54 protein-coding genes, 2 tRNA genes and 3 rRNA genes are annotated in these 53,065 nt (G+C 39.0%); 58 read left to right on the top strand and 1 reads right to left on the bottom strand.

The genetic code is table 11. The features are described 5' to 3' along the window. The 11 genes from B0I26_RS15145 to rsmI all read left to right on the top strand — a co-directional run. Positions 1-95, top strand: a 23S ribosomal RNA gene (locus B0I26_RS15145); the annotation flags it as partial. Positions 96-418: 323 nt separating this feature from the next. After that, positions 419-535 (top strand): 5S ribosomal RNA (rrf, locus tag B0I26_RS15140). A gap of 231 nt (positions 536-766) precedes the next feature. Continuing rightward, on the top strand, positions 767-970 hold the full coding sequence (locus tag B0I26_RS15135; protein ID WP_111646252.1) for a sigma factor G inhibitor Gin: 204 nt from the start codon (positions 767-769) through the stop codon (positions 968-970). Between the two features lie 74 nt (positions 971-1,044). Beyond that, on the top strand, positions 1,045-2,481 hold the full coding sequence (locus B0I26_RS15130) for an aminotransferase class I/II-fold pyridoxal phosphate-dependent enzyme (protein ID WP_111646251.1): 1,437 nt from the start codon (positions 1,045-1,047) through the stop codon (positions 2,479-2,481). A 40-nt stretch (positions 2,482-2,521) separates the two neighbouring features. Next, a complete protein-coding gene (gene tmk / locus B0I26_RS15125; protein ID WP_111646250.1) occupies positions 2,522-3,151 on the top strand; it encodes a dTMP kinase in 630 nt (209 codons plus the stop codon). Between the two features lie 89 nt (positions 3,152-3,240). Continuing rightward, positions 3,241-4,251, top strand: coding sequence for a DNA polymerase III subunit delta' (gene holB / locus B0I26_RS15120; RefSeq protein WP_181502929.1), 1,011 nt, complete (start codon positions 3,241-3,243; stop codon positions 4,249-4,251). Continuing rightward, on the top strand, positions 4,244-5,071 hold the full coding sequence (locus B0I26_RS15115; protein ID WP_111646248.1) for a PSP1 domain-containing protein: 828 nt from the start codon (positions 4,244-4,246) through the stop codon (positions 5,069-5,071). Before holB ends, B0I26_RS15115 begins: the two co-directional genes overlap by 8 nt. 13 nt (positions 5,072-5,084) lie before the next feature. Then, positions 5,085-5,453: a DNA replication initiation control protein YabA gene (gene yabA / locus B0I26_RS15110; protein ID WP_111646247.1), complete on the top strand. Its 369-nt coding sequence runs from the start codon at positions 5,085-5,087 to the stop codon at positions 5,451-5,453. A gap of 171 nt (positions 5,454-5,624) precedes the next feature. Then, positions 5,625-6,365, top strand: coding sequence for a tRNA1(Val) (adenine(37)-N6)-methyltransferase (locus B0I26_RS15105; protein WP_111646246.1), 741 nt, complete (start codon positions 5,625-5,627; stop codon positions 6,363-6,365). Continuing rightward, on the top strand, positions 6,355-6,636 hold the full coding sequence (locus B0I26_RS15100) for a GIY-YIG nuclease family protein (RefSeq protein WP_111646245.1): 282 nt from the start codon (positions 6,355-6,357) through the stop codon (positions 6,634-6,636). The genes B0I26_RS15105 and B0I26_RS15100 overlap by 11 nt, the downstream gene beginning before the upstream one ends. Beyond that, complete coding sequence (gene rsmI, locus B0I26_RS15095; RefSeq protein WP_111646244.1) at positions 6,611-7,486, top strand: 16S rRNA (cytidine(1402)-2'-O)-methyltransferase; 876 nt, start codon at positions 6,611-6,613, stop codon at positions 7,484-7,486. Before B0I26_RS15100 ends, rsmI begins: the two co-directional genes overlap by 26 nt. A 38-nt stretch (positions 7,487-7,524) precedes the next feature. Here the strand turns inward: rsmI and B0I26_RS15090 are convergent, their stop codons facing one another. Beyond that, positions 7,525-7,809, bottom strand: a complete 285-nt coding sequence (locus B0I26_RS15090) for an AbrB/MazE/SpoVT family DNA-binding domain-containing protein (protein WP_111646243.1) — start codon at positions 7,807-7,809, stop codon at positions 7,525-7,527. A gap of 518 nt (positions 7,810-8,327) precedes the next feature. Here B0I26_RS15090 and metG point away from each other — a divergent pair. From metG to B0I26_RS14855, 47 genes are all read left to right on the top strand, one after another. Further along, positions 8,328-10,277: a methionine--tRNA ligase gene (gene metG, locus B0I26_RS15085; RefSeq protein WP_111646242.1), complete on the top strand. Its 1,950-nt coding sequence runs from the start codon at positions 8,328-8,330 to the stop codon at positions 10,275-10,277. Positions 10,278-10,521: 244 nt separating this feature from the next. Beyond that, entirely contained in the window at positions 10,522-11,292 is a 771-nt protein-coding gene (locus tag B0I26_RS15080) for a TatD family hydrolase (protein WP_111646241.1), read from the top strand. A 233-nt stretch (positions 11,293-11,525) separates the two neighbouring features. Then, on the top strand, positions 11,526-12,719 hold the full coding sequence (locus B0I26_RS15075) for a G5 and 3D domain-containing protein (RefSeq protein WP_111646240.1): 1,194 nt from the start codon (positions 11,526-11,528) through the stop codon (positions 12,717-12,719). Positions 12,720-12,841: 122 nt separating this feature from the next. Beyond that, complete coding sequence (gene rnmV / locus B0I26_RS15070; RefSeq protein WP_181502927.1) at positions 12,842-13,405, top strand: ribonuclease M5; 564 nt, start codon at positions 12,842-12,844, stop codon at positions 13,403-13,405. Next, entirely contained in the window at positions 13,398-14,282 is an 885-nt protein-coding gene (rsmA, locus tag B0I26_RS15065; protein WP_111646238.1) for a 16S rRNA (adenine(1518)-N(6)/adenine(1519)-N(6))-dimethyltransferase RsmA, read from the top strand. The genes rnmV and rsmA overlap by 8 nt, the downstream gene beginning before the upstream one ends. A 177-nt stretch (positions 14,283-14,459) precedes the next feature. Beyond that, a complete protein-coding gene (gene yabG, locus B0I26_RS15060; protein ID WP_111646237.1) occupies positions 14,460-15,344 on the top strand; it encodes a sporulation peptidase YabG in 885 nt (294 codons plus the stop codon). Positions 15,345-15,529: 185 nt separating this feature from the next. Then, entirely contained in the window at positions 15,530-15,793 is a 264-nt protein-coding gene (gene veg / locus B0I26_RS15055) for a biofilm formation stimulator Veg (protein WP_111646236.1), read from the top strand. Between the two features lie 104 nt (positions 15,794-15,897). Then, positions 15,898-16,077 (top strand): small, acid-soluble spore protein, alpha/beta type, encoded by a 180-nt coding sequence (locus B0I26_RS15050; protein WP_111646235.1) that lies wholly within the window; start codon positions 15,898-15,900, stop codon positions 16,075-16,077. A gap of 273 nt (positions 16,078-16,350) precedes the next feature. Continuing rightward, positions 16,351-17,220 carry a 4-(cytidine 5'-diphospho)-2-C-methyl-D-erythritol kinase gene (ispE, locus tag B0I26_RS15045; RefSeq protein WP_111646234.1) on the top strand — a complete coding sequence of 290 codons (870 nt, stop codon included), beginning with the start codon at positions 16,351-16,353 and terminating at the stop codon, positions 17,218-17,220. A gap of 55 nt (positions 17,221-17,275) precedes the next feature. Further along, positions 17,276-18,100 (top strand): pur operon repressor, encoded by an 825-nt coding sequence (purR, locus tag B0I26_RS15040; RefSeq protein ID WP_111646233.1) that lies wholly within the window; start codon positions 17,276-17,278, stop codon positions 18,098-18,100. A gap of 34 nt (positions 18,101-18,134) precedes the next feature. Then, entirely contained in the window at positions 18,135-18,509 is a 375-nt protein-coding gene (locus B0I26_RS15035) for a RidA family protein (RefSeq protein WP_111646254.1), read from the top strand. A 130-nt stretch (positions 18,510-18,639) separates the two neighbouring features. Next, complete coding sequence (gene spoVG, locus B0I26_RS15030; protein WP_044895797.1) at positions 18,640-18,930, top strand: septation regulator SpoVG; 291 nt, start codon at positions 18,640-18,642, stop codon at positions 18,928-18,930. A 197-nt stretch (positions 18,931-19,127) separates the two neighbouring features. After that, positions 19,128-20,504, top strand: a complete 1,377-nt coding sequence (gene glmU / locus B0I26_RS15025) for a bifunctional UDP-N-acetylglucosamine diphosphorylase/glucosamine-1-phosphate N-acetyltransferase GlmU (RefSeq protein WP_111646232.1) — start codon at positions 19,128-19,130, stop codon at positions 20,502-20,504. Positions 20,505-20,516: 12 nt separating this feature from the next. After that, positions 20,517-21,467 carry a ribose-phosphate diphosphokinase gene (locus tag B0I26_RS15020; protein WP_111646231.1) on the top strand — a complete coding sequence of 317 codons (951 nt, stop codon included), beginning with the start codon at positions 20,517-20,519 and terminating at the stop codon, positions 21,465-21,467. A 74-nt stretch (positions 21,468-21,541) separates the two neighbouring features. Then, complete coding sequence (locus B0I26_RS15015) at positions 21,542-22,168, top strand: 50S ribosomal protein L25/general stress protein Ctc (RefSeq protein ID WP_111646230.1); 627 nt, start codon at positions 21,542-21,544, stop codon at positions 22,166-22,168. Positions 22,169-22,348: 180 nt separating this feature from the next. Beyond that, on the top strand, positions 22,349-22,906 hold the full coding sequence (gene pth / locus B0I26_RS15010; RefSeq protein WP_111646229.1) for an aminoacyl-tRNA hydrolase: 558 nt from the start codon (positions 22,349-22,351) through the stop codon (positions 22,904-22,906). Positions 22,907-22,980: 74 nt separating this feature from the next. Further along, on the top strand, positions 22,981-23,211 hold the full coding sequence (locus B0I26_RS15005; RefSeq protein ID WP_111646228.1) for an anti-sigma-F factor Fin family protein: 231 nt from the start codon (positions 22,981-22,983) through the stop codon (positions 23,209-23,211). Between the two features lie 63 nt (positions 23,212-23,274). Then, positions 23,275-26,811, top strand: coding sequence for a transcription-repair coupling factor (mfd, locus tag B0I26_RS15000; protein WP_111646227.1), 3,537 nt, complete (start codon positions 23,275-23,277; stop codon positions 26,809-26,811). Between the two features lie 194 nt (positions 26,812-27,005). Then, positions 27,006-27,542 carry a stage V sporulation protein T gene (gene spoVT, locus B0I26_RS14995; protein WP_111646226.1) on the top strand — a complete coding sequence of 179 codons (537 nt, stop codon included), beginning with the start codon at positions 27,006-27,008 and terminating at the stop codon, positions 27,540-27,542. A 253-nt stretch (positions 27,543-27,795) separates the two neighbouring features. Continuing rightward, positions 27,796-29,409 carry a putative polysaccharide biosynthesis protein gene (locus tag B0I26_RS14990; protein ID WP_111646225.1) on the top strand — a complete coding sequence of 538 codons (1,614 nt, stop codon included), beginning with the start codon at positions 27,796-27,798 and terminating at the stop codon, positions 29,407-29,409. A gap of 3 nt (positions 29,410-29,412) precedes the next feature. Next, a complete protein-coding gene (gene yabN / locus B0I26_RS14985; RefSeq protein ID WP_181502925.1) occupies positions 29,413-30,876 on the top strand; it encodes a bifunctional methyltransferase/pyrophosphohydrolase YabN in 1,464 nt (487 codons plus the stop codon). A gap of 12 nt (positions 30,877-30,888) precedes the next feature. Next, on the top strand, positions 30,889-31,155 hold the full coding sequence (locus B0I26_RS14980) for an RNA-binding S4 domain-containing protein (RefSeq protein ID WP_111646223.1): 267 nt from the start codon (positions 30,889-30,891) through the stop codon (positions 31,153-31,155). Positions 31,156-31,255: 100 nt separating this feature from the next. Beyond that, positions 31,256-31,561 (top strand): sporulation protein YabP, encoded by a 306-nt coding sequence (yabP, locus tag B0I26_RS14975; protein WP_111646222.1) that lies wholly within the window; start codon positions 31,256-31,258, stop codon positions 31,559-31,561. Continuing rightward, positions 31,558-32,190, top strand: a complete 633-nt coding sequence (gene yabQ, locus B0I26_RS14970; RefSeq protein ID WP_111646221.1) for a spore cortex biosynthesis protein YabQ — start codon at positions 31,558-31,560, stop codon at positions 32,188-32,190. Before yabP ends, yabQ begins: the two co-directional genes overlap by 4 nt. Before the next feature lie 15 nt (positions 32,191-32,205). Beyond that, entirely contained in the window at positions 32,206-32,577 is a 372-nt protein-coding gene (locus tag B0I26_RS14965; protein ID WP_111646220.1) for an FtsB family cell division protein, read from the top strand. 89 nt (positions 32,578-32,666) lie between these two features. Further along, complete coding sequence (locus tag B0I26_RS14960; RefSeq protein WP_111646219.1) at positions 32,667-33,065, top strand: S1 domain-containing RNA-binding protein; 399 nt, start codon at positions 32,667-32,669, stop codon at positions 33,063-33,065. Positions 33,066-33,217: 152 nt separating this feature from the next. Further along, positions 33,218-33,294 (top strand) — tRNA-Met (locus tag B0I26_RS14955). Between the two features lie 10 nt (positions 33,295-33,304). Further along, a tRNA-Glu gene (locus B0I26_RS14950) sits at positions 33,305-33,376 on the top strand. 170 nt (positions 33,377-33,546) lie between these two features. After that, a complete protein-coding gene (gene spoIIE, locus B0I26_RS14945) occupies positions 33,547-36,018 on the top strand; it encodes a stage II sporulation protein E (protein WP_111646218.1) in 2,472 nt (823 codons plus the stop codon). A gap of 59 nt (positions 36,019-36,077) precedes the next feature. Continuing rightward, on the top strand, positions 36,078-36,815 hold the full coding sequence (locus B0I26_RS14940; RefSeq protein WP_111646217.1) for a VWA domain-containing protein: 738 nt from the start codon (positions 36,078-36,080) through the stop codon (positions 36,813-36,815). Next, a complete protein-coding gene (locus B0I26_RS14935; RefSeq protein ID WP_111646216.1) occupies positions 36,781-37,758 on the top strand; it encodes a serine/threonine protein kinase in 978 nt (325 codons plus the stop codon). Before B0I26_RS14940 ends, B0I26_RS14935 begins: the two co-directional genes overlap by 35 nt. Before the next feature lie 91 nt (positions 37,759-37,849). Continuing rightward, on the top strand, positions 37,850-39,235 hold the full coding sequence (gene tilS / locus B0I26_RS14930; protein WP_111646215.1) for a tRNA lysidine(34) synthetase TilS: 1,386 nt from the start codon (positions 37,850-37,852) through the stop codon (positions 39,233-39,235). A 21-nt stretch (positions 39,236-39,256) separates the two neighbouring features. After that, positions 39,257-39,802, top strand: coding sequence for a hypoxanthine phosphoribosyltransferase (gene hpt / locus B0I26_RS14925; protein ID WP_111646214.1), 546 nt, complete (start codon positions 39,257-39,259; stop codon positions 39,800-39,802). 106 nt (positions 39,803-39,908) lie between these two features. After that, the gene (gene ftsH / locus B0I26_RS14920; RefSeq protein ID WP_111646213.1) at positions 39,909-41,807 is read left to right on the top strand and encodes an ATP-dependent zinc metalloprotease FtsH; all 1,899 of its coding nucleotides are present in this window, start codon (positions 39,909-39,911) and stop codon (positions 41,805-41,807) included. Positions 41,808-42,013: 206 nt separating this feature from the next. Next, positions 42,014-42,787, top strand: a complete 774-nt coding sequence (locus tag B0I26_RS14915; protein ID WP_111646212.1) for a type III pantothenate kinase — start codon at positions 42,014-42,016, stop codon at positions 42,785-42,787. 22 nt (positions 42,788-42,809) lie between these two features. Continuing rightward, positions 42,810-43,700 carry an Hsp33 family molecular chaperone HslO gene (gene hslO, locus B0I26_RS14910; RefSeq protein ID WP_111646211.1) on the top strand — a complete coding sequence of 297 codons (891 nt, stop codon included), beginning with the start codon at positions 42,810-42,812 and terminating at the stop codon, positions 43,698-43,700. An 87-nt stretch (positions 43,701-43,787) separates the two neighbouring features. Beyond that, the gene (gene cysK, locus B0I26_RS14905; RefSeq protein WP_111646210.1) at positions 43,788-44,714 is read left to right on the top strand and encodes a cysteine synthase A; all 927 of its coding nucleotides are present in this window, start codon (positions 43,788-43,790) and stop codon (positions 44,712-44,714) included. 199 nt (positions 44,715-44,913) lie between these two features. After that, positions 44,914-46,338, top strand: coding sequence for an aminodeoxychorismate synthase component I (gene pabB / locus B0I26_RS14900; RefSeq protein WP_111646209.1), 1,425 nt, complete (start codon positions 44,914-44,916; stop codon positions 46,336-46,338). Positions 46,339-46,343: 5 nt separating this feature from the next. Continuing rightward, the gene (gene pabA / locus B0I26_RS14895; RefSeq protein ID WP_111646208.1) at positions 46,344-46,922 is read left to right on the top strand and encodes an aminodeoxychorismate/anthranilate synthase component II; all 579 of its coding nucleotides are present in this window, start codon (positions 46,344-46,346) and stop codon (positions 46,920-46,922) included. Positions 46,923-46,924: 2 nt separating this feature from the next. Beyond that, positions 46,925-47,800: an aminodeoxychorismate lyase gene (gene pabC, locus B0I26_RS14890; protein ID WP_111646253.1), complete on the top strand. Its 876-nt coding sequence runs from the start codon at positions 46,925-46,927 to the stop codon at positions 47,798-47,800. Next, complete coding sequence (gene folP / locus B0I26_RS14885) at positions 47,797-48,636, top strand: dihydropteroate synthase (protein WP_111646207.1); 840 nt, start codon at positions 47,797-47,799, stop codon at positions 48,634-48,636. The genes pabC and folP overlap by 4 nt, the downstream gene beginning before the upstream one ends. Further along, on the top strand, positions 48,629-48,988 hold the full coding sequence (gene folB / locus B0I26_RS14880; protein WP_111646206.1) for a dihydroneopterin aldolase: 360 nt from the start codon (positions 48,629-48,631) through the stop codon (positions 48,986-48,988). Before folP ends, folB begins: the two co-directional genes overlap by 8 nt. Further along, the gene (folK, locus tag B0I26_RS14875) at positions 48,989-49,516 is read left to right on the top strand and encodes a 2-amino-4-hydroxy-6-hydroxymethyldihydropteridine diphosphokinase (protein ID WP_111646205.1); all 528 of its coding nucleotides are present in this window, start codon (positions 48,989-48,991) and stop codon (positions 49,514-49,516) included. It abuts the gene before it with no gap. Further along, entirely contained in the window at positions 49,468-49,683 is a 216-nt protein-coding gene (locus B0I26_RS14870) for a helix-turn-helix domain-containing protein (RefSeq protein WP_111646204.1), read from the top strand. Before folK ends, B0I26_RS14870 begins: the two co-directional genes overlap by 49 nt. 29 nt (positions 49,684-49,712) lie before the next feature. Further along, positions 49,713-50,714 (top strand): tRNA dihydrouridine synthase DusB, encoded by a 1,002-nt coding sequence (dusB, locus tag B0I26_RS14865; RefSeq protein WP_111646203.1) that lies wholly within the window; start codon positions 49,713-49,715, stop codon positions 50,712-50,714. Between the two features lie 79 nt (positions 50,715-50,793). Beyond that, positions 50,794-52,278, top strand: a complete 1,485-nt coding sequence (gene lysS, locus B0I26_RS14860; protein WP_111646202.1) for a lysine--tRNA ligase — start codon at positions 50,794-50,796, stop codon at positions 52,276-52,278. 592 nt (positions 52,279-52,870) lie between these two features. Beyond that, positions 52,871-53,065 (top strand): 16S ribosomal RNA (locus B0I26_RS14855); the annotation flags it as partial.

The following is a 53,065-nucleotide window of genomic DNA, read 5'->3' as shown; positions in this document are numbered from 1 at the left end:
AAGATCCCTCGAAGATGACGAGGTAGATAGGTCCGAGGTGGAAGCGTGGCGACACGTGGAGCTGACGGATACTAATCGATCGAGGACTTAACCAAGAAGAAGAGCGGAGGCGACTGTTTAGCCTCGTAGGGCGAATGTTCTTCCGACGAGAAACGCTTGCGTTTCGATGGAGGAAGGTTATTTGACCCCGAGCGGTTGGTTGCCGGAGCTAGACAGCTCGAAAAGCGAAGCGAGTGCAGCTTCTCCATGAATACTAGAAATATCGGTTATCTAGTTTTGAGGGAATAATCCCTGACAGTCTGTGCCTGCGTCTAAACAGGCCTGCACCTGTATGGCTTGCGCCTGCGTCTTCGAGCTGATTCGAAGATGATGGATTCCTCGGCGCAGACCTGCAAGGAAGTAAAATCAAGGTAGATGGTCTGGTGACGATGGCGGAGAGGTCACACCCGTTCCCATCCCGAACACGGAAGTTAAGCTCTCCAGCGCCGATGGTAGTTGGGGCTAACGCCCCTGCGAGAGTAGGACGTTGCCAGGCGAGTGAAAAACAGAGGTTAAAACGATGATTCGTTTTAACCTCTGTTTTTTTATTGGCCTAACCGCTTGCAAGATTTCCTAATGTAGAATAGAAGTGCTGTTTTTGGTTTCATGAATAATGGCATTTTATTCTCATGTAAAAATGGGCAAACACGAATATAAAATCGAAAACATATTTTGTAAGTATATAAGCTTGAAAATTTGGAAAATATGATAGATGGGAGGTGGAGAAATGTATTCGTCTACAACTAATCCATTCATTGAAGAGACATGCATCATATGTGAGCAGCCGAAATTAAAAGGGATTCATTTATATACAAAGTTTATTTGTTCTGACTGTGAAAAAGATATGATACAAACTAATACAGATGATCCTAAATACCGCTTTTATTTACAGCAACTAAAAAAAATTCGAAATAAAGAGATATATTCATGAAACATAAGGTCCTGCCATTAAGGACCTTTTTATTTTAATATATTAATTGAAAAATGAAAAAAGGATGAGAAAATATGAATAGACAACAACAAACACCTTTATACACAGCTTTAAAGCATCACTCTTTATTAAATCCCATTTCGTTTCATGTTCCCGGTCATAAATACGGAACAGTGTTTACAGACATGGGCAAAGAAGATTACAAACACTTATTACATATAGATGTAACCGAGCTGAACGGTTTAGATGATTTGCACCAACCGGAATCCGTTATTGCTGAAGCGCAAATGTTAGCGGCTGAATTTTTTGGCGTACAAAAAACATTTTTTTTAGTGAATGGTTCAACTTCTGGAAATTTAACGATGATTTTTGCGGTTTGTGAAGAAAATAAGAAAATAATTGTCCAGCGAAATTGTCATAAATCCATTATCAATGGATTACAGCTAGTTGGTGCAGAGCCTGTTTTTATTTCTCCAGAATTTGATCGTGATGTTTGTGTTGCTTCGTATGTTTCTTATAATACTATTAAAGAAACAATAGAGCGTCATCCAAATGCCGCTGCTTTAATTTTAACGAATCCAAATTATTACGGCATGGCTATCGATCTAACAGAAATTGTAAAATTAGCCCATTCTTATCGTATACCTGTTCTTGTTGATGAGGCACATGGGGCTCACTTTGCTTTAGGAACTCCTTTTCCGAAAACAGCGGTTGCGTGCGGTGCTGATTTAGTCGTTCAGTCGGCGCATAAAACATTGCCGGCAATGACAATGGGGTCTTATTTGCATTTTAACAGTCAACTAGTAGATGAAGAGAAGGTAAAGTATTTTTTGCAAGTTTTTCAATCTAGCAGTCCTTCATATCCGATTATGGCATCACTTGATTTAGCGCGAAACTATTTAGCTAATTTATCACAGGAGGATATCAACCAGATTAGTAAAGAAATTGAGCGTTTTAAAGGATTATTAAAAGAGATAGAGTGTATTGCGGTAGCAGAATCAGCAGACCCGGTTGTTACAACAGATTTATTAAAAATAACCGTACAGACAAGAAGTTCTTTATCTGGTTATCAATTACAGTCATTATTGGAAAAAGAGGGAATATTTACGGAATTAGCTGATCCTTTTAATGTGCTTTTTGTTTATCCTTTAGCGTTATTAGAAAATTTTGGAGAGGTAAGTAAAAAAATAAAACATGCTTTACGAGGAATTAAATATGATTCATCTTATATACATTTATTACGACCGTACACTTTACCACGAGTTTCTCAGTCATATTCCTATAAAAAGCTGAAAAACCTACCTACAAGAGTTGTTTCTTTAGAAAATGCAGAAGGATTGGTAGCTGCGGAAATGCTCATTCCTTATCCACCAGGGATTCCGGTTTTGTTTATAGGAGAAATAATTACGAAAGAACATATTGAGCTAATTCATTATTTAAAAAATAGCGGCTCCCGATTCCAGGGAGGAAAATTTTTGTCGTCTAACCAATTAAAAGTATTCAAAATGTGAAAGTATTGTTTAGTTTAGAGTTGAAGGGAGATTTACAATCATGGCAGGCTACTTTTTTTCATTTGAAGGACCGGATGGAGCGGGAAAAACGACGATTATACAATTAGTAGAGAAATTTTTAACGGAACAAGGATTTGAAGTTATTTCAACTCGCGAACCGGGAGGAATTGAAATTGCCGAGAAGATCCGTGCTGTTATTTTAAATCCTGAGCATAAAAGCATGGATGCACGCACAGAGGCACTGCTTTATGCTGCGGCGCGAAGACAGCACTTAGTCGAGAGAGTTGTACCAGCGCTTAACGAGGGGAAAATTGTTTTATGTGACCGTTTCATTGATAGCTCTCTTGCTTATCAAGGATTTGCAAGGGGGTTAGGGATCGATGAGGTGTTAGCGATTAATGAGTTTGCCATTAACGGATGCATGCCTTCGTTAACCGTTTATTTTGATTTGGATCCAAAAATCGGTTTAGAGCGGATTAATAAAAACAAACTGCGTGAAATCAATCGTCTCGATATGGAGAGTTTTTCCTTTCATTATAAAGTCCGTGAAGGGTATTTGCAGTTAGTAAAGAGGTTTAAAGATAGAATTATTCAAGTTGATGCGAATCGAACGATTGATGAAGTTTTTGAAGAAACAGCAAAGATTATTATGCAAAGAATTCAATCGTAGTTAGGAAGATGCAAGAGATTCTTCCATTAAACATAAAATGATGAACAAATGAAAACGTGTTAAAATAAACAATAAATGATAAGAGAGTGATGAGAGTGTCTATTGTATGGGAGCAACTTGAACAATATCAGCCTACGGTGTTAAAAATGATTGCAAAGAGCCTTCAAAAAGGACGGGTTGCTCACGCTTATTTATTTGAAGGACAACGCGGTACCGGAAAGAAAGATGTCAGCCTTTTATTTGCAAAAAGTTTATTTTGTATAAATCGCAACGGATACAAGCCTTGCAATAGCTGTATCAACTGCCGAAGAATTGATTCTGGGAATCATCCGGATGTTCATGTGATTGAGCCGGATGGTCAATCGATTAAGAAGGCGCAAATTGAAACTTTACAATCAGAGTTTTCAAAGACAGGCGTCGAGTCTAACAAAAAGCTTTATATTATTGAACATGCTGATCGGATGACAGTTAATGCAGCAAATAGTTTATTGAAGTTTTTAGAGGAACCCAACTCCGAAACAGTGGCTATTCTGTTGACTGAACAGTATCATCGGATGTTGAACACCATTGTTTCTCGATGCCAAGTTTTATCCTTCAAACCACTGCCACCAAACGCTATTGCTGATTATTTAAAAGAGCAACACATTCCATCGCACTTTGCACTCCTTGCTGCTCATGTCACTAACAATCGAGAACATGCTCTCGAATTAAGTCGGGATGATTGGTTTGCACAAGCTCGAAAAATAGTGTTACAATTATATGAAGCGTTGCACAAAAATTATTTGCAAGCCCTTTTTATTGTTCAAGAACAATGGATTCAACATTTTGCGGAAAAGCAGCAAATCGATTTGGGGTTAGATTTGTTATTATATCTTTATAAAGATTTAATATATATTCAATTAGGCGAAACAGAAAAAGTCGTTTACAAGGATCAGATTAGTTATTTAAATCAATTAGCTCTTACTTTGTCACAGAAGCGGATTGCAGAAAATATGACAGCCATTTTACAAGCAAAAGCACGTTTAAATACAAATATGAACCCGCAGCTTTTGATGGAGCAATTAGTGCTGAAATTGCAGGAGGGATTAACATTTGTATGATGTAGTCGGTGTCCGCTTCAAAAAAGCGGGGAAAATTTATTATTTTGATCCAGGGGATTTAACGATTCCTACTGGTGAGTATGTCATTGTTGAAACGGTGCGAGGGATTGAATACGGAAAGGTAGTTATTAATAAGAAGCAAGTTGATGAAAATGATGTCGTTTTACCATTAAAAAAAGTCATTCGTATTGCTGAGCCGAAAGACAAGCTCATTGTTGAAGAAAACAAAAAAGCAGCTAAAGAAGCGTATGAAATTTGTTTAAAAAAGGTTGAAGAGCACGGCCTCGATATGAAGCTTGTCGATGTCGAATATACATTTGACCGCAATAAAGTTATTTTTTATTTCACCGCTGATGGCCGGGTTGATTTTAGAGAGTTAGTTAAAGATTTAGCCGCTATTTTCCGTACTCGTATTGAATTACGGCAAATTGGTGTGCGCGATGAGGCAAAAATGTTAGGCGGCATAGGTCCATGCGGGCGAATATTATGCTGTTCGACGTTTTTAGGAGACTTTGATCCTGTATCGATAAAAATGGCAAAGGATCAAAATTTATCGCTAAATCCAACGAAAATTTCTGGTCTTTGCGGCCGTTTAATGTGTTGTTTAAAATATGAAAATGATGAGTACGAAACGGCGAAAGAACAGCTTCCAGATCTCGGTGAATATATTGAAACTCCGCACGGGCTTGGAAGAGTAGTCGGTTTGAATATTTTAGAGAGAGTTTTACAAGTGGAATTAACAGAGCGTGAGCGTGTGGTTGAATATACAATTGATGAATTAATTAAAGAAGGAGTCCTATCGATTCAAGCCACAGATTAATGAGGTGGATTACGTGGATAAGAAAGAGCTATTTCAATCGGTAGCAAGTATGGAAGAACAAATTAGCCATTTATATCGCCAGCTTGGTGAGCTGAAAGAACATCTTGCCCAGCTGCTGGAGGAGAATCAACATTTAAAAATGGAAAATGAGCATTTACGCCGTCGGCTTGAACAAACTGCGGGGGAAACGAAGGCAGCAAAAAGAAAAGGAAAAAATAGCAAAAATAAGAAGGAAAGAAAGCAAGTAGATATTGGAGAAGGATACGATAATCTGGCACGCCTTTATCAGGAAGGATTTCACATTTGCCATATTCATTATGGAAGTGTAAGAAAAGAAGGAGATTGTTTGTTTTGTTTATCTTTTTTAAATAAAAGTAATTAACAGTTTTTACGAGGCTGTCTCATAAGGGTCTGACCTCACGCGCGTTTCAAAATATATAGTTCATTTATCCCAACATTATGATCTATATATTGCGTTGTGGGATCTGACCCTGGATTTTTGAGACAGCCTCCTTTTCTTCAATGTAGAATTTTTAGCAGAGAGGTTATCGGAATGGTTGAATTGTATCATGATGAGCGATTTGATTATCTTTTAGGTGAGGACTTGCGTATTATTCAAAGTCCATCCGTGTTTGCTTTTTCACTAGATGCTGTGCTTTTGGCTAAATTCGCTTATATGCCGATTCAAAAAGGAAACATTGTTGATTTATGTACGGGAAATGGAGTCATTCCATTGCTGCTGAGCAAGAGGACAAAGGGCAGTATTATTGGTATCGAAATTCAAGAGCGAATTTATAGTATGGCAAAAAGAAGTGTCGAATATAACAAGCTTGAAAAGCAAATTAAAATTATTCATGGAGATATAAAGGATGCACCTAGTCAGTTAGGCTATAGTAAATACGATGTCGTAACTTGTAATCCACCGTATTTTCCAACGCCGAGCGCAGATGAAATCAACAAAAATGAACATCTGGCCATCGCACGCCATGAGATTTATTGTACGTTAGAAGATGTGATTAGAATCAGCAGTCAATTGTTGAAGCAAGGAGGAAAAGCGGCGTTTGTCCATCGTCCGGGGCGTTTGCTTGATATTGTTACATTAATGCGGCAATATCGATTAGAGCCAAAGCGTCTTCGTTTTGTTTATCCAAAATTAGGGAAAGAAGCCAATACGATTTTAATTGAAGGGATAAAAGATGGCAATCCGGATTTAAAAGTCTTGCCGCCGCTTATTGTATATAATGAAAATAATGAATATACGGAGGAAACAAAGCGAATTCTTTATGGAGAATAATCACTATTTCTATGTTGTCGAATGTTCTGATGGCAGCTATTATGCTGGATATACAAATAATTTAACGGTACGCATTCGCAAGCATAATGAAGGAAAAGGTGCCAAATATACGAGAAGCCGCACTCCAGTAAAGTTAATATTTTCCAGGAAATATCAAACAAAGCGAGAGGCATTGCAAGCAGAGTATCGGTTTAAACAATTATCGCGAAAAGAAAAGGAACAATTTATTATAAAGGAGCAAAAAGATGTTTTCACGGCAGAAAAGCTTTGAAGAAAATCATGTTACTGGCAAGCTTTATATTGTCCCTACTCCAATTGGAAATTTAGAGGATATTACACTTCGCGCTTTGCGTGTGCTGAAAGAAGCCGATGTAATTGCGGCGGAAGATACAAGACAGACAAAAAAATTATTGAATCACTTTGACATTGCAACTCCTGTTGTCAGCTATCATGAACATAACAAAATGACAAGCGGAAAAAAAATTATGGAGTGGTTGCTCGAAGGGAAAAATGTTGCATTGGTAAGCGATGCGGGAACACCAGCGATTTCTGACCCCGGCTATGAGCTCGTTGTCGATGCAATAAAAGAAAACTGTATCGTCATTCCTCTTCCAGGAGCTAATGCGGCATTAACTGCCTTGATTGCTTCTGGATTGCCAACAGAGCACTTTTATTTTTTTGGTTTTCTTTCCCGTAATAAAAAGGAAAAAAGAAAGCAGTTGGAATCGTTAGTACACATTCGTGATACAATGATTTTTTATGAAGCGCCTCACCGGTTACAAGAAACGTTGGAAATGATGTATGAAGTTTTAGGAAATAGACGGGCGGTTTTATCTCGCGAGTTAACAAAACGATTTGAAGAGTTCATTCGCGGCGATATAGAAAATGTTTTACAATGGGCAAAAGAAAGCGAAATTCGCGGCGAATTTTGTATCCTTGTCGAAGGAACAAAAGAAGAAAATCAAAGTAAAGAAGAATGGTGGCAAAGCCTCTCGCTTATTGAACATGTGAATTACTATATAAATGAAAAACAATTGACGCCAAAGGAAGCGATTAAACAAACGGCGAGAGATAGAAATATGACTAAGCGTGAAGTATATCAAGAGTATCATGGAAAATAAAAAAGAGTTTCTCTAGAAAAATCTAGAGAAACTCTTTTTTATTTTGTTGATTGTAAATGAGCTTGAATTTCTTTAAGAAGCTGTTCAGCACCTTCACGGCTTAAAATGATTTTGCCGTCAGCCAGCTTAAGGTTGTCATCAGAAACTTCGCCAGTTACTTGACATGCCATATTTGGTTTATATTTCTTTAAAATAATAAGTTCATCATCAACATAAATTTCTAATGCGTCTTTTTCAGCGATGCCTAGTGTGCGGCGCAACTCAATAGGAATAACGACGCGGCCTAATTCATCAACTTTACGAACAATACCTGTAGATTTCATATAATAATCTCCTCTCCATGTAATTTATATTTTATTATCTTTTTCGTCAATATTCGACAAAACTTCATGGCTTAATCATATCAATCTTTCCATTAAACGTCAATCCTTTTATATGTAAAATTAAAAAAAAATGTATATTTGTATTCGGAAATTATTGATATAAAAGGATTTTTAATTAATCACCATGTAAAAATAGTTATACAAATTCTAACTTTTTTTTCAAATCGATACAAGTATTATATTCTAATATTGTAATGATAATTCGACAAAATTAAGTTGATTTTCGACATGCTTTTTAAATAAACCTTTATCTTTATAATATTTCGTAAAAAAATGAAACAGTATGTCGTAATAAAGAAGTAAATGGACAGCAAAAAGCATTTTTATGTATATTTTCTTGAAATAAGAGAAATAGATGTTTTTATAAGACGAAAAAAATATGTAAAATAGTAATATAATCGCTCTCGTCCTTTGGGCGAGGGCTTTTCTTCTAATATGAAAACAGAGGAGGGAAAATCATGGAAAAACAAAGAAAAACATTTTATATTACTACACCTATTTATTATCCAAGCGGAAAATTACATATTGGCCATGCATACACGACAGTAGCTGGTGATGCAATGGCCCGCTATAAGCGTCTTCGTGGTTATGATGTCATGTATTTGACAGGAACGGATGAGCATGGTCAAAAAATTCAACAAAAAGCAGAGGAAAAAGGAGTTACTCCGCAAGAGTATGTTGACGAGATTGTCGCCGGCATTCAAGAGCTATGGAAAAAACTCGATATTTCTTACGACGATTTTATTCGTACAACGCAAGAGCGGCATAAAAAAGTTGTCGAAAAAATCTTCGCGCGTCTCCTTGAGCAAGGTGATATTTATTTAGATGAGTATGAAGGATGGTATTGTACGCCATGTGAGTCTTTCTATACAGAGAGACAGCTTGTCGATGGCAACTGCCCTGATTGCGGCCGTCCTGTTGAAAAAGTAAAGGAAGAATCTTACTTTTTCCGAATGGGCAAATATGTTGACCGTTTGCTCCAATATTACGAAGAGAATCCAGAATTCATTCAGCCGGAATCCCGCAAAAATGAAATGATTAATAACTTTATAAAGCCTGGACTAGAAGATTTAGCCGTGTCTCGTACCACATTCGACTGGGGGATTAAAGTTCCGGGAGATCCGAAACATGTTATTTATGTATGGATTGATGCTTTAACAAACTATATTACAGCATTAGGATATGGCACAGAAAATGATGAAAAATACTTAAAATATTGGCCGGCAGATGTGCATTTGGTCGGAAAAGAAATTGTTCGCTTCCATACGATTTATTGGCCGATTATGTTAATGGCTCTCGGTCTGCCGCTTCCGAAAAAGGTGTTTGCTCATGGCTGGTTGTTAATGAAAGACGGTAAAATGTCGAAATCAAAAGGAAATGTTGTCGACCCGGTGACTTTAATTGACCGCTACGGTTTAGATGCATTGCGTTACTACTTGCTTCGCGAAGTTCCGTTCGGTTCTGACGGCGTTTTTACTCCTGAAGGTTTTGTGGAACGGATTAATTATGACTTAGCGAACGATTTAGGAAACCTTCTAAACCGTACAGTAGCGATGATTGAAAAGTATTTTGGCGGTGTCATTCCAACTTATGAAGGAAGTAAAACAGAGTTTGACGATCAGCTTGTCGAAATGGTGAAGAAAACTGTTAAAGATTATGAAGAAGCGATGGAAAAGATGGAGTTTTCTGTTGCTTTGACAGCTGTATGGCAATTAATCAGCCGGACAAATAAATATATTGATGAGACACAGCCTTGGGTGTTAACGAAAGATGAAGCACAGAAAGAGAAATTAGCCTCTGTGATGGTTCATTTAGCTGAATCGCTTCGACATATTGCGATTCTTTTACAGCCGTTTTTAACGCAATCCCCAGCAAAAATCTTTGCACAACTCGGTATTACCGAAAATGAGCTAAAACAATGGGATAGTTTGTATGAGTTTGGTCTCATCAAAGAAGGAACAAAAGTGGTAAAAGGCGAACCGTTATTCCCGCGCTTAGATATGCCTGAAGAAATTGAATATATTAAAGCACAGATGCAAGGAACAGCACCAAAACAAGAAGAGAAAAAGGAAGTTCCAAAAGTGGATGAGATTACGATTGATGATTTCATGAAAGTCGATTTACGTGTTGCGCAAGTTCTTCATGCTGAACCGGTAAAAAATGCGGATAAGCTTTTAAAATTACAACTTGATCTTGGTTATGAGAAGCGGCAAGTTGTATCAGGAATTGCAAAATTTTACAAACCGGAAGAGTTGATTGGAAAAAAAGTCATTTGTGTAACAAATTTAAAACCTGTTAAACTTCGCGGTGAATTATCGCAAGGAATGATTTTGGCAGGTGAAGAAAACGGCATTCTTTCTTTGGCAACTGTCGATGAAACATTGCCAAACGGGACAAAAGTAAAATAAAAGGTGAAATACAGGAGGTGAAGAGGCTGACCCAAAAGTCAAGTGTCAGGCCCCACAGCACAATATATAGGACATCGGAATAAATGAACTATATATATTGTCAAATGCATGTGAGGTTAGATGCTTACGGGTCAGCCCCGACACCTCTTTGTTGCTGTTTTGTAATGTAATTGTTAAGATTCTGTGATATATGTAATGATTTTATATGTTACACTTACCATCAGACTGGAAAAGGAGTATGGTTATGTTATTTGATACGCATGCTCATTTAAATGCGATACAATACAACGATGATTTGCAAGAAGTGATTGACAGAGCTCTTGAAGAAGGAGTTTCTAATATTGTTGTTGTTGGTTTTGACCGGCCAACGATCTCCCGCGCGATTGAATTAGCGGAACAATATCCATTTATTTATGCTGCAGTTGGCTGGCACCCGGTTGATGCCATTGATATGACAGAAGAAGATTTGCAAATGATTGAACAGCTTGCAGCGCATCCGAAAGTCGTTGCTCTTGGAGAAATGGGATTGGATTATTATTGGGATAAGTCGCCTAAAGAGGTGCAAAAAGAAGTATTCCGTAAACAAATTGCCTTAGCCAAGAAGGTTAAATTGCCTATTATTATACATAACCGTGAGGCGACAGCGGACATTATTGAAATTTTAAGAGAAGAAAATGCCTCTGAAGTTGGTGGGATTATGCATTGTTTTACCGGCAGTGTTGAAGTGGCAAAACAATGTATTGACATGAACTTTTATATTTCGTTTGGCGGCCCGGTTACATTTAAAAACGCCAGAAAACCAAAAGAAGTAGCAAAGGAAATTCCGTTAGAGCATCTATTAATTGAAACCGATTGCCCTTATTTAACGCCGCATCCTTTTCGTGGCAAAAGAAACGAGCCAAGTTACGTCAAGTATGTGGCAGAAGCAATTGCTGAGCTAAAAGGAGTCTCATTTGAAGAAGTGGCACAAAAAACGTCCGACAATGCTAAAAAATTATTCGGCATCACTCGATAAAAAAACGTGTCGCTTTTTTAGGAAGCTTGTCTGACAAAGTTTAAAAAAGAAAAAGTTCTACAAATTCAGCAACGAACATAGTATAGACTTGTCGATAAGTCTTCCTTTCTTTTTAACAGAATTTTCTGCATAATAGAGTGTGCGTTGAGCGTAAAAGTCAAATAGGAAGGGAAGGTTGACAGCTAAAAGAGAGCTCTGTGTAATCTTTGCAAATGAAGGAGGCGTTTTTCATCATGTTGAATAACATGAAAGACCTGTTTGCCGGATCATTGAAAAAAAATTTAGCTGTAACGGCTGGCAGTTTAATAGCTTTTTCAGCAACGACTGGTGTTGCTGCATATGAATTAACAAAAGAGAGTGTAACGTTAACATTAAATGGAAAAAAACAAGAAATTCGAACGCATGCCGATACAGTAGCTGATGTTTTAGCTGAACGCAACATTCAAGTGCGTTCTGAAGATTATTTGTTTCCCTCGAAAAACACACCTGTTACTGATGATTTAAAGATTGTTTGGGAAGCAAGTAAACCCGTAAAACTTACTGTCAACGGAACGGCAAAAAAAGTATGGACGACGGCAAAAACAGTAAGAGATTTGCTTATCACTCAGCAAATTACAGTCAATGAACACGACCGGGTTTCCCCATCTCTTGATGCAAAAATACAAAAAGGCATGGACATTACATTTGATAAAGCTTTCCAAATCAAATTGAATGTCGGCGGTCAAGAGCAACGAGTGTGGGCAACTTCGACTACTGTCGCTGACTTTTTAAAACAACAGAAAATCACATTAAATGAGCTAGATCGGATTGAACCATCATTAAATGAGATGGTGAACGAGAATACTGTTATCAAAGTTACAAGAGTTGAAAAAGTCACCGATGTAGTGGAAGAACCCGTTAATTTTGCAGTTGTTACAAAGAAAGACTCTCAGTTGCCAAAAGGAGAACAAAGAGTGATTAGCCCGGGAGAACAAGGGCTTGTATCTAAACATTACGAAGTTATTTTAGAAAATGGAAAAGAAGTTTCCCGTAAACTAGTAAAAACGGAAACGATTAAACAAAGTAAAGATCGTATAGTCGCTGTCGGTACAAAAGTAAACAGTCCGCAAATGGTGTCGCGCGGTAATGAGACAGTTTCCCAAGAATTTTATGTTACAGCGACGGCTTATACGGCTAATTGCGGCGGTTGCTCCGGGCGAACGAGAACAGGTATTAATTTACGTTCAAATCCTAATATGAAAGTCATTGCAGTTGACCCAAGAATTATTCCGCTTGGTTCAAAAGTATATGTCGAAGGGTATGGATATGCTGTTGCCGCAGACACTGGTTCAGCCATTCGCGGCTATAAAATTGACGTATTTTTCCCAGAGAAATCATCAGCTTTTCAATGGGGAAGAAAAAGAGTGAAAGTAAAAATTATTAAATAATGTAAAGTGAACAGAGGATTTCCCTATCCTCTGTTTTTTTCGTTATAATGGAGAAAGATTTTCTCTCTATACATATAGACGTAGGAGCGTAAAAAAAGTTTCAATATTTTTTGGAGGCTGTTATGAAAATTAAAGAAATTATTGTTGTAGAAGGAAGAGATGACACAATAGCGATTCAGCGGGCTGTTGAAGCGGATACAATTGAAACAAATGGTTCAGCGATTAACGATGAAATATTAGAACGAATTAAAATTGCAAAAGAAAAGCGAGGAGTGATAATTTTTACAGACCCAGACTTTCCAGGAGAAAAAATTCGCAAAACGATTTCCGCGCGTATCCCTGGATGTAAACATGCCTTTTTGCCAAAAGAAGAAGCGCTTGAAAAGAACGGCAAAGGCGTGGGGGTAGAGCATGCTTCTGTTGAGGCTATTCGTAAAGCACTTGAGAATGTATATGAGGAGACAATTGAACTTAAAGAAGAAATTACTTTTGATGATTTGATTGATGCCGGCTTAATTGGCGGCTCTTTGGCAAAAGCGCGCCGCAATCGTTTAGGACAGCTTCTTAAAATAGGATATACAAACGGAAAACAGCTTCATAAACGTTTGCAAATGTTCCAAATTTCAAAAGAAGCGTTTATGAATGCTTTAGAGCAAGTGCTTCAGGAGGAAAAGCGAAATGTATAAAGATATTGCCACACCGAATCGTACGAAGGAAATTTTAGAGAAATACGGATTTTCATTTAAAAAAAGCCTTGGACAAAATTTTTTAATCGATACAAATATTCTTCGCCGCATTGTCGATTTTGCGGAGCTTTCTGCTGAAACAGGAGTGATCGAAGTCGGGCCGGGAATAGGAGCGTTAACGGAACAGCTTGCCCGGCGTGCCAAAAAAGTAGTTGCATTTGAAATTGACCAACGCCTTTTGCCGATTTTAGCAGAGACGTTATCCCCTTATCCAAATGTACGTATCATCCATCAAGATGTTTTAAAAGCAGATGTGCGAAAAGTTATCGATGAAGAGTTTGCCGGAATCAAAGATATCATGGTTGTTGCGAACCTGCCTTATTACGTAACGACACCGATTGTTATGAAACTGCTAACAGACAATTTACCGCTTCGGGGAATCGTTGTTATGCTGCAAAAGGAAGTGGCTGAGCGAATGGCTGCTAAACCAGGTACGAAAGATTACGGCTCATTATCGATTGCCGTTCAATATTATACAAAAGCGGAAACGGTCATGACGGTACCGAGAACTGTATTCGTGCCGCAGCCAAATGTTGACTCTGCCGTTATTCGTTTGACAAAATTACATCAGCCTGCTGTTTTTGTTGAGAATGAAGCATTTTTCTTTGAAGTGGTTCGCGCAAGCTTTGGACAACGGCGCAAAACAATTTTGAATAATTTAACAAGCAATTTACCGAATGGGAAAATGTTTAAAGAAACGATTGAGCAAGTGCTGCATGAAGCAAATATTGACCCGCGCCGCAGAGGAGAGACATTAACGATTGCTGAATTTGCTGACCTCAGCGACCGATTGTTTCATGTATTTCAAAAAAGCTGATGAATAAGAGCCCGGATTTTCTCTGTCATCAAAATAATGATGATGTAAAGAGAATCCGGCTTTTTTGCTTTCATATTAAGTCGAAGCTCTTGTTTAAAATAATTATTGTTTTCACGTATTCGGGATATATGCATATTTTACATAATAAACAAATGCTATAGTCTTGGAGTTGATTTTATGGATATTAAGATTGGCGATATTGTTGGGCGCAAATCATATGAGTGTGATTTATTATTTCGTGTTATTGAGATTAAGGAGAAAAATGGAGGAGAAAAAGAAGCGATTCTCCATGGAGAGGATGTACGGTTAATTGCCGATGCTCCTTTTGCTGATTTAGTTATTATCGATGAAAGGGAACAACAAAAACGCCAGAAAAAAGAAAAGGAATTAATTGAGCAATCCTATAAGCTGTTAAGGCAGGATTACAATTTAATAAGGCAAAAAAATGAGTACAATGCAACAGGGGGATATAGAACAGAACACAATTTTTTTCAAATTCCAGGGCGTGTCCTCCACTTGGATGGTGATCCCCTGTATTTACGAAAATGTTTAGATTTATACGAAAAAATTGGCGTTCCTGTTTACGGAGTTTATTGTAATGAAAAGGAAATGCAAGAAAAAGTCGGGAGTTTGATTGAACAAGTTCGTCCTGATATTCTAGTCATTACTGGCCATGATTCCTATTCAAAGACAAAAGGAAAAGTGACGGATATTAAAGCATATCGTCATTCCAAATATTTTGTGCAAACGGTCAGAGAGGCGAGAAAAAAAATTCCCCACTTAGACCAGCTCGTCATTTTTGCCGGCGCATGTCAATCTCATTTTGAGTCGTTAATTCGCGCCGGTGCTAACTTTGCCAGTTCTCCAGCACGGGTCAATATTCATGCACTGGACCCTGTATATCTTGTATCGAGAATTAGCTTTACACCCTTTATGGAAAGAGTAAATGTATGGGATGTGTTAAGAAATACACTTACAGGAGAGAAAGGGCTCGGTGGTGTGGAAACAAAAGGTGTATTGCGTACAGGTATGCCTTTTCGGACAATCGTTGATTTTGACTAAGAGGCCGCTAATGATAAAATTTCATTAGGCGGTTTATTTATACATAATTTTACATTTAATGTACATAATACGTTATAGTGATAAAAATAATAATTGACATTTATCATGTTGTGTTGGTAAAATATTTATTTTTTTGACTTTTGATAAATTTTTTGTTACACTTATATCAGTGAGGTGGATAGGGAATGGCAAAAACACTGGCCGACATTAAAAAAGCGTTGGATTTAAACGTTGGCAGACGACTAACATTGAAGGCGAACGGTGGAAGAAGAAAAACGATTGAGCGATGCGGAATTTTAGCGGAAACATACCCTTCTGTGTTCGTTATTGAACTTGATCAAGAGGAAAATGCTTTTGAACGTGTGTCTTACAGCTATGCAGATGTTCTTACAGAGACTGTACAGCTGACCTTCTTAGATGATGACAATATGGCGATTAGCGGGCAGTAGACATTTGTTTGCTGCTTTTTATTTTGTTGTTTTTTGGAAACATAAATCTTCTCTTGTCTTACAATAATAAGATTGTCGCGGTTTTTGAAAGGAGTTGCTTGCGTTTGGGCAGACGTCGAGGCATTATGTCAGAACGCTTTAAAGAAGAACTTGCTAAAGAGCTGGGATTTTACGATGTTGTGCAAAAAGAAGGATGGGGAGCCATTCGTGCACGCGATGCAGGAAATATGGTCAAATTAGCGATACAAATGGCGGAGCAACATTTAGCAGAAAGAACGAGGTAACTCAATATCATAATCATATGGACCGCGATAGACAGCTGTCTCAACAAGGATTCGATTCCTCGATTACAATGTTTATGGACAAAGAGCCATAAACAGTTGTAAACGGTTGGAGGAAGTCAACCTTATGAGACAGCTGCTTTTTTACATAGCTGAACGATGTGATTTTTTAGTATAATTTCTTTATTATAATGTGTCGAAATATAGGATAATTGTGAATGACTTTTATGTTAAAATGTTAGTATAGGTTTGAAGTCGTAAAAGTAGGTGGAAGGTTTGAAATTGTTAGTAAAGGCTCCAGCAAAAATTAATTTATCTTTAGATGTATTACATAAACGCCCTGATGGTTATCATGAAGTAAAAATGGTTATGACAACGATTGATCTTGCTGATCGAATTGAATTAACCCCATTGCCTTCTGACACGATTCGAATTGTGTCTCATAATCGTTTTGTTCCTGATGATCACCGGAATCTTGCTTATCAGGCAGCGAAGCTGTTAAAAGAACGATTCAATGTTCGTGATGGCGTGGCTATTTCTATTATTAAAACGATTCCAGTGGCAGCGGGATTAGCGGGGGGAAGCAGCGATGCAGCTGCGACATTGAGAGGTTTAAATAAACTTTGGAATTTAGGTTTGACGCTTGATGAATTGGCAGAGCTTGGAGCGGAAATTGGCTCAGATGTATCGTTTTGTGTATATGGAGGAACGGCAATTGCAACGGGGCGCGGTGAAAAGATTGAGCATATTCCTGCCCCCCCGCCATGTTGGGTCATTCTTGCTAAGCCGACCATCGGTGTTTCAACTGCAGAAGTTTATCGTAATCTAAATTTAGCTTCTATCGTTCATCCAGACGTTGATGCGATGGTAAAAGCGATAAAGGAACAAGATTATAATAAAATTTGCTCTCTTGTAGGAAATGTTTTAGAGGAAGTTACAATGAAGATGCATCCGGAAGTGGCTCAGATTAAAGAGCAAATGAAACGCTTTGGAGCAGATGCCGTATTGATGAGCGGGAGCGGTCCAACGGTTTTTGGATTGGTGCGGCATGATTCACGACTGCAGCGAATTTACAATGGTTTGCGCGGTTTTTGTGACCAAGTATTTGCGGTGCGGTTATTAGGAGAGCGGAATTCGCTTGATTAAACCCGTACATTAATGTTATATTTATCTTATAATATTCGGGTTTAGGAGGTTTTTTATGAAATTAAGGCGAAGCAGCCGTTTAGTTGATATGACGCATTATCTCCTTGAACATCCTCATCAATTAGTGCCGCTCACTTTTTTTGCTGAACGTTATCAATCCGCTAAATCATCCATTAGTGAAGATTTAGCGATTGTTAAACAGACATTTGAACAGCAGGGAATCGGGACGTTGCAAACTCTTCCGGGAGCTGCAGGGGGAGTTCAATATATTCCTAAAATTTCTCATGAAGAGGCGAAGGAAACGATTGATTATTTATGTAAAATGCTGGCGAATCCTGAACGATTACTGCCGGGTGGATATTTATATATGAACGATATTCTTGGTGATCCGCGGATTGTCAATAAAATTGGACGGTTATACGCATCCGTTTTTTCTGATCGGAAAATTGATGTCGTCATGACAGTCGCTACGAAAGGAATACCGTTAGCTTATGCGGTCGCTCATTTCTTAAATGTTCCGGTTGTCATTGTACGTCGTGACAACAAAGTAACGGAAGGTTCCATGGTGAGCATTAATTATGTTTCCGGTTCATCGAAGCGGATTCAAACGATGGTTCTTGCGAAGCGTAGCTTAGCAGAAGGGTCAAATGTCTTGATTATTGATGATTTTATGAAAGCGGGCGGAACAGTGAACGGAATGATTAGCTTATTAGATGAATTTAATGCAAATGTAATGGGGATTGGTGTGCTTGTTGAATCTGAAGAAACGGAAGAACGGCTTGTTGATGAGTATATTTCTCTTGTAAAATTATCTTCAGTAGATGTAAAAGAAAAACAAATTACCGTTAAGGAAGGAAATTATTTCAAATTTATCAAGTAACAGTATAAAGGAATTGAAAGGAGAACAGATAATGATGAGAAAAGTAGAAACAAAAAAAGCACCGCAGGCAATTGGTCCATATTCACAAGGCATTATTGTCAATAACATGTTCTATAGTTCAGGACAAATCGCGTTAACACCTGAGGGAGAAATGGTTCAAGGCGATGTAAAAGCGCAAACTCACCAAGTGTTTAAAAATTTACAAGCTGTTTTAGAAGCAGCTGGAGCGTCTTTAGACACAGTCGTCAAAGCAACTGTATTTATTAAAAATATGGATGATTTCGCAGCCGTTAACGAAGTGTATGGAGAGTATTTTAAAGAACATAAACCGGCACGCTCTTTAGTTGAAGTAGCTCGTCTGCCAAAAGATGCGCTTGTCGAAATTGAAGTGGTTGCTCTTGTAAAATAACAAGTAACATGAAAACTTCCATCTGTTCACAAAATTTTCAAAAAAATTTTAAAAAAACAAGAAGGAAAATAAGAAAAAATGTGGAATAAATTTAGTTAAGTTCTTATATAGGGAAAAGGTGGTGAGCAGAATGGAAGTAACCGACGTAAGATTACGCCGCGTGAATACCGAAGGACGTATGAGAGCGATTGCTTCTATTACGCTGGATAATGAATTTGTTGTTCATGATATCCGCGTGATTGAAGGCAATAATGGCTTGTTTGTGGCTATGCCAAGTAAGCGTACTCCTGACGGGGAATTCCGTGATATTGCGCATCCGATTAACTCGACAACCCGCGGGAAAATTCAAGATGCCGTATTAGCAGAGTATCACCGTTTAGGTGAGCTTGAAGAAGAATTTGAAGAAGCTGGTGCTTCATAAAAAAATAAATGTTAAAAAAAAGAGGGCCTGTTCTGATATTGTGGACAGGCTCTTTTTTGTTTTTGACAAGAATCGGCTTTGCATTAACAAATAAGCTACATTGTCCTAAATATTTGGTAAAATTGAATGTTTCCTTGAAATGAATAGGTAATTGAGATATATTCAATATGGATAAAAAGGTAATTGGAGGCCCTGTTATGAAACGATACGCAATAATATTGGCTGCGGGACAGGGGACACGGATGAAATCAAAGCTGTATAAAGTTTTGCATCCTGTTTGCGGCAAGCCAATGGTTGAGCATGTAGTCGATCAAGTATCAAAGCTAAATCTTGAAAAGCTTGTAACAATTGTTGGATTTGGTGCTGAACAGGTGAAAGCGCAAATTGGTGGAAAAAGTGAATTTGCCCTTCAAGAAGAGCAGCTTGGAACAGCACATGCTGTCATGCAAGCAACGTCTCATTTAGGAGATAAAGAAGGGGTAACTCTTATTATTTGCGGGGATACTCCGCTAATTACCGCAGACACAATGAAAGCGCTCTTAGAGCATCATTCAAAAACAAATGCAAAAGCTACTATTTTAACAGCCATTGCCGAAGACCCAACAGGTTACGGAAGAATTATCCGCAATAATGAAGGACATGTTGAAAAAATCGTCGAACATAAAGACGCGACAGAAGAGGAACGGAAAGTGAAGGAAATTAATACAGGGACGTATTGCTTTGACAATAAGTCATTGTTTCAAGCGCTTACAAAAGTCTCAAACGACAATGCACAAGGTGAATACTATTTGCCGGATGTGATCGAGATTTTGAAAAAGCAGGGAGAAATTATTTCTGCTTATCAAGCAGATGTATTTGAAGAAACATTAGGTGTGAATGACCGCGTTGCCCTTTCGCAGGCGGAAAAAATTATGCGTGCGCGCATTAACCGTACACATATGATGAATGGCGTGACGATTATTGATCCTGAGCATACGTATATTTCAGCTGATGTGGAAATCGGGCGAGATACAGTGATTTATCCAGGAACGATCATCGAAGGAAAAACAGTCATTGGTGAAAACTGTGTGATCGGGCCTAATTCAGAAATAAAAAATTGCGTCATTGGAGATCGAACAACGATTCGCCACTCCGTTGCTCATGATAGCGAAATTGGCAATGATGTCACAATCGGTCCTTTTGCCCATATTCGTCCTTTGTCAAAGATTAGCGACGATGTTCGAATCGGCAACTTTGTTGAGGTGAAGAAATCAACATTTGGAAAAGGGAGCAAAGCCTCTCATTTAAGTTATATCGGTGATGCCGAAGTTGGTGCGGATGTTAATATAGGATGCGGTTCCATTACCGTTAATTACGACGGGAAACATAAACATTTAACAAAAATTGAGGATGGTGCGTTTATTGGCTGCAATACAAACTTAATTGCCCCCGTAACAATTGGAAAAGGAGCTTATGTTGCAGCTGGCTCTACCATTACAGAAGATGTCCCGGGAAATGCTTTATCGATAGCCCGCGCGCGTCAAGTAAACAAAGAAAATTACGTTGAACGTATGAATGTGAAGAAAAATTCTTAATGGAGGTTTACCATGTCTCAATATCTTGATTCTAACTTAAAGTTATTTGCTTTAAATTCCAATATGCAGTTAGCTCAGGAAATTGCAAAAGTAATCGGCATCGAGTTAGGAAAGTGCTCCGTTTCTCGCTTTAGCGATGGCGAAATTCAAATTAACATTGAAGAAAGCATCCGCGGCGGTGATGTGTTTGTTATTCAATCCACAAGTGCACCGGTAAATGAGCATTTAATGGAACTATTAATTATGATTGATGCGTTAAAACGCGCTTCCGCAAAAACGATTAATCTTGTTATTCCTTATTATGGATATGCCCGTCAGGACCGTAAAGCGCGCTCTCGTGAACCGATTACTGCGAAATTAGTGGCAAACCTTTTAGAAACAGCTGGAGCTTCCCGCGTCATCATGCTTGATTTGCACGCTCCGCAAATCCAAGGGTTCTTCGATATTCCGATCGATCATTTAATGGGAGTGCCAATTTTAGCGGACTATTTTAAAAACAAGAATCTTGAGGATATTGTTATCGTGTCTCCTGACCACGGCGGTGTAACACGCGCACGCAAAATGGCAGATCGTTTAAAAGCGCCAATTGCGATTATTGATAAACGCCGTCCGAAGCCGAATGTGGCCGAAGTAATGAACATCGTTGGTCAAGTAGAAGGAAAAACAGCCATCTTAATTGACGATATCATCGACACGGCAGGAACGATTACACTTGCGGCTAATGCGCTCATTGAAAATGGTGCCGTTGAAGTGTATGCATGCTGTACGCACCCCGTCTTATCTGGGCCGGCAATTGAACGCATTCAAAATTCAAAAATTAAAGAGCTTGTTGTTACAAATACAATCGCATTACCTGAAGATAAGAAAATTGATAAAATTGTTCAATTGTCTGTCGCTCCGCTTATTGGTGAAGCAATTATTCGCGTTTACGAGGAACAATCCATTAGCGCGTTATTTGATTAATCGAAAAAGATGTTTAGTCCTTTCTGTTTTAGGAAAAATTAATTCATAGATTCTAAAACAGGAAGGTGAATTTTGTGGCTTTATTACAAGCTCAAGAACGTGCAGAAGGAAAACGTTCTACGGTTCGTAAAATTCGCGAAGAAGGCAATATTCCGGCTGTACTATACGGAAAAAATATGAAAAGTAAAGCCATTTTTGTTAATGCTGCTGATTTTATGAAGATCATTCGCGAGAACGGGCGGAACAGCCTTATTACAATGGAAGTAAACGGTGAAGAACATTCTGTTATGCTTCATGATATTCAAAAAGACCCGCTTCGCAATGAAATCATTCATGTTGATTTCCATGTTGTTGACATGAAAACAGAAGTGGAAGTAAACGTCAATGTTCATTTAGTTGGTGAGGCTCTGGGCGTAAAAGATGGAGGGGTGTTGCAGCAGCCTCTGCATCAATTATCGATTCGTGCATTACCGGCTAATATACCGTCTTCTATCGAAGTAGATGTTTCTAACTTAGAGATTGGACAAGTGATTACGGTAGGAGATATTCAAACTAATGATAAATACGAGATTAATCATGAGCCGACAGAAGTGATAGCGTCTATTTTACCGCCGAAACAAGAAGAAGAAATTCATAGCGGTGAACAGCAAGAGCCTGGACAACCGGAAGCAATGGAAGGCCGCGAAACAACTCCAGAATAAATTGACTAGACGTAGCCGTTTCGGTTACGTCTTATTTGTAATGCTTATTGTTGAATTGAAGTAATCATTTTTGAACTTGAAATATGTTATGTGACGGGAAAACGGTATTTATTGGTGAATTTCCTTTGTTCACTTTTCAACAAATACAAATGATAAAAAATTTTGGAAGGAGATCTACCATTGAAGTTATTTATTGGATTGGGTAATCCTGGAAAACAATATGAAAATACAAGGCATAACGTTGGTTTTATGGTCATTGATGAATTAGCAAAACAGTTAAATATTACGTTAGATAAAGCAAAATTTAATGGGGTTTTTGGAACGGGAATTATATCAGGAGAAAAAGTAATATTATGTAAACCTTTAACATATATGAATTTATCAGGGGAATGTGTCCGACCTCTTATTGACTACTATCATATCGATGTAGAGGATTTAATTGTTATTTATGATGATCTAGATCTTCCTACTGGAAAAATTCGTTTGCGTACGAAAGGAAGTGCAGGTGGGCATAACGGTATTAAATCTCTAATCCAACATTTAGGCACGCAAGAATTCAAGCGAATTCGTGTCGGCATTGACCGCCCCAAAAATGGAATGAAAGTAACGGATTATGTATTAGGGCGTTTTACTGAAGATGAAAAGCCGTTTATTAATGAAGCTGTTTTAAAATCAGCGGAAGCTTGTAAGAAATGGCTCTCGACTCCGTTTTTACAAGTAATGAATGAGTTTAATTAACCGCAATTTTTTATGAATATTTCCCTTCTAAATGGTCGAAAATGTATATGACAAGACCATTAGGAGGTTTTTCAATGGCATTGCATTATTATTGTCGGCATTGTGGAACAAAAGTAGGGACAATTGATAGAATGTCATTATATAGCGAACAGCTTGGCTTCCATCATTTGACTGATAAGGAACGGCTGGAGATGATTTCATATCTTGCAAATGGAGACATTCATATAAAAACGATTTGCGAAGATTGTCAAGAAGCGCTCGAACGAAATCCGGAATATCATTTGTATGAAAAATTTATACAATAGTCCGCTTTGGTTATACCAAAGCATTTTTGCATTTATTTTATAGAAATGAGAGGAGGGGATACCGTGCTATCCTTACATCATTATTTTATTGAAAATCAGGATGTACGCTCGATTATAGATGGAGTAGAGGCGGGGCTGAAAGAACAGCTTGTTACCGGATTATCCGGTTCAGCACGTTCTGTTTTTCTTGCTTCTCTTTATAAGGAGACGGGAAAGTCGCTGTTAATTGTGACACATAACTTATTTCAAGCACAAAAAGTGTACGACGACCTTGTACAGTTTTTAGGGATGGATGAGGTGTTCCTGTATCCTGTTAACGAGCTTATCGCGGCGGAGTTAGCTATCGCCAGCCCAGAGCTAAAAGGACAGCGCCTTGAAGTAATGAATCATTGGAGTCAAAATAAAAAAGGGGTTGTTGTCGCTCCAATTGCCGGATTGCGAAGATTATTACCTCCAAAATCGTTATGGCAACAAAATCAGCTGTTATTTAAAGTAAAAGAAAGCATTGATGTTGATGCATATATTAGTCAACTAGTAAAAATGGGATATGAACGCGTCTCCATGGTTTCAACTCCGGGAGAATTCAGTGTTCGCGGTGGGATTATCGATATATACCCACTGACAGCCGAGCTTCCTTATCGAATCGAATTGTTTGATACGGAAGTGGAATCGATTCGCACTTTTACGATTGATGATCAACGTTCCCGAGAAGAAATAAATGAAGTGGTTATTGGTCCTGCCGATGAAATGCTTGTATATGGAGAGCATTTAGAGCGCGGAATTGAGGAGATTGAAAAAGGATTGTCTGCCAGCTTAAAAAAGATAAAAGATGATAAAGCGAAGGAGCTGCTCCTTGAACACATTTCGTTTGAGCTGGAAAATCTAAAAAATGGACAGCAAATTGAACAAAAGTATAAATATTTAGCTTTATTTTATGAGAATCCTGCTAGTTTGCTAGACTACATGCCAGAAAACGGCCTTTTACTCCTTGATGAGATAAGCAGGGTGCAGGAAATGGCCGAAAACCTGGATAAAGAGGAAGCAGAATGGTACACGAGTTTGTTAAGTGAAGGAAAAATTATTCACGATGTTCCTATTTCGCACAAATATCCTGATCTATTCCAAAAAAATAAAAGACCAATTGTCTATTTATCACTGTTTTTACGCCATGTCCCACATACTCATCCGCAAAACATTGTAAATATATCATGCAAACAGATGCAAAACTTTCATGGACAGATGCATCTTTTAAAAGCTGAGTTAGAGCGATGGAAAAAAGCGAAGTATGCGGTTGTGTTCTTGGCTCCAAACGCAGAAAGAGTAAAAAAGTTGCAAAGCGTTTTAGAAGACTATGAAATTGACGCCATTCCGTTAGATGACCACGTTATGTTGATGCATGAGAAATTTCAAATTATCCAAGGAGATTTAAATACGGGATTTGAACTGCCGATGCAAAAGCTAGCGGTCATTACGGAAGAGGAGTTATTTAAAAAGCGTGCAAAAAAGCCGGCCCGTAAACAAAAATTATCAAATGCTGAACGCATCAAAAGTTATTCAGAGCTGCAGGTCGGTGACTATGTCGTTCATGTCAATCACGGAATTGGCAAATATTTAGGAATTGTCACATTAGAAATTAACGGAATTCATAAAGACTACATCCATATCCAGTATCAAGGAAGTGACACATTATACGTTCCTGTCGAACAAATTGACCAAGTTCAAAAATATGTAGGTTCTGAAGGAAAAGAACCGAAAATCTACAAACTTGGCGGTTCCGAATGGAAAAAAGTGAAGAAAAAGGTTGAATCTTCCGTTCAAGATATTGCTGAAGATTTAATCAAGCTTTATGCCGAGCGTGAAGCAAGCAAAGGCTATGCTTTCTCTCCGGATGGAGAAATGCAACGCGAATTTGAAGCGGCATTTCCTTATCAAGAAACGGAAGATCAGCTTCGCTCCATTAATGAAATTAAGCGTGATATGGAGAGCGAACGGCCAATGGACCGACTTCTCTGCGGCGATGTTGGTTACGGTAAAACGGAAGTGGCAATTCGTGCCGCATTTAAGGCAATTATGGATGGGAAACAGGTTGCTTTCCTTGTGCCGACAACCATTTTAGCTCAGCAGCATTATCAAACGATTCGTGAGCGTTTTCAAGGTTATCCGATCAACATAGGGTTATTAAGCAGATTTCGGACGCGAAAGCAGCAAGCGGAAACGATTAAAGGATTAAAGGATGGAACGATTGATATTGTCATTGGTACACACCGCCTGCTTTCTAAGGATGTTTCTTTTAAAGATTTAGGATTATTAATTATCGATGAAGAGCAGCGTTTTGGTGTTACCCATAAAGAAAAAATTAAACAAATGAAAACGAACATTGATGTCCTTACATTAACGGCAACACCGATTCCACGAACCTTGCATATGTCAATGATTGGGGTGCGTGACTTATCAGTGATTGAAACACCTCCGGAAAACCGTTTCCCAGTTCAAACATATGTAATGGAATACAGTCCAGAGCTCGTACGCGAAGCGATTGAGCGGGAATTAGCCCGCGATGGACAAGTGTTTTTCCTTTATAACCGCACGGAAGACATCGACCTTAAGGCGGAAGAAATATCAATGCTTGTTCCGGATGCCCGTGTGACATATGCTCACGGAAAGATGTCAGAGAATGAGCTGGAATCAGTCATGCTGTCATTTTTAGAGGGACAATACGATGTCCTAGTGAGCACAACGATTATTGAAACGGGTGTCGATATACCGAATGTGAATACACTTATTGTCTATGATGCTGATCGCATGGGACTTTCTCAATTATACCAATTAAGAGGGCGTGTCGGCCGCTCGAATCGTATTGCATATGCCTATTTTACGTATCGTAAAGATAAAGTATTAAATGAAGTGGCGGAAAAGCGTCTGCAGGCCATTAAGGAATTCACAGAGCTTGGTTCGGGATTTAAAATCGCTATGCGTGATTTATCCATCCGCGGAGCAGGCAATTTATTAGGCGCTGAACAGCACGGATTTATTGATTCTGTTGGGTTTGATTTATATTCACAAATGCTGAAAGAGGCGATAGAAAAGCGGAAGGGAATAAAGCAGGCTGAGGAAAAATTTGAAGTCGAAATCGACCTTGAAGTGGATGCCTATATTCCTGATGCCTATATTTCTGATGGACGACTGAAAATTGACATGTATAAGCGTTTTAAAGCGATTGATACAATGGAAGACGTAGAAGAGCTTCAAGAAGAAATTCTCGACCGCTTTGGAGAATATCCAGATGAAGTTGCTTATTTATTCCAAATTGCAGAAATAAAAGTATATGCGAAACAACACCGTGTCGAATCGATTAAACAAAATAAACAACAAATTGATATTTTATTTAATGAAGCTGCTTCAAAAGATGTCCAAATTCAACGTTTGGCAAAATTAGGTGATAAGTATGGACATGTTTATGGTTTTGGCATGGAAGGGGAGAAATTGAAAATCGTTCTTTATATGAAAGGGCTTAAACCACAGGAGTGGCTAATGATTTTATTGGAAACGCTAAAAGAACTAAGCAATGCCAAAAAGGACGAGAAATCAGTAACCGCCTAGCATCGCAACGTTTAGGTTTAAATATGACTGTCTATAATGATGCTGGGGGAATTTCTCTTTCATTGAAAAATCACTTTCATCATGCATAGAAGTTGTGTTGTGAAGGATACTAAATCACAACAATGGTGAATTCTTCATCATAGAATTCAGCCATTATTCTTCAATCACCAGATGAAAGTGAGGGGCATCTATAGATGAAAGCAACAGGGATTGTTCGGCGGATTGATGATTTAGGAAGAGTAGTTATTCCAAAAGAAATTCGGAGAACATTGCGCATTCGCGAAGGCGATCCACTTGAAATATTTGTAGACCGTGATGGAGAGGTTATTTTAAAAAAATATTCACCGATTAGTGAGCTAGGTGATTTTGCAAAAGAGTATGCAGAGGCATTGTTTGACAGCCTAGGTCATCCGGTTTTAATCTGTGATCGTGATGTCTTTATTGCAGTAGCAGGTGTATCGAAAAAAGAATATTTGAATAAAAAGGTTAGTTTGTTCATTGAAAAAACGATGGAAGAGCGCAACTCTGTGCTTCGGACAGAGGAAAGCGATATTGAAATCGTTGAGGGGAACATGGAAAGATTCAGATCGTACACAGTCGGCCCGATTATTGCCAATGGCGATCCAATTGGTGCGGTTGTGATTTTATCGAAGGACAAGACGTTAGGCGAAGTAGAGCAAAAAGCTGTTGAGACAGCTGCCGGATTTTTAGCAAAACAAATGGAACAATAAAGAAAAGCGGAGGCGCCGTGATTAGCTCTCAAAGCCAAATGTTCTTCACTCGCAGAAGTGCCTAACACTTCGAGAGTGAAGGTTATTTGGCACAGAGAGCTAGGTGCCGGAGCTAGATATCACTGAAAAGCGGAGGAAACAGATACTTTTGTAAAAGGTAGCACACAGCTGCCTTTTTCTTTTGCTGAAAAATCCCGATAAAGGAATTTGTGATATAATGTGAACGTTAATTTATAGTGGAAGGTGAAAAAAAATGACTCTTGAACCAGAGTCACAAACAAGAAGAATATGGCGGGGAGCGCTTGCACTCACGCTTGCCGCTTTTGTAACGAAAATGTTAAGTGCGTTTTATCGCATTCCTTATCAAAACATTGCTGGTGATGTCGGATTTTATATTTATCAGCAAGTTTATCCTTTTTACGGAGTCGTTATTGCGCTTGCCACTTATGGTTATCCAGTCGTCATTTCAAAAATGATTGCCGAGCGCGATGTTGAGCGAGATGACGAGGGAATGACATATATTTTAAAAATCTCTTTGTATTTTTTGTTAATAATAGGTATGATTGGGTTTAGTATTTTGTATATTGGTGCAGATTGGATTGCCCAGTTGATGGGGGACAAAGAGTTATCTTTGCTTATCCAAATTATTTCGTTTTCTTTTTTACTTTTCCCTTTTATCTCCGTATTAAGAGGCTATTTTCAAGGCAGAAACAACATGGTGCCGACAGCGGTTTCTCAAATAGCCGAGCAGTTTGTTCGCGTAGCAACGATTTTGCTTTCCGTATATGTGCTGCTAAAAAGCGGTCACACTATATACGAAGCAGGAGCCGGAGCTATCTTTGGTTCTCTGACAGGCGGGTTTGCCGCATTGCTTTTCTTAACCGCTTATTGGTTTAAAAGAGGTACGAAACGGAAGAAAACAGTGATAAAAAAGACGAATATAGATACGAAAAAAATTATTTTCATTTTGTTTGTTCAAGGTTTTACCATTTGTATAGCAAACATGATGCTCATATTAATACAGTTTGTCGATGCGCTTTCCCTTTTTTCATTGTTAGTATCAACAGGTATCGAAGAACAGACGGCCAAAGTATTGAAAGGAATATATGACCGGGGGCAACCGCTTATTCAACTTGGAACGGTCATTGCTACTGCCTTTTCTTTAACGCTTGTTCCGTTAATTTCCGGAGCAAAGCAGCGGGGAGATGAACGATTTATTGAGGAAAAAATCCGTCTTTCTTTTCGAGTTGGCATTGTTATTGGATTAGGTGCAGCAGCAGGACTTGCTTGTATTATTAAACCAACAAATATTATGTTATTTAAAGATGCTTCCGGCTCCTTTGAACTAGCGATTTTAAGTGGTTCCATTTTATTTACGTCACTGGCTTTAACAATGGCGGCAATTTTGCAAGGATTAGGGCATCAATGGGCTCCTGTTTTTGCAGTGTTAATCGGAGTGCTTATGAAGTGGCTGCTTAATCTATGGCTTATACCAATGTATCAAATCGCTGGTGCTGCCATAGCAACACTTATTTCTTACATGACGGTTTTTGCTCTTTTATACTATACATTAAGAAAAAATATAAAAAGCTCTTTGATAAACAAAGAAATGACCTTTCGAATTTTGCTTGCATTGTTAGCAATGATAGTTTTATTACAATTTTATTTATGGACAAGCAGTAAGTTTGCTTTTGGGTGGCAGACAACCCGCTTCTTTGCCTCTGTGCAGGCTTTAGTCGGTGTTGCTGCAGGGGGGTGTTTTTACATTATAGCCGTTTTGAAAGGAAACGTGTTTTCCAAACAAGAACTGTCCCTTCTCCCATTTGGAGAGAAGGCAATGAAGTTTTTATTTAAAAATGATAGGTGATGAGTGATGAATACGATTTTCGTATTAGGTTTAGGTGCTGGTGATTTAGAACAGTTACCGCTTGGAGTTTATCGCAAACTGCAAAAAGCATCGCCGCTTTTTTTGCGAACGAAGGAACATCCTGCTGTATATGGATTAATAGAAGAAGGGATTCAGTTCCAATCATTTGATGATGTATATGAAAAGCATGATTCTTTTGAAAAGGTTTATGAAGAAATTGTCGACATTTTATTGAAGCAAGTCAAAACATCGAATGTATTTTATGCTGTTCCTGGTCACCCTCTTGTTGCCGAACGGACGGTACAGCTGCTTTTAGAGGCAGAGAGCAAAAATTTATGCAAAGTGGTGATAGAAGGCGGGCAAAGCTTTTTAGATGCTTTATTTGCGTCATTAAAAATTGATCCGATTGAAGGGTTTCAATTCATTGATGCAACCGATTTTCGCAGCGATAAACTGCAACTGACACAGCATATGATTTTTTGCCAAGTATATGACCAATTTATTGCTTCTGACGTGAAGCTTTCTTTGATGGAAGAGCTGCCTGATGAATATGAAGTATATGTCGTGACGGCTGCCGGAAGCAAAAATGAACAAATTAAAAAAGTTCCTTTATATGAATTAGATCGGGTAACGGAACTGAATAATTTAACAAGCGTCTATGTACCGCCGGTTAAAGATGAAGCGTTGCTTTATCATCGTTTTGAAACATTGCGCCGCGTCATTGCCACGTTAAGAGGACCGAACGGCTGTCCATGGGACCGCAAACAGACACATGAATCATTAAAAAAATATTTGATCGAAGAGGCGTATGAGCTGTTGGATGCCATTGACAGACAGGATGATGACAACATAATTGAAGAATTAGGGGATGTGCTTTTGCAAGTCATGTTGCATGCGCAAATTGGTGAAGATGAGGGAATATTTTCGATTAAAGATGTTATTTATAGCATTACCGAAAAAATGATTCGCCGTCATCCTCACGTATTTGGCAATGTAGCAGTAGAAAATGCTGATGAAGTTGTCCGCAACTGGGAAAGTATTAAAGCGGAGGAAAAAGGGGAGAAAACGGCCTTTTTACTTGATGAGGTGGCGAAAAGTTTACCAGGCTTATTAAAAGCGTATGAATTTCAAGCCAAAGCAGCGAAAGTTGGTTTTGATTGGCCGGATATTCAACCGATGTGGGAGAAAGTAAACGAAGAAATAGCTGAATTTCAACAAGAGGCTGTAGAAGGTAAGCATCGTCAAAAGCTGATTAATGAGTTTGGTGATTTACTATTTGCGCTTGTCAATATTGCAAGATTCTACAAAATTAATCCAGAAGAGGCATTGGCCATGACAAACGAAAAATTTTATCGTCGTTTTACGTATATAGAAGAGCAGGTAAAAGTACGTGGTTGGGATATCACATCATTAACATTGGAACAATTAGATGCCTTTTGGGAAGAGGCGAAAGAAAAAGGTTTATAAGGGGGAAATGGAATGCGTCTAGATAAATTTTTAAAAGTCTCACGTTTAATTAAACGCCGTACTCTAGCAAAAGAAGTCGCTGATCAGGGACGGATTAAAATTAATGGCGTGACAGCAAAAGCGAGCTCAAATGTAAAAGTAGGTGACGAATTAACGATTCAGTTCGGACAAAAGTTAGTCACGGTAAAAATTACAAATCTACAGGAAACGGCTCGAAAAGAAGATGCGGCAACTCTTTATGAAGTGATCAAAGAAGAACGAATGGAAGCGGACATATGACAATATAGCTTGTTCTAAAAATCTTCCCGCATTCATACATATGGTACAAACATGAGAGGGATAAGCCCTCTTAGTTTAAATGTGAATGCGGGGGATTGGTATGAATCAACATTATGAATTTGGTTCTAACAATAAGGGGCCTATTCAGGACCATGATTTAATTATGCGCGGAAGGCGTCTTCTTGACATTACTGGAGTCAAACAGGTGGAAAGTTTCGATAATGAGGAATTTCTATTAGAAACCGTAATGGGATTTTTATCGATTCGCGGTCAAAATTTACAAATGAAAAATTTAGACGTGGATAAAGGAGTCGTCTCGATTAAAGGAAGAATTTTTGAAATGATCTATTTAGACGATCAACATCCGGAGAAAGCTAAAGGTTTCTTTAGCAAGTTGTTCAAATGAGTTTAACAACCCAGTTTATAACCATGCTGACGATGATTGGCATGGGAATTTATCTTGGAGCGGCTGTTGACACTTACGGTCGCTTTTTGCAGAGGCAGAAACGAGCGCATTGGGTTGTTTTTATGAATGATATTCTTTTTTGGGTGATTCAAGGTCTGACTGTGTTTTATGCGTTATTGTCTATAAATGAAGGTGAACTTCGCTTTTATATTTTTTTAGCGTTATTATGCGGTTATGCAGCTTACCAAAGCTTATTTCGCGCCATTTACCGAAAGATTCTCGAATTTATTATTCAGACATGTGTAACCATGTACCGTTTCTGTGTAAGGACATGCTATTATGTAATTGTCCGTCCTCTTCAATTTATGTTTCAATTTTTTCTTGCCTTATTAATGACAGGCGGACGAATATTGTTATTGATGGCCAGCATGTTATATAAGCTTATTAAAATGATGTTGCGAATCATTTTTATCCCGATAAAATGGCTTTTCTGCTTATTATGGCGGTTTGTTCCAGCTAATTGGCGAATCAATATAGAAAAGTTTTTTCGGAAATTTGCAGGAGTTATTGCTAAAGGAAAGAATGTGAAAAGTATCGTACAAAAATGGTGGGAGAAACGCCGAAAATAAGATGGAGGTAGAAAGATGAGTGTATTACAGAAAAACAAAGTGACAAAAATTCGGTCATCTTATGTGCTAGAACAGGAAAGAAAAGAAAAAAGAGCTATGCGGAGACGACGTATGGCGATCATCCGCTTTACATTGCTCAGCGGCATTCTTTTAGCGATATCTTCTGCTCTTTTGTATACACTCATCTCTCAATCTGCCAATATTGAGGCGAAAATAGAAGAAGAACAGAAGCTGGAACAACAGCTGGAAAAACTTAAAAAGGAAGAACAGCAATTAAAAGAAGAAATTAAAAAGCTTAATGATGATGAATATATTGCTGAACTTGCTCGCAAAAATTATTTTCTTTCTAAAGAGGGAGAAATTATTTTTTCCGTTCCTGAAGAATGAGTGGGCTCTTGGCTTATTGACACTTGTTTTTTTCATTATGTATAATGAAGAAAATTGATTTTGAGATTTTAAGGAGGAGCACTTTTTTTATGTCAATGGAAGTAGGCAGCAAGTTACAAGGCAAAGTAACGGGCATTACGAAATTTGGAGCGTTTGTGGAGCTGCCAGAAGGCTCAACAGGTTTAGTTCACATTAGTGAAGTAGCGGATAACTATGTGAAGGATATTAACGACCACCTCAAAGTAGGCGACGTAGTTGAGGTAAAAGTAATTAATGTTGAGAAAGATGGCAAAATCGGCTTATCGATTAAAAAAGCAAAAGAACAGACTTCAGCACAACGCTTGCGTAATAAGGCAAACGATCGTTCTTCCAAAGAAAGTTTTGAACAAAAAATTAGTCGCTTTTTAAAGGAAAGCGAAGATCGTTTAGCTTCCCTCAAACGTCACACTGAATCAAAACGAGGAGGTCGTGGCGCAAGACGCGGTTAACTTGCTGCTGAACAATATAGATGGCAGGTTAGATAAAGAGCGTTTTTACTAGCATCCATTCGAATGGGTGCTTTTTCATTTGAAAAATGAAAAAAATGAATAAAAAGTATTGACTAGCGAAAATAAAACTATTACAATAATTATCGTTGTATGGCGGCGTAGCTCAGCTGGCTAGAGCGTACGGTTCATACCCGTGAGGTCGGGGGTTCGATTCCCTCCGCCGCTACCAATACAGAAATGGCCCGTTGGTCAAGTGGTTAAGACACCGCCCTTTCACGGCGGTAACACGGGTTCGAATCCCGTACGGGTCATCGGTATAAAAACACCGATTTCTTTACGAAATCGGTGTTTTTTGTTTTTTTATCTCGTGTTACGGTGAATTTCGTCGAAGGGTTTTTTTTATCCTCCTCTTGTTTTGACAAAATTTTGATCATTCTAACTATATAATAGGATTAATATAAAACGGAGGAGTGAATTGATTATGGAAAGAGTAGCAAGAAATTTAATGAATCAATTTTCGGACATACCGCTGGAGCAAACTCGGACAGTATTTTTTCGCTGGACTCGTCGTCTTAAATTAAGAATGGAGCATCTTTTACTGCATAAAGGGTTTATTTTGCTTATTATTGGCTTTTTGCTGGGACGAGCCCTTATCTTATCAAAAATTACTCCATTTGCTTTGCCTTTTTTTGCTGCGGTTTATATCATGCAGCGCGATAAAGCTGGCTTAGCGTTTATCGCTTTGACAGCAGGGGCTTTAACATTATCATTTGAAACAACTTTGTTCATTTTTACAAGTATGTTCGGATTTTTCATTTTCAATCATATTACCAAAAAATTTGTAAGTGATTCTATTAAAGCGATGCCTTTCGTTGTTTTTTTTACATCTTTTTCAATTAAATTAACGATCATTTATTTTCTCTCAAACAATTGGACGGTATATGAAATCGTTATGGCGTTGGTCGAATCAGGGCTTAGCTTTATTTTAACTCTCATTTTTTTACAAAGCGTTCCACTGCTGACGGTGCATAAGCGAAAACAATTATTAAAGCCAGAGGAAATTATTTCAATTATTATTCTTCTTGCTTCCATGTTAACCGGTACAATTGGCTGGTCATTGCAAGACTTATCTTTAGAACATATTATGTCGCGTTATCTTGTAATATTATTTGCTTTTGTGGCAGGAGCGACGATTGGCTCAACAGTAGGGGTGGTTACAGGTTTAATTTTAAGTTTGGCTAATGTCGATAGTCTATATCAGATGAGTTTATTAGCATTTGCCGGGCTTTTGGGTGGATTGTTAAAAGATGGAAGAAAAATAGGTGTTTCATTTGGACTGATCGTTGCTACGTTGTTAATTGGCTTATATGGTGAGGGGAAGGCGGAAATTATCCCAACAGTGACTGAATCAATGATTGCCGTTATATTATTTATGCTTACATCAAAGTCGTTAACAGAAAAAGTTGCAAAGCATATTCCTGGTACTGTTGAGCATGCAAACGAGCAACAGCAATATGTAAGAAAAATCCGTGATGTCACTGCTCATCGTGTCGCTGAATTTTCCCGAGTGTTTCAAGCGTTAGCTAACAGCTTTTCCAATTACCGATTAGCTTCAGAAGATGACTATCAAGAAAGAGAAATCGATTATTTTCTGAGTAATATAGCTGGGAAAACATGCCAAACATGCTTTAAAAAAGAGCAATGCTGGTCCCAGCAGTTTGATATAACTTATGAATACATGAAACAAATTATGCTTGAAGTAGATACAAAAAAGCTTAATCATAAATTGGCTGGTGAGTGGGATAAACATTGTGTAAAATCGAAAAAAGTTGTTGAGTTAATTGAAAAAGAATTCAGCTATTATCAAGCGAATAAAAAGCTGCGTAAACAAGTCAATGAAAGCAGAAAACTTGTTGCTGAACAATTAATGGGTGTTTCACAAGTAATGGAGGATTTTGCGAACGAAATTCAAAGGGAGCGTGAAAACCATTATTTGCAGGAAGAACAAATTCTTGAGGCATTACGAGAGTTTGGTTTGGAAATCGGACATGTTGATATTTACAGATTAGAAAAAGGAAATGTTGATATCGAAATGAGCATTCCGTATTGTGATGGACGCGGTGAGTGCGAAAAGCTCATTGCACCGATGCTTTCTGATATTTTAGGAGAAACGATTGTTGTTAAAAGAGAAGAGTGTGCAGCGTATCCTAATGGATATTGTCATGTTGCTTTTGGTTCTGCGAAAGCATTTGTTATTGAAACAGGAGTTGCCCATGCGGCAAAAGGTGGAGGATTCATATCTGGCGACAGTTATTCAATGATTGAACTCGGTGCCGGTAAATATGCGATAGCGATTAGCGATGGAATGGGAAATGGCGAAAGAGCTCATAATGAAAGCAATGAAACATTGAGGCTTTTACAGCAAATACTGCAAACAGGTATTGAAGAGAAGGTTGCCATTAAATCAATTAACTCGATTCTTTCGTTAAGAACGACAGATGAAATTTTTTCAACGCTCGATTTAGCAATGATTGATTTACAAGATGCGTCAACAAAATTTTTGAAAATTGGTTCGACCCCAAGCTTTGTAAAACGAGGTGACAAAGTCATTAAAATCGAAGCGAGCAATTTACCAATGGGAATTATTAAAGAATTTGAGTTTGAAGTAGTCAGCGAACAATTAAAAGCAGGAGATTTGTTAATTATGATGAGCGATGGTGTTTTTGAAGGGCCTGCTCATGTAGAAAATTACGATGTTTGGATGAAACGGAAAATTAAGGAGCTACAAACAAATGATCCGCAAGAAGTCGCTGATCTCATTATGGAAGAAGTCATTCGAACATGCTCAGGAAGAATTGAAGATGATATGACGATTGTTGTCGCCAAAATTAAGCACAATACACCAAAATGGGCGACAATACCTGCCTATACGTACATGAAAAAAGCGCAATAAAAGTATAAAATCCTTTCATTCCGGCGATGATGGTAATAGACAAAAGGAGGGAATGAAAGGTGCGCAAAGGAACGTTAAAGCAAATTCTTTTAATTACAGACGGTTGTTCCAATCATGGTGAAGATCCGGTAGCGATGGCCGCATTGGCAAGAGAGCAGGGAATTACGGTAAATGTGATCGGAGTACTTGACAAAGATACAATTGATGAAAGCGGTTTGCGCGAAATTGAGGGAATTGCGATGTCAGGGGGCGGTGTCAGTCAAGTTGTTTATGCGAAGCAGTTGTCACAAACAGTGCAAATGGTAACGAGAAAAGCGATGACACAAACATTACAAGGGGTTATAAACAGGGAGTTAAAACAGATTTTAGGCTCTGACGTGACAATGGAAGATTTGCCGCCGGAAAAGCGCGGTGAAGTAATGGAAGTCGTTGATGAACTTGGGGAAACCGTTGAATTAGAAGTTTTAATATTAGTAGATACAAGCGGAAGTATGAAAACAAAATTACCGACTGTAAAAGAGGCCTTGTTTGATTTATCGCTTAGCCTTAATGCGCGCATTGGAGATAATCATTTTGCTGTTTTTGTATTTCCAGGAAAACGGGGAGACGTTGAGAAAATCCTAGATTGGACACCAAAGCTTGAAGCGTTATCAACTGTTTTCCCTAAGCTTACATCAGGGGGACTTACCCCTACAGGACCAGCATTGCGTGAAGCGTTGACTTATTTTAAGAAAAAGCGTTCATTAAGGAGCCTGATATCTGGTGATGAACAATACTTTGAAGAATCATCTATGTAAACTCCCATCAGGGTATGTCATTGTTGGAAAATGGCACAAACATTCTTATAAAATAATAAAGCCGTTAGGCAAAGGAGCGAACGGAGTTGTTTACTTAGCCGAAAGTCCAAAAGGGCTTGTAGCGGTGAAATTAAGTGATAATAGTACGGCAATTACTTCAGAAGTAAATGTATTAAAACATTTTTCCAAGGTCCAGGGAGTTGCCCTTGGACCTTCTTTGTTAGATGTCGATGATTGGTTTGACCCTTATGGTAAAAAGATAGTTTGTTTTTATGTTATGGAATATATAAAAGGTGAAGATTTCCTTGCATTTATTCAAAAAAGAGGAAAAGAGTGGATTGTCGTTCTTATTTTGCAACTTCTTTCTGATTTAGAAAAACTTCATCAAGAAGGATGGGTGTTTGGCGATTTAAAGCCGGAAAATTTATTAGTCGTTGGCCAAGCCCCGAAAATTCGGTTGCTTGATGTTGGGGGAACGACTTTAAAAGGAAGAGCTATTAAAGAATTCACTGAATTTTATGACCGTGGTTATTGGGGAATGGGTTCGCGCAAAGCAGAGCCGTCGTATGATTTGTTTTCTGTCGCCATGATTATGATGAACGCATGTTATTTGAAACGTTTTGAAAAAAAAGGAAATGGGCGTGAACAATTAATGAAAATGATTGACGCAGATGAAACGCTGCGAAAGTATCGAAAAGTGCTCATGCGTGCTATTGCCGGTAAATATGATCATGCAAGAGAAATGCATCACGAGCTAATGGCTGTCGTGATGGACGAATCGTCCCGCACGAAAACAAACAGCCGTGCAAACCAAAGTAGAAAAGGAGCCGTTCAACAAAGGTATCAAAAAAGAAAAAAACACAGCGGGATTTTAGAGACAGCTCTTATTGTTATGTTTCTCCTGTTTATGTACGTGATGTATTTATATGGGGAATTATTGTAATCATTTATAAACGTTCTCTTTTGAGAAATTTTTTTGTTAGTGATACGATTAAGAAGGTGGATAGATAAACTGCAAAGAGGTATGTAACAATATGTTGGAGAAAGTTCGTTTATTTTTAAAGAAACACGATTTGCTCGCCCCTAACTCTACAGTGGTAATCGGCGTTTCCGGTGGTCCTGATTCGCTTGCTTTATTGCATATATTTTCAAAATTGCAAAATGAATTTCAGCTTCATATTATCGCTGCTCATGTCGACCATATGTTCCGCGGTAAACAATCCGAAGAAGATATGAAGTTTGTGAAACATTTTTGCGCTCAGTTCGGTATTATATGTGAAGCGAAACAAATGGATGTCCCGGGATTTCAAAAGCGTTCGCGGCTAAGTGCTCAAGCGGCAGCGCGAGAATGCCGATATCGCTTCTTTGAGGAAGTTATGGAAAAGTACTCTGCCCGTTATTTGGTGCTTGGCCATCACGGAGATGACCAAATTGAAACGATTTTGATGAGGCTTGTGAGAGGAAGCATTGGAAGAGGATATGGAGGAATTCCTGTAAAACGAAAGTTTGGTCGAGGTTACATTATTCGTCCCCTTTTGTCTGTTAGCCGGGACGAAATAGAAGCGTATTGCGAGGAACATCAATTACAGCCTCGCTATGATCCGAGCAATGAGAAAGATAATTATACAAGAAATCGATTTCGCCGTTACATTGTTCCTTTATTAAAAAAAGAAAACCAAAATGTGCATGAACGGTTTCAACACTATAGCGAAATGGTGACAGAGGATGAAGCTTTTTTAGAGGAATTAACTTTGCAGGCACTGAATAAGGTAATTAAAAGACAACAAGGAAAAATCATACTGCAAATTAAACCGTTCAAGACAATGCCTAAACCTTTACAAAGAAGAGGGATTCAACTAATATTAAACTATCTTTATAAGGATATTCCTCCTGATTTATCCTCTGTACATATAAGCAGTTTTTTAACTTTTTTAGATCGTCAACGTCCATCAGGAAGGTTGGATTTTCCAAACGGTTTAAAAATTATTCGCTCGTATGATATTTGCACGTTTACGTTCCAAGAAGAGGAAATGGATACGTATCATTTAAAAATCGAAATTCCTTCTGTTGTACCTCTCCCGAACGGATATGCAATCATTAGCGAAGTTTGGGAACACTATCCTAAGGAGCTTACGGGAAATGATGTATTTATTATCGATTCGGAATCTGTATCGCTTCCTCTATGCGTTCGAACACGGCGTGCTGGTGACCGAATGACTTTAAAGGGGACAAACGGTACAAAAAAGATTAAAGATATTTTTATTGATGCGAAAATTCCTTTAGCGGAAAGAGAAGGATGGCCGATTGTTGAAGATGGAGCTGGGAATATCCTATGGCTTCCTTGTTTAAAAAAATCAATTTATGAAGCAACTGATATTACAAAAAAGCGCTATATTGTATTACACTATAAGGAGCAATGAACATCTGGGAGGAAAGTGAGTATGAGCATGAATCAAGATATTGAAAAAGTATTGATTACAGAGGAACAAATTCAACAAAAGGTAAAAGAATTAGGTCAATTGCTTACGAAAGAATATGAGGGCCGTTTTCCGTTAGCTGTTGGTGTACTCAAAGGTGCTATGCCGTTTATGGCTGATTTATTAAAAAATATGGATACATATTTAGAAATGGATTTTATGGACGTATCAAGCTATGGGAATGCGACAGTTTCATCTGGAGAGGTAAAAATTTTAAAGGATTTAAATACTTCTGTTGAGGGCCGCGACATCCTTATCATTGAAGATATTATTGACAGCGGCTTGACATTGAGCTATTTAGCTGAACTATTCCGATATCGCAAGGCAAAGTCGATTAAAATTGTCACTCTTTTAGATAAGCCGTCGGGACGCAAAGCAAATATTGAAGCCGACTATGTTGGGTTTATTGTACCTGATGAATTTGTTGTTGGATATGGCTTGGATTACTGCGAGAAATACCGCAATCTTCCATATATTGGCGTGTTAAAGCCGGAAGTGTACAGCAAATAATTTTTTATTGAGGAGACTTTGCAGAAGACAAGGCAATTTGTTGTATTGGAATGATTTTCTATGATACTATTGAGTATAGCGTGTTTGATGTGGGAGGAGGTAAGAAATGAATCGGATCTTCCGTAATACGATATTTTATTTATTGATTTTTCTTGTTGTCATTGGCGTTGTTAGTTTCTTTAATGGAAGCAATCAACGGACCGAACCGATGACATATGATGCATTTATGACACATTTGGAAAATGGCGATGTTAAATCGCTTTCAATGAAGCCAGAGCGTGGCGTATATGAAATACGAGGTCAATTAAAGACTTATGAAGAAGACCAATATTTCTCAACGTATGTTGTTAATAGTGAGCAAGTTCTTGACCGGATTGATGCAGCTGCTGAGCGGGCGAGAGTAGAAGTGATGCCGGCAGACGAAACAAGCGGTTGGGTGACTTTCTTCACTTCCATTATTCCATTTGTCATTATTTTTATTTTGTTTTTCTTCTTGCTTAACCAAGCGCAAGGCGGCGGCAGCCGGGTAATGAATTTCGGTAAAAGCAGAGCGAAACTGTATAATGAAGAAAAGAAAAAGGTTCGCTTTAAAGACGTAGCTGGCGCTGATGAGGAAAAACAAGAGCTTATTGAAATTGTAGAGTTTTTAAAAGATCCACGCAAATTTGTCGAGCTCGGCGCACGTATTCCAAAAGGTGTTCTGCTTGTTGGTCCGCCTGGTACAGGTAAAACGTTATTGGCGCGTGCGGTTGCCGGAGAAGCAGGCGTTCCATTTTTCTCGATCAGCGGTTCTGATTTCGTTGAAATGTTCGTCGGTGTCGGTGCGTCACGTGTGCGCGACTTATTCGAGACAGCGAAAAAGAATGCTCCGTGTATCATCTTTATTGATGAAATTGACGCAGTCGGTCGTCAACGCGGTGCCGGTCTTGGCGGAGGACATGATGAGCGCGAGCAAACATTAAACCAATTGCTTGTTGAAATGGATGGTTTCAGCGGTAATGAGGGGATCATTATTATTGCAGCGACAAACCGTCCGGATATTTTAGACCCTGCTTTATTGCGTCCGGGACGTTTTGACCGACAAATTACAGTCGACCGTCCGGATGTAAAGGGACGAGAAGAGGTATTAAAAGTTCACGCGCGCAACAAACCTTTAGATGAATCCGTTGACTTAAAGGCGATTGCGATGCGAACACCTGGATTTTCAGGGGCTGACTTAGAGAATTTGCTGAATGAAGCAGCGCTCGTAGCAGCGCGTCAAAACAAGAAGAAAATTGACATGAGCGACATTGACGAGGCCACAGACCGCGTCATTGCCGGGCCGGCGAAAAAGAGCCGTGTCATTTCCGAAAAAGAGCGCAACATTGTCGCTTACCATGAGGCGGGACATACAGTTATCGGTATGGTGCTTGACGAAGCTGATATGGTCCATAAAGTAACGATCGTACCGCGCGGGCAAGCGGGCGGCTATGCGGTGATGCTCCCGAAAGAAGACCGTTACTTTATGACAAAACCGGAGCTTTTAGATAAAATTACTGGCTTGTTAGGCGGCCGCGTTGCCGAGGAAATTGTGTTTGGTGAAGTAAGTACTGGAGCCCACAATGACTTCCAGCGTGCAACAAGCATTGCTCGCCGTATGGTAACAGAGTTTGGAATGAGCGAAAAACTCGGACCGATGCAGTTCGGTCAATCTCACGGCCATGTCTTTTTAGGCCGCGACCTTCATAATGAACAAAATTACAGCGATCAAATCGCTTATGAAATTGATTTAGAAATTCAACGCATTATTAAAGAATGCTATGAAAGAGCAAAGCAAATTTTAACAGAGCAGCGTGACAAGCTTGAGTTAATTGCGAAAACATTGTTACAGGTAGAGACATTAAATGCAGAGCAAATTAAACATTTATTTGAGCACGGCACTCTTCCTAACGATGGAGAAAATAGCGCTGAACAAAAAGCGGACGATGTAAAAGTAAACATTCACACGAAAAAAGACGAAGAATAAGAGGCTGACCCTAAGCCAAGTGTCAGATCCCACAACCACAATATATAGTATATAACATTGGATAAATCACTATATATGATGAGTTGTGCGTGAGGTCAGACACTTTCGGGTCAGCCCCTTTTTTTCAATCTAATTATTTGTCTTGTTCACGATCACTTATGATATGATGAAAAAAGCAGAAATTTGTAAGAAGTGGGGATGAAGCGATGATTTTTGTTTTGGATGTAGGGAATACAAACACGGTTTTAGGGGTATATGAAGGGGAAGAGTTAAAGCATCATTGGCGTATTGAGACAAGCCGGAGCAAAACGGAAGACGAATACGGCATGATTATTAAATCGCTGCTAAATCATGTTGGTCTCAATTTTTCTGACATTGATGGTATCATTATTTCTTCTGTTGTACCACCAATCATGTTTGCCCTTGAACGCATGTGTATGAAATATTTCCAAATCAAGCCGCTTATCGTCGGACCTGGGATTAAAACAGGATTAAATATTAAATATGATAATCCAAAAGAAGTGGGCGCAGACCGAATTGTAAATGCTGTTGCCGGCATCCATTTATATGGAAGTCCGCTTATTATCGTTGATTTTGGCACCGCTACTACGTATTGCTACATAAATGAGCATAAACAATATATGGGAGGAGCGATTGCACCGGGAATTACGATTTCTACAGAAGCATTATATTCCCGCGCTGCGAAATTGCCGCGCATCGAAATTGCCCGCCCCGATGATATTATTGGTAAAAACACGGTTAGCGCGATGCAGGCGGGGATATTATACGGTTATGTCGGACAAGTGGAGGGAATTGTATCACGGATGAAGGCGCAAAGTCCGGTTCCGCCTAAAGTGATTGCGACGGGCGGCTTAGCTCCTCTTATTGCGGAAGAGTCAAAAGTCATCGATATCGTTGACCCGTTTTTAACATTAAAAGGACTACAGCTTTTATATGCAAAAAACGTCGAGAAAAGATAATGATGAAAGGTGAGTTTATAACATGTCAGACTATTTAGTGAAAGCACTAGCATATAATGGACAAGTAAGAGCATATGCGGTACGTACAACAACAACAATTAATGAAGCGCAGCGCCGTCATCAAACATGGCCGACTGCTTCAGCGGCTCTTGGTCGGGCGATGACCGCGGGTGTTATGATGGGAGCGATGTTGAAAGGAGATAGTAAACTAACGATAAAAATTGAAGGCGGTGGTCCGATCGGCACCATTCTTGTTGACAGCAACGCTAAAGGCGAGGTAAGAGGCTACGTTTCTAACCCTCAAGTCCATTTTGAGTTAAATCAATATGGAAAGCTTGATGTTGCTAGAGCTGTTGGGACCGCGGGGACGTTAACGGTTGTAAAAGATTTAGGCTTACGCGATTATTTTACTGGTCAAGTACCGATTATTTCTGGTGAATTAGGGGAAGATTTTACTTATTATTTCGCTTCTTCCGAACAAACTCCTTCTTCTGTTGGTGTCGGTGTGCTCGTTAACCCTGATAATACGATTCTCGCTGCAGGGGGCTTTATTCTTCAATTAATGCCGGGAACAGAGGAGAAAACGATTGATGAAATCGAAAAAAGATTAAAGTCGATTCCGCCTGTTTCCAAGATGGTTGAGAAAGGATTAACGCCAGAAGAAATACTATATGAATTGTTAGGAAAAGATAATGTGAAAATTCTCGAAACACTCCCTGTTGCTTTCGTGTGCCGTTGTTCAAAAGAGAGAATTGCGGATGCCATTATTAGCCTTGGAGCGAAAGAAATTCAAGAAATCATTGAAGAGGAAGGACATGCTGAAGCATCGTGCCATTTCTGTAATGAGACATATCATTTTACAAAAGAAGAATTAGAGGAATTAAAACGGTTTGCTGAAGGTCATCATGAATAATTTATGCAAAATAATTGACAATTTAGAAAATAATTGATACATTGTTTACAAATTTTATAAAATTACTCGGGATTAGGGGTGGATCATATGGTACGCGTAGCAAATTCGATTACAGAGCTAATCGGACAAACGCCGGTTGTCAAACTAAATCGTCTTGTTGATGAGGATAGTGCAGAAGTATATTTAAAACTGGAGTTTATGAACCCGGGAAGCAGTGTAAAAGACCGAATTGCCTTGTCAATGATTGAAGCGGCAGAAAAAGCAGGAAAAATTAAGCCGGGAGATACAATTATCGAGCCGACAAGCGGAAACACAGGTATCGGTTTGGCGATGGTTGCTGCGGCAAAAGGATATAAGGCGATTCTTGTCATGCCTGATACGATGAGCTTAGAGCGCAGAAATTTATTGCGTGCTTATGGAGCAGAACTTGTTTTGACTCCTGGAAGTGAGGGAATGCGTGGAGCCATTCGCAAGGCAGAAGAACTTGCAAATGAACATGGCTATTTTATGCCGCAGCAGTTTAAAAATGAAGCAAACCCAGAAATTCACCGTTTGACAACGGGCCCTGAAATTGTCGAGCAAATGGGAGAGCAGCTTGATGCATTTGTTGCCGGTATTGGTACAGGTGGAACAATTACCGGTGCTGGCGAAGTGTTGCGTGAAAAATATCCAAATATCAAAATTTATGCGGTAGAACCGGCTGATTCACCAGTGCTTTCCGGCGGAAAACCTGGACCGCATAAAATTCAAGGAATTGGCGCAGGATTCGTTCCAGACATTTTAAATACCAATATTTATGATGAAGTGATTACAGTAAAAACGGAAGAAGCATTTGAAGCGGCCCGCCGTGCTGCGCGAGAAGAAGGAATATTAGGCGGTATTTCTTCGGGTGCTGCCATTCACGCCGCATTAAAAGTGGCAAAGCAGTTAGGGAAAGGGAAAAAAGTTTTAGCGATTATTCCAAGTAACGGTGAACGTTATTTAAGCACACCGCTATATCAATTTGAAGAATAAAGCGCCGCATTCAGCAGAATTTTTCGCACCTTGTAAAGTTTCTGATAGCATCTTTCATCTTGAGATTGCCGTTGGCTGGAACAGTATTACACGAATTCGGCAGGGAGATCGTTCCCTGTCGAAATTTTTTTATTATGATATGAGCTTTCATTCATTGTACAATAGGCTTATGAGTAACAGCATTAGGAGAGTGACAACAATGTTGGAGCAAACGAGAATGGCAGCAGAGCGTAAAATTCCGTATAAACACCGAGACTGGTTCCAACAATATAAACATTTAGCGAAAAACGAGCCATGCCATGTATTACTAGAAAGCGGCCGCGCTGGAAGATACAGCATTATAGCGTTTCGGCCGGTTGGAATTGTTCAAGGAAAAGGGAATAAGCTTATAATTCAATATAAAGGACAAGAGGAACAACGCGAAGGAAATCCGTTGCTTCTCATGAAAGAGTGGTTTGCGCAATTTCAGACAAAACCTCTTGTTGACGGTCCTGATTTTCAAGGCGGGGCAATCGGATATATCAGCTACGACTGTGCGCGCTATATTGAACGTTTACCTAATTGGGCCGAGGACGATTTACAAATTCCCGATTTATATTTTCTGATTTTTGATGATGTGTTTATTTATAATCATCTTACGGAAACATTGCATATCATTACCCATTATATCGAAGGAGAGGAAGATAAAGCGGAAAAACGTCTATCCTTGTATGAATCATTATGGCGCGAACGTATAAGTGATCGAGAAACACTTCCGTTTGTTCCGACGAAAGCAGCCGAATCTGTTTCCATGACAGAAGCACAATTTATAGAAGCGGTTGAGAAAGTAAGAAATTATATTGCGCAAGGAGATGTGTTCCAAGTTAATTTATCGGTGCGACAATCGAAGCCGCTGTTCACTCATCCTCTTTCGATTTATGAAAAGCTTCGTCTGCTTAATCCATCTCCGTATATGGCGTATTTGCAATTCCCTGAATTTCAAATTGTCAGCGGTTCACCTGAGCTGCTTGTCAGGAAAAAAGGTGATAAAATCAGTACGAGACCTATTGCTGGTACACGTTCACGGGGAACAACGCCGCAGGAGGACATGGCGATTGCCAGTGAATTAATGAATAACGAGAAAGAGCGGGCCGAGCATGTCATGTTAGTTGATTTGGAACGAAACGATTTAGGTCGCGTGTGTAAATACGGAACGGTGAAAGTAGATGAATTTATGACGATTGAAAAATACTCCCATGTGATGCACATTGTTTCTCATGTATCGGGGGAGTTAGCGGAAGGAAAAGATGCATTTGATGTCATTCAAGCGGTTTTTCCAGGCGGGACGATTACGGGGGCGCCAAAGGTACGTACGATGGAAATTATTGAAGAATTGGAACCGGTGCGTCGCGGTATTTATACAGGCTCCATTGGCTGGATTGGTTTTAACGGGGACATGGAACTCAATATTGTCATTCGCACGATGATTGCTAAAGATGGACTGGCGCATGTTCAGGCAGGAGCAGGAATTGTTATTGATTCCCGTCCCGAATACGAATACAAAGAGTGTTTGAAAAAAGCATTTGCCCTTTGGAAAGCAAAAGAGCTGAGCGAAGCAGAGCAAGAATCTATGAGCATGAGGTGAGAAAGATGATTTTAATGATTGATAATTACGATTCATTTACGTATAACTTAGTACAATATTTAGGGCAATTAGGAGAAGAATTAATTGTTAAACGAAATGATGAAATAACCATTAAGGAAATAGAAGAGCTGAGCCCGGAATTTTTAATGATTTCGCCTGGTCCATGCAGTCCGAATGAGGCGGGAATTAGCATGGCAGCGATTGAACATTTTGCCGGAAAGATCCCGATTTTTGGGGTGTGCCTTGGCCATCAGTCGATCGCTCAAGTGTTTGGCGGAGATGTTGTGCGGGCAGAGCTGTTAATGCACGGAAAGACATCGCAAATTTTTCACGATGGAAAAACGATTTTCACAGGCTTACCTCAACCGTTTACCGCTACTCGTTATCATTCGCTCATTGTCAAAAAAGAAACACTGCCACACTGCTTTGAAATTTCCGCTTGGACGGATGCGGATGAAATTATGGCAATTCGCCATAAAACATTACCGATTGAAGGTGTCCAATTCCATCCGGAATCAATTATGACAAGCCATGGATTAGAGATGTTAAAAAACTTTATTGACCAGTATAAAAGGGTTCGATAATGATGTACGTTTACGTAAATGGCCACATTGTCAAAAAAGAGGAGGCGCGCATTTCGCCGTTTGACCACGGTTTTATGTATGGAATTGGTTTATTTGAAACATTTCGCACTTATGAAGGGCATCCTTTTTTATTAGATGATCATCTTCAACGTTTAAACGATAGCTTGCAAGAGGTAAATATTAAGCTACAATTAAAGCGCGCTGAAGTTGTAGAAATCATTCAACAGTTACTAGAAGCTAACAAATTGAAAGACGCTTATGTACGCCTTAATGTTTCCGCGGGAATAGGCGATTTAGGCTTACAGACGAATGAGTATGAAGAGCCGACGATTATTATTTATATGAAGCCTGTTCCGCATTTTTCTTCCAATGAAAAGGTATGTAAGATTTTAAACACACGAAGAAATAGTCCAGAGGGAGAAAAGCGTTTAAAATCTCATCACTATTTAAATAATATTTTTGGCAAACGGGAAATTGGGAATCATCCTAACATAGAGGGGATTTTTCTCACTGAATCCGGCTTTGTAGCCGAAGGGATTGTTTCCAATATTTTTTGGGTAAAAAATGATATTGTTTATACTCCTTCGCTTGACACGGGGATTTTAAACGGTATTACAAGACAATTTGTTTTAACGCTGCTTTCCGCATTAGGAATTGAGTACGAACAAGGATTGTATAAGCTTAATGAGCTAGAGCAGGCCGACGAAATATTTTTAACCAATTCGATTCAAGAAATTGTTCCCGTTCGGCAGTTAAATACCCGGATGTATCCGGGGGTTAAAGGTTCATTAAGCAAAATGTTAAAACAACAATATCAGCGTTTTACAACGTCTTTATGGACAAGATGTGAATTGAAAGAAAGGATCGAAAAGGAATGAGCAATTTTATTATCGACTGCGGTTCTTATCAGTTAAATCTCCAACATAAAACGCTCATTATGGGCATTTTAAATGTGACCCCCGACTCCTTTTCCGATGGCGGTAAATTTAATGCGATTGACCTTGCAGTGGAACATGCGAAAAAGCTAGTCGCTGATGGGGCGGATATTATTGATATCGGCGGCGAATCAACGAGACCTGGAGCGGAGAAGGTGCCGTTAGACGAAGAACTAAGACGTGTTATTCCCGTAATTAAAGCTGTGTCAGAAGCAGTTGACGTTCCGATTTCTGTAGATACGTATAAGGCAGAGGTTGCGAAACAGGCGATTGAAGCGGGTGCGCATATCATTAATGATGTATGGGGAGCAAAAGCCGATCCACAAATGGCGGAAGTAGCCGCTTATTATAACGTCCCGATTATTCTTATGCATAATCGCCATAATCGAGATTATAAGAACCTGATAGCTGATATGATAGCTGATTTGTTTGAAAGCATTTCAATCGTAAAAAAAGCGGGAGTGAAAGATGAGAAAATCATTTTAGACCCCGGCATCGGTTTTGCAAAAACTTTTGAACATAATCTTGAAGTGATGCGTAATTTAGAACAATTTACCGAATTAGGATATCCTGTTTTGCTGGGAACATCGCGGAAGTCGTTTATTGGGCATGTTCTAGACTTGCCTACAGACGAGCGCGTTGAAGGAACGGGAGCTACCGTTTGTCTTGGAATTGCGAAAGGTGTACAAATTGTCCGCGTTCATGATGTGCTGCCAATTGCCCGAATGGCGAAAATGATGGATGTGATGCTCGGTAAAGGAGGGGAACATAATCGATAAAATTTATATAAACCGGATGCAATTTTACGGCTATCACGGTGTGTTTCCGGAAGAAAATAAATTGGGGCAAGTGTTTTTGGTAGATTTAGTTATTGAAATGGATTTAAGAAAAGCAGGGCAAAGCGATGATTTGAATGATACGATTAATTATGCGGAACTGTACCGTATCTGTCGGGAAATTGTTGAAGGAAAGCCGTTTAAGTTGATTGAAACAGTAGCTGAGAAAATTGCTGCTACCATCTTGGCTGATTTTCCATCCATCTCTAATTGTACAGTAAAAGTAATAAAACCAAATCCGCCCATACAAGGACATTATGAGTCAGTGGCAGTAGAAATAGTAAGGGGTCGTTAAATGGTAAATAATGCATATATTGCTCTTGGATCAAATATTGGCAATCGCCTTCAGTATTTGCATGATGCAGTAAAAAAATTAGATGAGCATGAACAAATTTCTGTTGTTGATACATCTTCAATCTATGAGACAGAACCAGTTGGCTACATAGAACAAGATTATTTTTTAAATATGGTTGTCCGAGTCAAAACGGCCCTTTCTCCGTTTGCGTTATTAGAAGTGACGCGGAAAATTGAAGATGATTTTGGAAGAAAACGGGTGATTCGCTGGGGGCCAAGAACGTTAGACCTTGACATTTTATTGTATAATCAAGAAAATATTGAGACAGAGCAACTTATCATTCCGCATCCTCGCATGTTGGAGAGAGCATTCGTGTTAGTGCCGCTTTTAGAGCTTAATCCTAATATTTATATTCCTAACAATGAAAAAAGTCTATTGTTGATAATAGATGAATTACCTGACAAAGAAGGGGTTCGTATATGGAAGCAGAAAAGTGGGGAAGACGTATTCGCGCTTTTCGAAAACTAAAAGGGTATACACAGGAAAGTTTTGCTAAAAAATTGGGAGTGTCTGTGTCTGTTTTAGGCGAAATAGAGCGCGGTAACCGGTTGCCAACAGAGCAGTTTTTGCAGATGGTGGCTGAACGGTTAAATATCACAGTAGAAGAGCTTTCTCCACCGAAACATCATACTTAATCCATTTTAAAAAGAAGGGAGGATGGAACATGTTAAAAATCGGTGATATTGAAATGAAGAATCCTGTTGTATTGGCTCCGATGGCGGGGGTTTGCAATTCTGCCTTTCGTTTAACAGTGAAAGAATTCGGAGCTGGCCTTGTTTGTGCGGAGATGGTTAGCGATAAGGGGATTGTATTTAATAACCAAAAAACGATAGAGATGTTATATATTGATGAGCGGGAGAAACCATTAAGTTTGCAAATTTTTGGCGGCGAAAAAGAAACGTTAGTCGAAGCAGCAAAATTTGTTGATAAAAATACAAATGCCGATATTATTGACATCAATATGGGATGCCCTGTTCCGAAAATTACAAAATGCGATGCTGGTGCGAAATGGTTGTTAGACCCTAACAAAATTTACGATGTAGTGGCTGCGGTTGTCGATGCAGTAGAGAAACCAGTTACAGTGAAAATGCGGATCGGCTGGGATGAAAATCATATTTATGCGGTCGAAAATGCCCAGGCTGTTGAGCGTGCCGGGGGTAAAGCAGTTGCTGTTCATGGAAGAACAAGAGCACAAATGTATGAAGGAAAAGCAGATTGGAATGTTATTAAGCAAGTAAAAGAAGCAGTAAGTATTCCTGTCATTGGAAACGGGGATGTACAAACTCCACAAGACGCAAAAAGAATGCTGGAAGAAACAGGCGTGGATGGTGTAATGATTGGACGCGCTGCTCTTGGAAATCCATGGATGATTTATCGTACTGTACGTTATTTAGAAACAGGAGAGCTCATCCCTGAACCGTCTGTCCGAGAAAAGATTGATGTATGTATTTTGCACTTGGATCGTTTAATCGCATTAAAAAATGAACATATTGCAGTAAAAGAAATGCGCAAACATGCTGCTTGGTATTTAAAAGGCATTCGTGGAAATGCGAAGATTCGCAATGCGATTAACGAGTGTAGCACGCGTGAAGAACTTGTCTCACTTTTAACCAATTTTGCGGCAGAGGTAGAAGAAAAGCAACAAAGCAGTGCCCAAGCTGTATGATGAATTTGATTACACCGACTGCCAGCTCGTTTGCTGGCAGTATTCTTGTAAATATAAAATGTACAATGGAGTGAATGGCATGAGTCATGAAGAATTAAATGATCAACTGTTAGTCCGTCGTGAAAAGCTGCGTAAACTAAGAGAAAAAGGCTTAGATCCATTTGGAAAACGTTTTGAACGCACGCATAAAGCACAAGAACTCTTTGAATTATATGGAGATTTATCAAAAGAAGAATTAGAAGAGAAACAAATTAAGGTTGCCATTGCCGGTCGGATTATGACTAAGCGCGGTAAAGGTAAAGCCGGATTTGCCCACATTCAAGATGTAACAGGACAAATTCAAATCTATGTTCGTAGAGATGATGTGGGTGAAGAGCAATATGAAGTGTTCGATATTTCCGATTTGGGTGATATTGTTGGCGTTCACGGCACGGTCTTCAAAACAAAAGTAGGCGAATTATCAATAAGGGTTTCTTCTTATGAATTGCTGACGAAATCATTGCGTCCGCTTCCGGAAAAATATCATGGTTTAAAAGATATTGAACAACGCTATCGCCAACGTTACCTTGATTTAATTATGAATCCGGAAAGCAAAAATACGTTTATTACGCGCAGTTTAATTATTCAATCAATGCGTCGCTATCTAGATAGTCATGGTTATTTGGAAGTAGAAACACCGATGATGCATTCCATCGCCGGAGGTGCAGCGGCTCGTCCGTTTATTACTCACCACAACGCATTAGATATTCCGTTGTATATGCGCATTGCGATTGAGTTGCATTTGAAACGTCTAATTGTTGGCGGATTAGAAAAAGTATATGAAATTGGCCGTGTGTTCCGTAACGAAGGTATTTCTACACGTCACAATCCGGAGTTTACTATGCTTGAGCTATATGAAGCATATGCAGATTACAAAGATATTATGAAACTGACTGAAAATATGATCGCTCATATTGCCCAAGAAGTATTAGGTACAACGAAAATTCAGTATGGAGAACATACAGTTGATTTGACACCTGAGTGGAAACGACTCCATATGGTAGATGCCATTAAAGAATATGTTGGGGTAGACTTCTGGAAGGAAATGAGCGATGAAGAAGCAAGAGCTTTAGCAAAAGAACACGGTGTAGAAGTTGCTCCACATATGACATTTGGACATATTGTAAACGAGTTCTTTGAACAAAAAGTAGAAGACAAGCTTATTCAACCAACATTTATTTATGGTCATCCAGTGGAAATATCACCGTTGGCAAAGAAAAATCCGGATGATCCGCGGTTTACCGATCGTTTTGAGTTGTTTATCGTTGGTCGTGAACATGCAAACGCATTTACTGAACTAAATGATCCGATTGATCAAAGAGAACGTTTTGAAGCTCAATTAAAAGAGCGTGAACAAGGTAACGATGAAGCGCATGAAATGGATGAAGATTTTATTGAAGCATTAGAATACGGTATGCCGCCAACAGGTGGTTTGGGTATCGGTATTGACCGTCTTGTTATGCTATTGACTAATTCTCCATCTATTCGTGATGTGTTGTTATTCCCACAAATGCGTAATAAATAATAAATTTGTAGTCGGGGCTGCTTCCATAAGTGTTTGACCCTCGCGTATACCCAAAATATATAGTGTTTTTATGTCCTATATATGATGGGGGAAGGTTTGACACTTTGCTTTTGAGTCAGCCTCGGCTTAAAATTTTTTTACAAAATATTATTGACTTGTTTATATCATCATGATACATTAAATAAGCGTCGCTTTTGAGACGTGAAAAATAATATGAATAAAGTATAAAAAAGTTGTTGACAATAAAAGTTTGAAGTGATATATTAAGAAAGTCGCTTGTAGGCGACTGTAATGAATGTTCTTTGAAAACTGAACAAAACGAAGCGTCTACAAAGAAAAGCGGAAGCGCCGCGGTTAGCTCTCAAAGCCAAATGTTCTTCACCCGCAGAAGTGCTTGCACTTCGAGGGGGAAGGTTATTTGGCAGAAGAGAGCTAGGCGCTGAAGCTAGACAATAAGAAAAGCGGAAGCGAGCGTTTAGCGCCGGGAGGAAAATGTTCTTCCGACGAGACATACTTGTATGTCGATGGAGGAAGGTTATTTTCCGCGAGGCGCTGCGAGCTGAAGCTAGACATTAGAAGCTAGACAACTCTTTCTATGGAGAGTTTGATCCTGGCTCAGGACGAACGCTGGCGGCGTGCCTAATACATGCAAGTCGAGCGGACCAAAGGGAGCTTGCTCCCTGAGGTTAGCGGCGGACGGGTGAGTAACACGTGGGCAACCTGCCCTGCAGACCGGGATAACTTCGGGAAACCGGAGCTAATACCGGATAATACCGAAAACCGCATG

The sequence above is a fragment of the Paranoxybacillus vitaminiphilus genome, assembly GCF_003259935.1.
Lineage (GTDB): Bacteria > Bacillota > Bacilli > Bacillales > Anoxybacillaceae > Paranoxybacillus > Paranoxybacillus vitaminiphilus.
This window is presented reverse-complemented; position numbering and strand designations above follow the sequence as displayed.

What these genes read in the sequence shown, in the direction of transcription:
- B0I26_RS15135 (WP_111646252.1), top strand. Translation starts at nt 767, where the DNA reads ATGTATTCGTCTACAACTAATCCATTCATTGAAGAGACATGCATCATA.
- B0I26_RS15130 (WP_111646251.1), top strand. Translation starts at nt 1,045, where the DNA reads ATGAATAGACAACAACAAACACCTTTATACACAGCTTTAAAGCATCAC.
- tmk (WP_111646250.1), top strand. Translation starts at nt 2,522, where the DNA reads ATGGCAGGCTACTTTTTTTCATTTGAAGGACCGGATGGAGCGGGAAAA.
- holB (WP_181502929.1), top strand. Translation starts at nt 3,241, where the DNA reads ATGAGAGTGTCTATTGTATGGGAGCAACTTGAACAATATCAGCCTACG.
- B0I26_RS15105 (WP_111646246.1), top strand. Translation starts at nt 5,625, where the DNA reads ATGGTTGAATTGTATCATGATGAGCGATTTGATTATCTTTTAGGTGAG.
- B0I26_RS15100 (WP_111646245.1), top strand. Translation starts at nt 6,355, where the DNA reads ATGGAGAATAATCACTATTTCTATGTTGTCGAATGTTCTGATGGCAGC.
- rsmI (WP_111646244.1), top strand. Translation starts at nt 6,611, where the DNA reads ATGTTTTCACGGCAGAAAAGCTTTGAAGAAAATCATGTTACTGGCAAG.
- B0I26_RS15090 (WP_111646243.1), bottom strand. Translation starts at nt 7,809, where the DNA reads ATGAAATCTACAGGTATTGTTCGTAAAGTTGATGAATTAGGCCGCGTC.
- metG (WP_111646242.1), top strand. Translation starts at nt 8,328, where the DNA reads ATGGAAAAACAAAGAAAAACATTTTATATTACTACACCTATTTATTAT.
- B0I26_RS15080 (WP_111646241.1), top strand. Translation starts at nt 10,522, where the DNA reads ATGTTATTTGATACGCATGCTCATTTAAATGCGATACAATACAACGAT.
- B0I26_RS15075 (WP_111646240.1), top strand. Translation starts at nt 11,526, where the DNA reads ATGTTGAATAACATGAAAGACCTGTTTGCCGGATCATTGAAAAAAAAT.
- rnmV (WP_181502927.1), top strand. Translation starts at nt 12,842, where the DNA reads ATGAAAATTAAAGAAATTATTGTTGTAGAAGGAAGAGATGACACAATA.
- rsmA (WP_111646238.1), top strand. Translation starts at nt 13,398, where the DNA reads ATGTATAAAGATATTGCCACACCGAATCGTACGAAGGAAATTTTAGAG.
- yabG (WP_111646237.1), top strand. Translation starts at nt 14,460, where the DNA reads ATGGATATTAAGATTGGCGATATTGTTGGGCGCAAATCATATGAGTGT.
- veg (WP_111646236.1), top strand. Translation starts at nt 15,530, where the DNA reads ATGGCAAAAACACTGGCCGACATTAAAAAAGCGTTGGATTTAAACGTT.
- purR (WP_111646233.1), top strand. Translation starts at nt 17,276, where the DNA reads ATGAAATTAAGGCGAAGCAGCCGTTTAGTTGATATGACGCATTATCTC.
- B0I26_RS15035 (WP_111646254.1), top strand. Translation starts at nt 18,135, where the DNA reads ATGAGAAAAGTAGAAACAAAAAAAGCACCGCAGGCAATTGGTCCATAT.
- spoVG (WP_044895797.1), top strand. Translation starts at nt 18,640, where the DNA reads ATGGAAGTAACCGACGTAAGATTACGCCGCGTGAATACCGAAGGACGT.
- glmU (WP_111646232.1), top strand. Translation starts at nt 19,128, where the DNA reads ATGAAACGATACGCAATAATATTGGCTGCGGGACAGGGGACACGGATG.
- B0I26_RS15020 (WP_111646231.1), top strand. Translation starts at nt 20,517, where the DNA reads ATGTCTCAATATCTTGATTCTAACTTAAAGTTATTTGCTTTAAATTCC.
- B0I26_RS15005 (WP_111646228.1), top strand. Translation starts at nt 22,981, where the DNA reads ATGGCATTGCATTATTATTGTCGGCATTGTGGAACAAAAGTAGGGACA.
- spoVT (WP_111646226.1), top strand. Translation starts at nt 27,006, where the DNA reads ATGAAAGCAACAGGGATTGTTCGGCGGATTGATGATTTAGGAAGAGTA.
- B0I26_RS14990 (WP_111646225.1), top strand. Translation starts at nt 27,796, where the DNA reads ATGACTCTTGAACCAGAGTCACAAACAAGAAGAATATGGCGGGGAGCG.
- B0I26_RS14980 (WP_111646223.1), top strand. Translation starts at nt 30,889, where the DNA reads ATGCGTCTAGATAAATTTTTAAAAGTCTCACGTTTAATTAAACGCCGT.
- yabP (WP_111646222.1), top strand. Translation starts at nt 31,256, where the DNA reads ATGAATCAACATTATGAATTTGGTTCTAACAATAAGGGGCCTATTCAG.
- yabQ (WP_111646221.1), top strand. Translation starts at nt 31,558, where the DNA reads ATGAGTTTAACAACCCAGTTTATAACCATGCTGACGATGATTGGCATG.
- B0I26_RS14965 (WP_111646220.1), top strand. Translation starts at nt 32,206, where the DNA reads ATGAGTGTATTACAGAAAAACAAAGTGACAAAAATTCGGTCATCTTAT.
- B0I26_RS14960 (WP_111646219.1), top strand. Translation starts at nt 32,667, where the DNA reads ATGTCAATGGAAGTAGGCAGCAAGTTACAAGGCAAAGTAACGGGCATT.
- spoIIE (WP_111646218.1), top strand. Translation starts at nt 33,547, where the DNA reads ATGGAAAGAGTAGCAAGAAATTTAATGAATCAATTTTCGGACATACCG.
- tilS (WP_111646215.1), top strand. Translation starts at nt 37,850, where the DNA reads ATGTTGGAGAAAGTTCGTTTATTTTTAAAGAAACACGATTTGCTCGCC.
- hpt (WP_111646214.1), top strand. Translation starts at nt 39,257, where the DNA reads ATGAGCATGAATCAAGATATTGAAAAAGTATTGATTACAGAGGAACAA.
- ftsH (WP_111646213.1), top strand. Translation starts at nt 39,909, where the DNA reads ATGAATCGGATCTTCCGTAATACGATATTTTATTTATTGATTTTTCTT.
- B0I26_RS14915 (WP_111646212.1), top strand. Translation starts at nt 42,014, where the DNA reads ATGATTTTTGTTTTGGATGTAGGGAATACAAACACGGTTTTAGGGGTA.
- hslO (WP_111646211.1), top strand. Translation starts at nt 42,810, where the DNA reads ATGTCAGACTATTTAGTGAAAGCACTAGCATATAATGGACAAGTAAGA.
- cysK (WP_111646210.1), top strand. Translation starts at nt 43,788, where the DNA reads ATGGTACGCGTAGCAAATTCGATTACAGAGCTAATCGGACAAACGCCG.
- pabB (WP_111646209.1), top strand. Translation starts at nt 44,914, where the DNA reads ATGTTGGAGCAAACGAGAATGGCAGCAGAGCGTAAAATTCCGTATAAA.
- pabA (WP_111646208.1), top strand. Translation starts at nt 46,344, where the DNA reads ATGATTTTAATGATTGATAATTACGATTCATTTACGTATAACTTAGTA.
- pabC (WP_111646253.1), top strand. Translation starts at nt 46,925, where the DNA reads ATGTACGTTTACGTAAATGGCCACATTGTCAAAAAAGAGGAGGCGCGC.
- folP (WP_111646207.1), top strand. Translation starts at nt 47,797, where the DNA reads ATGAGCAATTTTATTATCGACTGCGGTTCTTATCAGTTAAATCTCCAA.
- folK (WP_111646205.1), top strand. Translation starts at nt 48,989, where the DNA reads ATGGTAAATAATGCATATATTGCTCTTGGATCAAATATTGGCAATCGC.
- B0I26_RS14870 (WP_111646204.1), top strand. Translation starts at nt 49,468, where the DNA reads ATGGAAGCAGAAAAGTGGGGAAGACGTATTCGCGCTTTTCGAAAACTA.
- dusB (WP_111646203.1), top strand. Translation starts at nt 49,713, where the DNA reads ATGTTAAAAATCGGTGATATTGAAATGAAGAATCCTGTTGTATTGGCT.
- lysS (WP_111646202.1), top strand. Translation starts at nt 50,794, where the DNA reads ATGAGTCATGAAGAATTAAATGATCAACTGTTAGTCCGTCGTGAAAAG.